Raw genomic sequence first — 57,048 nt, 5'->3', positions numbered from 1 at the left:
CCCCTGGCGGAGCGCCTTGGCCTCCCGATGCCCCGCCATGGCCCCGCGGCATCGCGTCATGGCCCTCCAGGGCCGCACCGTGGCCCTCGGGCGAACGCCCCGCCCCCGCCGGTGCCGCGCCGAACCCCTCGGGGGGCGGCCCGAAGCCTCCCGGCGGCGCGGCGAAGCCCGCCGCCGCGACCGGCGCCGCACCCCAGCCAGGCGGCGCCCCGGGCCCCGCGCCCCCTTGCACCACCCGCTCCAGTCCCCGCGCGACCGTCTCCGACGAGAACCTGCGCACCGGATCCTTGACGAGCAAACCCAGCAGAACCGGGGTCAGTTCGCCCGCCCGCACCGGCGGGGTCGGGTCCTCGCCGAGCAGCGCCGTGAGGGTCGCGTAGTCGCCGTGGCGGTCGAAGGGGCCGCGGCCCTCGACGGCGGCGTACAGCGTGGCGCCCAGGGAGAACATGTCGGCGGCCGGCGTGGGCGGTTCACCGCGGGCCCGCTCCGGGGCGAGATAGCCGGGTGTCCCGAGAATGCCGGCCGTGGCGGTGAGCCGCGGTTCCTGGGACTCGGGCATGAGGGCGATGCCGTAGTCGGTGAGCAGCACGCGCGCGTACGGGTCGCCCGAAGAGTCCGGTGCCAGAAGGATGTTGGCCGGTTTCACGTCCCGGTGGAGAATGCCGATGCGATGACCCGCGGTGAGCGCGTCGAGGACGGCGAGTCCGATGCGCGCCGCCTGTGCGGGCTCGAGCGGTCCTGAACGCCGTACGACCGCCTGGAGGTCGATCGCGTCCGGGACGTACTCCATGACGATCCACGGCAGCCCTTCGTGCACCACCACGTCGTGAACCGTCGCCACGTGCGGGTGTCCGCGCAGCCGGGCCGCGTGCCGGGCCTCGCTGCGGGCCCGCGCGATGCGCTGCGTGGGCTCGGTCGAGTCCATCGGCACGCCCGGAAGCGCGATCTCCTTCATCGCGACTTCGCAGGCCAACTCCTCGTCGTACGCGAGCCACACGCGGCCCATGCCGCCCGCGCCGAGCGCCCGCAGCAGCCGGTACCGCCCGTTGATGACCCTTCCTTCGCCCTGATCCGGCGTCTCCCCCGCCATCGCGCCTCCCCCGAGACTGCGCGCCTCCCCCGAGAACGCGCGAAGTTTGTCCCTCGAAGGTAGCTTCGCACCCACCACTGACAGGAGCCCTTTTCCGGAGCAATCCCGCCAGACCTGACCCATGCGACTCAAGAGGGCACGCATGCCTCAGACGTGACGACGTGTAGAGGGGACCGGCCCCTTGGGATCAGGCCGGGTCGAGGAATCCCTGCTCCACCAACAGCCGGATCTGGGCGGGCGTACGGTCGCGCAGCAACACCGGATCCTCGCCGACCAGTTGGGCGATCGCGTCCAGGATGCGGCCCGCGCTCAGCGAGCCGTCGCAGACGCCCGCGAAGCCCGCGCCGACCGTGTCCACCTTGGTGGCCCGCCGCATCCCGCGGTTCTGGCGCAGCACCACGTGCTCAGGGTCCTCGGCGCCGGGCAGCCCCACCTGTTCCTGGACGATCTCGGCGCCGAGCTTGAAGTGCCCTGCGAGCAGGGCCGCGTCGTCGTGCGCCCGCAGGTAGTCGAGGCGCTCGAAGTGCGCCCGGACCGTGTCGCCGAGCGGCTGTTCGACCGGGTGCGGCCACTCCTCCGCGGTCACGGAGGGCACCGCGGCGTCCGTCCTGCGCAGCGTGATCCAGCCGAAGCCGACGGCCTTGACCTTGCGCGCCTCGAACTCGTCCAGCCACGCGTCGTACCGCGCCTGGTACTCGGCCACGTCACCCCGATGGTCGCCGGCGTCCCTGAGCCACAGTTCGGCGTACTGCGTGACGTCCTGTACCTCGCGCTGCACGATCCACGCGTCGCACCCGCGTGGCACCCACGACCTGAGCCTGTCCTGCCAGTCCTCCCCCTCCACGTGCTGCCAGTTGGCGAGGAACTGCGCGAACCCGCCCTCGCTCAGCCGCTCCCCCGCCTGCTGAACGAGCGTGCGGCACAGATCGTCCCCGCCCATCCCGCCGTCGCGGTACGTCAGCCGGGCGTCCGGCGAGATCACGAACGGCGGGTTCGACACGATCAGGTCGTACGTCTCGTCGTCCCGGATGGGCTCGAACAGCGAGCCCTCGCGCAGATCGACGGCGGGCGCGCCGGACAGCGCCAGCGTGAGCGCGGTGATGTGCAGGGCGCGCGGGTTGAGGTCGGTGGCCGTCACGCGCGTGGCGTGCTGCGCGGCGTGCAGCGACTGGATCCCGGAGCCGGTGCCGAGGTCGAGGGCGGCTGAGACGGGCGTACGGACGGTGATGCCGGCCAGCGTCGTGGACGCGCCGCCCACCCCGAGCACGACACCCTCGTCCCGGCTACCGATGCCACCGGCGCCGCCGACCGCGCACCCGAGGTCGGACACGACGAACCAGTCCTCGCCATCGGGCCCGCCGTACGGCCGTACGTCCACGGCCGCGGCCACCTGGTCCCCGTCGACGCGAAGCAGCCACCCGTCCTCCAGGCAGGCGTCCACGGGCAGAACGCCCTCCACGCGCGCGTGCGGCACGGGCTGCTGCAAGAGGAACAGCCGTACGAGCGTCTCCAGCGGCGTGTCTCCGCGTGTCGCCCGGAGTGCGGGCACGATCTCGCTCCGGGCGAGCGCCGCGTACGCGGGCGCACTGAGCAGCTCGAGCAGCCCGTCGGCGGTGAAGGAGGCCCCGAGCAGGGCGTCCCGGAGCCGGGCGATGGCGTCGGGGCGGTCGACGGAGGGCAGGGAGTGCAGGCTGGCGTTACTCACGCCCCCATTGTGACCCTCGTCCGGCCGCCGAGGGCGACTCAGCTGTCGGTGGCCGAGGCCGACGCGGTTGCCTGCTTGCAGCCCTCCTGGCCGAGCAGTGCCTGCTTGGTGTCGCCGCTGGCTTCCAGCTTCTTCAGCGCGTCGAGCGCGCTCTTGCGCTGGCTCACCACGTCCTTCATCTCGTCCGAGACCTCGCTCAGCCCGGACGCGAACTTCCCCTGGTCCTTCGTGTTCAGCCCGTCCATCTGCTTCTTCAGGTCGGCGTAGGTCGCGGACAGGGCCGTGAGCTTCTTGATGGCGTCCTTCTGGTTCTTCGCGCCGTCGTCGACACCCGGAGGCGCTCCGGCGTCCTCCAGGAGGGTCGCGCGTGCCTTGAAGCCCTCGGAGAGGTCCTGGAAGGCCTGCGCGTCGACCTTCTGGAGCTCCTTGGGCGGGCTGTCCTTGGCCGCCTTCGTGATCGCGGCGTCGGCCGCCGCGATCTTCGCGTTCTGCGCCGGCGCCGCGTCGCAGATCCGCTTGGCCCAGGCGTCCAGCTCCTTGTTGCCTTCGTCGCTGCTGCATCCCGTCAGCGCCAGTACCAGTACCGCACCGCCGGACAGTGCGGCCGTGAGCTTCTTGTTCACCGGATTGGTCCCTTCCATGGCTCTCGGCCCCGGAACATACACGGCATGTGGGCGTCAGCCGTGTGACAGATGACCATTTCGTAACACTTTGAAGCCTTATACGCCTTGAGAGAGAAGGCTCACGATGAGGGCGTGAAGGCACCGGGGCGGGCGGTCGGCGCGACATCGCGCGCCTCCCGCCCGCCCCGGTGAGCTGGGCCCCTGGCAAGCCCCGCTACGAAACCACGGCAGGATCAACCGACTTGGGCTCCTCGGCGTTGTCTTCGTCACCCACGGCGATCCCGCGCCGCTTGGAGACGTAGACCGCGCCCGCGATCACCAGGAACGCCAGGACCGCGATCGTGATCCGTACGCCGAGGCTCTCGTCGTCGCCGTAACTGAACTTGATGACCGCGGGCGCGATGAGCAGCGCCACCAGGTTCATCACCTTCAGCAGGGGGTTGATCGCCGGGCCGGCGGTGTCCTTGAAGGGGTCGCCGACCGTGTCGCCGATCACCGTCGCGGCGTGGGCCTCGCTGCCCTTGCCGCCGTGGTGGCCGTCCTCGACGAGCTTCTTGGCGTTGTCCCACGCTCCACCGGAGTTGGCGAGGAACACCGCCATCAGCGTGCCCGTCCCGATGGCACCGGCGAGGAACGAGCCGAGGGCACCGACACCGAGCGTGAACCCGATGAAGACCGGCGCCAACACGGCGAGCAGTCCGGGCGTGGCGAGCTCGCGCAGGGCATCCCTGGTGCAGATGTCGACGACCTTGCCGTACTCCGGTTTCTCGCTGTAGTCCATGATCCCGGGATGCTCGCGGAACTGCCGCCGCACCTCGTACACCACAGAACCCGCCGACCGCGACACGGCGTTGATCGCGAGCCCCGAGAAGAGGAAGACGACCGCCGCGCCCGCGATGAGACCGACGAGGTTGTTGGGCTGGGAGATGTCCATCATCAGGCTCATCGGCGCGCCTTCGCCGGAGAGTTTCTCCCCGACGTCCTGCGCGCCCGTGATGATCGCGTCACGGTACGACCCGAAGAGCGCCGAGGCCGCCAGGACCGCGGTGGCGATGGCGATGCCCTTGGTGATGGCCTTGGTGGTGTTGCCGACCGCGTCCAGGTTGGTGAGCACCTGCGCGCCCGCGCCCTCGACGTCGCCGGACATCTCGGCGATGCCCTGCGCGTTGTCGGAGACGGGCCCGAAGGTGTCCATCGCGACGATCACGCCGACTGTCGTGAGCAGGCCGGTACCCGCCAGGGCCACCGCGAACAGCGCCAGCATGATCGACGTACCGCCGAGCAGGAACGCCCCGTAGACGCCGAGGCCGATCAGCAGGGCGGTGTAGACGGCCGATTCGAGCCCGACCGAGATTCCGGCGAGGACCACGGTGGCCGGGCCGGTCAGCGAGCTCTTGCCGATGTCCTTGACCGGCCGACGGTTGGTCTCGGTGAAGTAGCCGGTCAGCTGCTGGATCACGGCGGCGAGCAGGATACCGATCGCCACCGCGACGAGGGCCAGGATCCGCGGGTCGCCGCCCTTGCCCTGGATCGCCGCGTCGGTGACGCCGTCGAGGTCGGCGTACTTTCCGGGGAGATAGACGAAGACGGCGATCGCCACCAGCACGAGCGAGATCACCGCGGAGATGAAGAAGCCGCGGTTGATCGCGGACATGCCGCTGCGGTCGGAGCGGCGCGGGGCCACGGCGAAGATGCCGATCATCGCCGTGAGGACACCGATCGCGGGGACGAGCAGCGGGAAGGCGAGTCCGGCGTCACCGAAGGCCGCCTTGCCGAGGATCAGCGCGGCGACCAGCGTCACGGCGTACGACTCGAAGAGGTCGGCCGCCATGCCCGCGCAGTCGCCGACGTTGTCGCCCACGTTGTCGGCGATGGTCGCGGCGTTGCGCGGATCGTCCTCCGGGATGCCCTTCTCGACCTTGCCGACCAGGTCGGCGCCGACGTCGGCGGCCTTGGTGAAGATGCCGCCGCCGACACGCATGAACATCGCGATGAGCGCCGCGCCGAGACCGAAGCCCTCAAGGACCTTCGGCGCGTCGGCCGCGTACACCAGCACCACACAGGAGGCGCCCAGCAGACCGAGCCCCACCGTGAACATGCCGACGACGCCGCCCGTGCGGAAAGCGATCTTCATGGCTTGGTGCGAGACAGCGGTGAGATCTTTTTCCGGCTCTCCTTCTGCCGGTGTCGCCTCGCGCGCGGCGGCGGCGACGCGCACATTGCTCCGTACGGCGAGCCACATACCGATATAGCCGGTGGCCGCCGAGAACGCCGCGCCGATCAAGAAGAACGCCGATCGTCCTGCGCGCTGATTCCAGTCGTCCGCGGGCAGCAGCATGAGCAGGAAGAACACGACCACGGCGAATACGCCGAGCGTGCGCAACTGCCGGGCCAGATAGGCGTTCGCGCCCTCCTGGATCGCCGTCGCAATCTTCTTCATGCTGTCCGTGCCCTCGCCCGCCGCGAGTACCTGGCGCACCAGGACCCCTGCCACCACGAGGGCGGCCAGGGCCACGACGCCGATGACCGACACCAGGACCCGGTTTCCGTCGGTGAGTACCGCTGCCGCGAGGGCTGTGGAGTGGTCAAGCTGGTCTGGGGAAGAAAGCCCCGCCATTCGTCCTCCTTGACGCTGGGGCTGAGCTCAAGATGTGGACGGATTCTAGAGATCTGTTCCTGATCAAAACAGTATGCGGCAACCGGAATCTACTGCACCCGGAGTAACGCCTCGAAAGCATTTTCACTCGATCCAATGATCGGAAATTGATCGTGAATTACTTCACGAATTCAAAATGCTCTTGAAAAAACACTGAGGGCCCTGCTCAGCAGGGCCCTCGGAAGTGAAGTGTTACGGGTGTGTCGGCGACGCCGGGAGCGTCAGGGAAGCACGGTGACCGACGGTGTGGTCGGCCACGTCATACGAATCGATCCGCCGTGTTCCCCGGCGGTGACCTCCACATCGTCGACGAGGCCGCTGATGACCGCGAGGCCCATCTCGTCCTCCTCGGTCTCGGCATCCTGCTCATCGCCGGCGGCACCGGGTGCCCGGTCGCCGGGAGCGTGGCGCGGCGCCTCGTCGCCGACCTCGATGGAGAACTGTTTCTCCTCCTCGGTCAGCACCACCTTCACCGGTGCCGTGATGCCGCCGTTCTGGTGCAGTCCGACGGCACGGGTACAGGCCTCGCCCACGGCAAGCCTGACCTCGTCGAGGACGGCCTCGTCCACTCCGGCCCTGCGCGCCACTGCTGCCGCCACCAGTCGGGCGGTCCGGACGTGCTCGGGCAGCGCGCTGAAGCGGAGTTCAACGGTGGCCATGCATCCCCCTCGGAACTACGGGCGCGTGCTGTCGGGGGACCGGCCTGCCGACGCCCGGACCCCCTTGTTGACCTCTGCCGTCCCGGGTGCGGACGGGTGCCCGCACCCGGATCGGTGGTCAGTCGGTTGCCGCCACCGCTTCCTCGACCGAGGTGTGGATCGGGAACACCTTGGTGAGGCCGGTGATACGGAAAATCTTCAGAATGCGCTCCTGGTTGCAGACCAGGCGCAGCGAGCCCTCATGGGCACGCACCCGCTTCAGTCCGCCGACCAGTACGCCGAGCCCGGTGGAGTCGAGGAAGTCCACGCCCTCCATGTCGACGACAAGGTGGAAACTGCCGTCATTCACCAGCTCGACCAGCTGCTCGCGCAGCTTGGGCGCGGTATATACGTCGATTTCGCCACCGACCCTGACGATCGTGCGATCGCCGATGGTTTCGGTCGACAGAGACAGGTCCACGGATCCTCCAGCACCTTGCTATCGAGCGGTCGCCCGTTGGGACACCTCGGCTTGAAGCCCCCAGGACGGTTCGCCAGCCGCGATGGCATTCAATCACTTACCGGCAGGCGTGCACGACGCCTTGGTCCCATTGTCCGTCACGCCAGTGACACACTCGGTGCCGATGGCCAAGAATCACCGATCCGATCGACCCTCGGCGCAGCCCGTCTCCCGGCTCTCGCCGGGCACGATCCTGGACCGGCTCGCCGCGGGGCCGAGCCGGGCTTCGCGCATCACTCATACGGAGCACTTGCCCCCACGTGAGGGCCGCCATGCCGTCTGGCCGGACCGGATCCGCTCGGAGGTCATCGCCGCGGTGCAGGCCTGCGGCATCGAACATCCCTGGGCGCACCAGGCCCGCGCGGCCGAGCACGCCCTGGACGGCGAGTCCGTGGTCGTCGCCACGGGCACGGCGTCCGGCAAGTCCCTGGCGTACCTCGTGCCGGTCCTGTCGACGCTCCTGGACGGCTCCGAGGCCCCGAACGGCCGTGGCTCGACCGCCCTCTACCTGGCCCCCACGAAGGCCCTCGCGGCGGATCAGTGCCGCTCCGTGAAGGAACTTTCACAACCGCTCGGCCATTCCGTGCGCCCCGCGGTGTACGACGGCGACACGCCGGTCGAAGAACGCGAATGGGTCCGCCAGTACGCCAACTACGTCCTCACCAACCCCGACATGCTGCACCGGGGCATACTCCCGTCCCACCCCCGCTGGTCCTCCTTCCTGAAGTCGCTGAAGTACGTCGTCATCGACGAGTGCCACACCTACCGCGGCGTGTTCGGCTCCCACGTCGCCCAGGTGCTTCGCCGCCTGCGCCGCCTCTGTGCCCGCTACGGCGCCTCCCCCGTGTTCCTCCTGGCCTCCGCGACCGCCGCCCAGCCCTCGGTGGCCGCCGGCCGCCTCACCGGCCTGCCGGTGGTCGAGGTCGCCGACGACGCCTCCCCCCGCGGCGAACTGGTGTTCGCGCTCTGGGAGCCCCCGCTCACCGAGATGCAGGGCGAGAAGGGCGCGCCGGTCCGCCGTACCGCCACCGCCGAGACCGCCGAGCTGCTGACCGACCTTGCCGTCCAGGGCGTCCGCACGGTCGCCTTCGTACGCTCCCGGCGGGGCGCCGAGCTCATCTCGGTGATCGCCCAGGAACGCCTCGCCGAGGTCGACCGCTCCCTCGCCCGGCGCGTCGCCGCGTACCGCGGCGGCTACCTCCCCGAGGAACGCCGCGCCCTCGAACAGGCCCTCCACTCCGGCGAACTCCTCGGCCTCGCCGCGACGACCGCGCTCGAACTCGGCATCGACGTCTCCGGCCTCGACGCCGTCCTGATCGCCGGCTACCCGGGCACCCGCGCCTCCCTGTGGCAGCAGGCGGGCCGCGCCGGGCGCGCCGGACAGGGTGCGCTGGCGGTGCTGGTCGCCCGGGACGACCCGCTGGACACCTTCCTCGTCCACCACCCCGAGGCCCTGTTCGACCAGCCCGTCGAGTCCACGGTCCTCGACCCCGACAACCCTTACGTGCTCGCCCCGCACCTGTGCGCGGCGGCCGCGGAACTGCCGTTGACGGACGAGGACTTGGTGCTGTTCGGCCCCGCGACCGAGGAGCTGCTCCCGCAGCTGGAGGCCGCAAAGCTGCTGCGCCGCCGTACGAAGGCCTGGCACTGGACCCGCCGGGAGCGGGCCGCCGACCTCACCGACATCCGGGGCGAGGGCGGCCGGCCGATCCAGGTCGTCGAGGCCGGCACGGGCCGCCTGCTGGGCACGGTCGACGAGGGCGCCGCTCACTCGACCGTGCACGAGGGCGCGGTCCACCTGCACCAGGGCCGTACGTATCTGGTGCGCTCGCTGGACCTGGAGGACTCGGTCGCCCTGGTCGAGCAGGCCAGCCCTTCGTATTCGACGGTCGCCCGCGACACCACGTCCATCTCCGTCCTGGAGACGGACGTAGAGATCCCGTGGGGCGCCGGCCGCCTGTGCTACGGCTCCGTCGAGGTCACCAACCAAGTGGTCTCCTTCCTGCGTCGACGACTCATCACCGGTGAAGTACTGGGCGAGACGAAACTCGACCTCCCTCCTCGTACGCTGCGCACGCGTGCCGTGTGGTGGACGGTCACCGAGGACCAGCTGGACGCCGCCCGCATCAACCCGGAGATCCTCGGCGGCGCCCTGCACGCCGCCGAGCACGCGTCGATCGGCATGCTGCCCCTCTTCGCCACCTGCGACCGCTGGGACATCGGCGGCGTGTCGATCCCCCTGCATCCCGACACCCTCCTGCCGACCGTCTTCGTCTACGACGGCCATCCCGGCGGCGCGGGCTTCGCGGAGCGCGCCTTCCACACCGCCCGCGAGTGGCTGACCGCCACCCGCCAGGCCATCGCCTCCTGCGAGTGCGACGCCGGCTGCCCGTCCTGCATCCAGTCCCCCAAGTGCGGCAACGGCAACGACCCGCTGCACAAGAGGGGGGCGGTGCGGTTGCTCACGGTGCTGTTGCAGGGGGCACCTGGGGAGGAGGCTGTGGGGGCCGGGATTGCTCCGCAGGGATCTCCGGTGGCGGCGGGAGATGCTCCGCAGGAGCCTCGTGCGGAGGCGCCGGAGGAGTCCGGGGCACCAGCGGATCCGGCGGTCCCGCAGGTCCCGCCCGCGCCCTGACCTCCGCCGCGAACGGACCCCGCCCCGACGTCGCCGTCACGTCCGAGGTCTCGCCCACGATCGCGCACCGCACGAGCCGCGTGCCCTGGGCTCGCGCCACCCGGTCCGCCCGGGCGCAGGCCGCCGTGCCGCCGTCCGCCCAGTGGTCCGCCGCCGCGAGCGCCGCGAGATCCGCACCGCCGGCCGCTCGATGCCGGGTCACGACGGCCTGTCCCATGGCGAGGACGACACCGAACACCACGCACAGCACGGCGATCGCCCCTACGCTCCACACGGTGGCGGAGCCGCGGTCCCTGCTCCGAACGGCCGCACGGAGGCGGGCCGAGAAACCGCCACTCATCTCCCCTCCCCCGCCGTCTCCTCCACCACCGCCACGGCCTCCTCCCGCACTTCGAACGGCAGACCGTGCAGCGCAGGCGGCTTCGCCACGACCGCCACCCGCACCTGGTCCCCCTCCCTGCTGACGGTGACCTCCGCATCGCGCGGTGCCGCCTGCCGGGTGATCTCGACGACCGCGTCGGCGGCGTCCTGGCGGGCCGCGGCGCGGGCGCCGGTACGCGCCGCATCCACGCACTGGATCTGCGCGGCCACCACGAGCAGCCCCCACACCAGCGCCATCGCGAAGATCACCAACACGGGCAGCACCATGGCCGACTCCGCCGTGACGAAGCCCCGGTCCGTCTCCCGCTCACATCTGCGCATCGAGGGCCTGCTTCACGATGTTCTGCAACTCCGCGTTGACCTGACCGCTCGTCACCACCTTGTAGAGAACCACCGCGAACGCCACCGCCGCGACGATCCCCATGGCGTACTCGGAGGTGACCATCCCCCCGTCCCTCCGCGCCGCCCGCGCCCTGCACACCAGGGCGACCAGCCGTGCCCGTACCGTCTTGTACATCTCAACCCCCGTGAGGTTCCGTTCCGTTGACCAGCTGACTTCTTGCCGGGCGTCGGCCACTCGGCCCACGCCTCCTACGCCTCCTACGCCTCCTACGTGCCGTCGCTCCCGTCCTGTGTCATCCACCACCCCCTCCCAGCGCCCCGCCCGCCAGTCCGATCACCACGGGCAGTACGCCGACCGCGATGAACGCGGGCAGGAAGCACAGCCCCACCGGCGCGCTGACCATGACGGCCGCCCGCCGCGCCCGTGCCGTCGCCTCGCGCGTCCAGTCGGCGCGGGCGTCCGCGGCGAGCCTGGCGACCGGTGCGGACGCGGGGAGTCCGGAGACGCCGGCCCGTTCCAGGAGCCGCGCCAGGGTGCCGGCGCCCGGCGTGGAGGCGAGTCGTCGCCAGGCCTCGCCCGGTTCGCCGCCGAGTCTCACCTCCGCCGCGCCCCGTGCCAGCCCTTCTCCGACCGGACCACCAAGGGCTTCGCCCAGCGCCTGGGCCGCGATCACCGGACCGGCGCCCGCCGCGATGCAGGCCGCCAGGAGGTCGGCCGCGAGGGGGAGTTGCCGAGCCGCCTCTTGGGCGTCGTACTCCGTCTCGGCCCTGGCGGCCGCCTGCCGAAGCCGCCACCGCCACAGCCCGGCGGCGGCCACCAGGCCCACCACCGCACCGGCGAACCCACCGACCAGAACCCACCCGGCACACGCCACCCCCGCCATCGGCAGCCACCGCCGAGTGACGTCCCGGAGGTCGATACGCGACCCCGCGGACGTCTCCCCCTCCGCCACCAACAGCTCGGCCAACCGCCGCCGCACTCTCCGCTCCCGCCGTACCGACTCCAGCCACCGCGCGAGCCACCCGAGGACGAGCACCACCCCCACCGCCGCCCCCAGCCTGTGGACAACTTCCGCACTCACGTCGCCGCCTCCCTTCCCAGACCACTGCCGGCTCCCGCTTCCGCCACGTCCGCCCGCCACATCGCCTCCGCCACCCGCCCCGCGCCTCGTCGTCATCCCTCACATCGCCTCCGCTCCCCGCACGATCTGCATCGCCCACCACATCCCCAACGCCTCCAGCAGGCCGCCGACCAGCAGACATCCCAATCCCGCGCCGGTGTGCAGCAGTACATGCAGCGGATCGGCACCCAGGGCCGTACCGAGGGCAAGACCCAGGACCGGCAGGCCCGCGAGCATCACCGCTGTCGACCGGGCACCCGCCAGCTGCGCGCGCAGGTCCGCCCGCTGATCACGCTCCGCGCGCAATGCCCCTTCGAGTCGGTCGAGTCCGGCGGCGAGGCCCGCGCCCTGGTCCACGGCAACCCGCCAGCAGGCCGCAAGCCCCACCAGCCCCTCGGCACCCGGCTGTCGCGCGGCAACAGCAAGCGCGGCCGGAACATCACCCCCAAACCGCGCCGCCGCCAGCACCGCCGCCTGAGCCTCACCAAGCCGACCGGCGTCCTGCAGCACTCGAGCACCACCGGACCTACCTGACCCACCGGACCCACCGGCCCTACCGGCCCCACGGAGGCCTCTGGCTGCCTGAGCGACACCAGCCCCTCCAAAACCGCGCACAGCCCGAGCCCCACCCAGCCCTCCAAAACCCCGCACCGCCACCAGCGCGTCACCAAGCCGTTCGGAGTCCCGCACCGCCGCCTCTCCCTCACCAAGAGCGCCGTCGGCCTCCCGCACCGCCCGCACCAGCGCCTCCCCCGGCTGCCGGCCGGACCGCACCTCCCCGGCCAGCGCCCCGCACAACGCGATCACCGCGTCCCCTCGACGCTCCCGGGCACGCCGCGCCTCCCCCGCCAACCGCACCCGCCGCAGCAACGGCACCCCGGCCGCCCCCGCGACGGCCGGCAGCACTGAGGAACCCAGCACCGCCAGCACCAGCCCGACGGCCACCGCCCACCACTCGGGGCGCAGTCGCCCGCGAATCCGCCGCAGTGCTTCGGCCAGTTGCCGCCGGGCGGGCTGCCCGGCACCCACCACTCCGCCACCCGCGAGCAGCAACTGGGCCCGCCGAGCGCCGGGGTGCCGCCCACCGAGCAGCCAGAGAGCAGCCCCCACGCACGCCACAGCCGCTCCCGTCGACATCTCACCCATCCCGTTGACCACCACGCGCCTCCTCGATCCGCACTCCGGAGCGCCCAAAGCGCTCCCCGCACCCCGCTCCCGCCTCGTACGAGGCGCACTCATCCCTTGCCTCGCACGAGCCGCACTCCTCCCGAAGCAGCCCCCGCAGCCGCCCCCAACCTCGTTCGTACGCAAATCCCTCCGCGCCCCACCGCAGCGCCGGCACCGTCCGCACCAGCCCCGAAGGGTCCCGTTCCAGCACGTGCACCTCGGCGATCCGCCGCCGCCCGGTCCGGTCGCGGACGAGGTGCAGTACGACCGACAGGGCGGCCGCCAACTGGCTGTGCAGGGCGGCCCGGTCGAGCCCGGCCGCCGTACCCAGCGCCTCCAGCCGGGCCGGCACGTCGGCCGCCGCGTTGGCGTGCACGGTCCCGCAGCCGCCCTCGTGACCGGTGTTCAGCGCGGCCAGCAGATGGACCACCTCGGGCCCGCGCACCTCGCCCACGACCAGCCGGTCCGGCCGCATCCGCAGCGCCTGCCGGACCAGGTCCTGGAGCGTGACGAGGCCCGCGCCCTCCTGGTTGGCGGGTCTGCTCTCCAGCCGTACGACGTGCGGATGGTCCGGCCTGAGCTCCGCCGAGTCCTCGGCGAGCACGATCCGCTCGTCGGGCCCGACGAGCCCCAGCAGGGCGCTCAGCAATGTCGTCTTGCCGGTGCCCGTGCCACCGCTGATGAGGAAGGACAGCCGCGCCCGAAGCAGCGCCCTCAGCACCCGGTCCCCGCCCGGCGGCACCGTGCCGGCCGCCACGAGTTCGTCGAGCGTGAACGCGCGCGGCCGTACGACCCGCAGGGACAGGCAGGCGCAGCCGACGGCGACCGGGGGCAGCACCGCGTGCAACCGGGTCCCGTCGGGCAGCCGGGCGTCCACCCAGGGGCGTGCGTCGTCGAGCCGGCGTCCGGCCACCGCGGCCAGGCGCTGCGCGAGCCGTCGTACGGCGGCAGCGTCCGGGAAGGAGACGGTGGTCAGCTCCAGGCCGCCACCCCGGTCCACCCAGACCCGGTCGGGCGCCGACACCAGTACGTCGGTCACCGACGGGTCGGCGAGCAGCGGTTCCAGCGGGCCGCTGCCGACCAGCTCGGAACGCAATTGCTCGGCCGCGCCGAGGACTTCCGCATCCCCGAGCACCCGCCCTTGCTCCCGCAATGCCTGCGCCACGCGCGCGGGCGTCGGTTCGGCCCCGCTCTCGACCAGCCACTGCCGCACCCCGTCGAGCAGCCCCGGCGTCACGTCCGCACCGCTCTCCAGAGCGACCGCCGCGCCGTTGGCCAGCCACCGCTCGGACCCCACGCGACCGGACAGCCGTCCCTCTGCCGCCATGCCACCGGACAGCCGTCGCTCGCCCGCTCCGCTCGCCGAACCGACGCCCGCCCCGCCGACCCGCTCAAGCCCCGAGAACGTACTCACGCGGCACCCGCCTCCATCAACGCCCGCTCCCAGAACTCCTTGCAGAAGCGCGCGAGCGGCCCTCGTGCGGCCGCGCCGGGCGGCGTCTCGCTCCCGTGCGGGCGCAGCAGCGCGGACTCCACAGGCACCTCGCCGGCCAGCGGCAGTCCGAGCAGCCGGGCTACTTCGCGGTCTTCGAGCCCGGGTGTGTAAGGCCCGCGGACGGCGACCCGCAGGTCGCGCAGGACCATGCCGACGGCGGAGGCCACCCGGCCCGCCGCGGCCACGGCACGCAGCTCCGCGGGGACCACAAGGAGCCCGACGTCGAGTTGGGCGAGGATCTCGGCGACCCCGTCGTCGATGCGGCGCGGCAGATCGACGACGACCGTGCCGCCCCGGCGCCGGGCCGCGGCGAGCACCGCCCGCACGGCCTGCGGCGGGACGGCGACACAGTCGCTGCGGTCCCAGCTCAGCACCCGCAGCGAGTGCAGTCGCGGCAATGACTCCTCTAGGGCGCCGCCGCCGACCCGCCCACGCGAGGCGGCGAACGCGGGCCAGCGCAGTCCCTCGGCGCTCTCACCGCCGAGGAGTACGTCGAGTCCGCCGCCCAGCGGATCGGCGTCCACCAGGAGCGTGCGCAGTCCCTCGCGCGCGGAGGTGACGGCGAGCGCGCAGGCGAGCGTGGACGCCCCGGCCCCGCCCCGGCCGCCGATGACGCCGACGGTGAGGGCGGGCCGGCCGATGCCCTCGGCCACGTCGGCGATGCGGTCGACCAGCCACTGCTCGCCGTCAGGCAGCATCAGGACGTGGTCGGCGCCGATCTCGACGGCCCGCTGCCAGACCCCCGAGTCGTCCTGGTCGCGCCCGACCAGCACCACTCCGCGCCTGCGTGCGGCCCCGCGCACGCGCCGTGCGGCGTCGTCGCCGACCAGCACGAGCGGTGCGGCCTCCCAGCTGCCTCTGGTGTCCGGCACTCCGTGGTGGACCTCGGGTGTGGCGCCGGCGGCCGCGCACAGGCGCAGCAGGTCGTCCAGCAGTTCGGCGTCTTCCGTGACGATCAACGGCTTGCCCTGCCGCCCTCCGGCGGCGGGTGGATCGTGTGTGACGGCTGCGGCCACGGTGTCCATCCCCCTTCCGCGGCGCCACCTTGGCCCCGCGATTCCCGAACGTGTGAAGAACCGGCAACCGGCCTCCATATGAACGGCCGATACCAACCGGCCAAACGCATCCGACTAACCGGAACCAGCCATGAACTCGGTGCGAGCCGGGCGCGTTGGAATCACGGTGCAGCGATCCCGGAAATCTTGTGGATCTTGGACGAAAACTGTGGACAACTCGGCACCTGTGAATATCGCCGTCACCCAAACCGGTGACCCCTGTACCACCCGCTGTGCGACTTCCACAGAGCAGCACCTTGGCTACACACGGTGACGGATCATGGACATGCGAAAGAGGCGGCCGCAGCCGCCTCAGCACGGCCCAGCGGCCGCGTACAGAAGAGGAAAAACCCACCCGGACATGCGACGACCCCCGCCGGGGGGGAGAGCGGGGGTCGTCTCCACGGCCGACTCGGGGGGGGAGGAGTCGGACCGGGTTAGCACGGTCGCGAACGATCCGTGACTTCCATGGTGTACCCGAGAGGCCTCTCAGGCAAACCAACGCGCCAACCTTACGCCGAATGGGCAGCACCTATGCTCATGGTTGTGGAAAACCACTCCTTGCCCCGCACAGCGGCCTTCTTTGACCTGGACAAGACGGTCATTGCGAAGTCGAGCACGCTCACCTTCAGCAAGTCCTTCTACCAAGGCGGGCTGATCAACCGCAGGGCGGCCTTGCGTACCGCATATGCCCAGTTCGTCTTCCTCGTGGGCGGTATGGACCACGACCAGATGGAGCGCACCCGCGAGTATCTGTCCGCGCTCGTGCGCGGCTGGAACGTCCAGCAGGTCAAGGAGATCGTCGCCGAGACGCTCCACGAACTCATCGACCCGATCATCTACGACGAAGCCGCCTCCCTCATCGAGGAGCACCACACCGCCGGACGTGACGTCGTCATCGTGTCCACGTCGGGCGCCGAGGTGGTCGAACCGATCGGCGAGATGCTCGGCGCGGACCGCGTGGTGGCGACCCGCATGGTGGTGGGCGAGGACGGCTGCTTCACCGGAGAGGTGGAGTACTACGCGTACGGCCCGACGAAAGCCGAGGCGATCAAGGAGCTGGCCGTGTCCGAGGGGTACGACCTCTCGCGCTGCTACGCCTACAGCGACTCGGCGACCGATCTGCCGATGCTGGAATCCGTCGGTCATCCCCACGCGGTGAATCCCGACCGCACACTGCGCCGCGAGGCGCTCGCGCGCGGGTGGCCGATTCTCGATTTCCACCGGCCGGTCCGGCTCAAGCAGCGACTCCCCGCCTTCTCCGTGCCGCCCCGTCCGGCACTCGTCGCGGTCGCGGCAATAGGCGCCGCGGCGGCCACCGCGGGCCTCGTCTGGTACGCAAGCCGGCGCCGTTCAACTCCGGCCTGACCAGGGCGACGCCCGTTTAATGTCTTTTGAACCCAAAAGTAAAGAAGTGCTGCCTGGGCTTCCGCTTGCTCCGGTCCTGGAGTACAAAGGGGTTAACGGCCCGCGAGACCAAGGACATCCGAAAGGATCACCTTAAGAACGCATTTGGCCCCACGGACCGAGCATGCACACCGGGCACCCACGCGACGTCGACCCGTCGATTACGGGCCAGCCGCACCAGGGACGGGCAAAGTTCCCGACCTGATGGGCACCATTCGAGGACGCTTGGTACCCCGGTGGACATGCCAGCGGCGGTACGAATCCTCGTACCGCCGCAACCCTTTCCCGGAGTTCTTCCGGGACTCCTACGCCGCCCCGCGCTGTAGCGCCTCGCACACGGCTGTCGATTCGCGCGCCCCCAGTCCGACCGCCCGGCCGCAGTGGGCGATCCAGGCGGCCATGCCCTCCGGGGTGCCGGAGACGTACCCGTCGAGCGCCGCCAGGTAGGCCGCGCGGCCCAGTTCGGCGTGACCGACCTCCGCCGGACAGACGGACTTCGGGTCCAGGCCGCTGCCGACCAGAACGATGCGTTCGGCGGCGCGCGCGACCAGGCCGTTGTGGGAGACGAACGGACGCAGGGCGAGCAGTTCGCCGTGTACGACGGCCGCCGTGACCAGCGCGGGGGCCGAACCGCCCGCGATGATCAGCCCGGAGAGCCCTTCCAGACGGCCGGAGACCTCCGCCGCGCTCGGCAGCGGCAGCTCGACCAGCGGCTCCTCGACCGGCTCGCCCGCCTGGCGCGGACGCCCGACCTCGTCGCCCGTGGTGGCGGCCGCGACCAGGTGCAGCCGGGCCAGCACGCGCAGGGGCGACTGCCGCCAGATGGACAGCAGTTGGCCCGCCTCGGCGGTCAGCCGCAGGGCGGCGCCCATGACACGCGCCTCGTCGTCACCACTGAAGTCGGTGCGGCGGCGCACCTCCTCCAGGGCCCAGTCCGCTCCGGACAGCGCCCCCGAGCCGCGCGCGCCGCGCAGGGCGGCCTCGGAGGTGATCTCGTTGCTGCGGCGCCGCATGACCCGATGCCCGTAGACCCGGTCCACGGCTTTACGCACGGACTCCACGGACTCGGCCACCCCGGGCAGCGAACCCAGGGCGGCGAGCGGATCGGCGGTCGCGCCTGTCGTACTCATAAGTACGACCCTACGCAGCCCGGGCGCGCACCCCACGAAGGAGTGGTCTTCTTCACGCACACCAGCCACCTACAGCTATCCGGCAACTACGCTTGGTGAACATGAAAATTGCTTTCGTCGGGAAGGGTGGCAGCGGCAAGACCACCCTGTCCTCCCTGTTCATCCGCCACCTCGCGACCACGGGGGCGCCGGTCGTCGCCGTCGACGCCGACATCAACCAGCACCTGGGCCCGGCCCTCGGCCTGGACGAGGCGGAGGCGGCCGCGCTGCCCGCGATGGGCGAGCGACTGCCGCTGATCAAGGACTACCTGCGCGGCTCCAACCCCCGCATCGCCTCCACCGAGACGATGATCAAGACCACTCCGCCCGGCGAGGGCTCCCGGCTGCTGCGGGTGCGCGAGGACAACCCGGTGTTCGACGCCTGTGCCCGCCCGGTGGAACTGGAGGGCGGCGCCGTCCGTTTGATGGTCACCGGCCCCTTCACGGACGCCGACCTGGGGGTCGCCTGCTACCACTCCAAGACCGGAGCGGTGGAGCTGTGCCTGAACCACCTCGTCGACGGCCCCGACGAGTACGTCGTGGTGGACATGACGGCGGGATCGGACTCCTTCGCCTCCGGCATGTTCACCCGCTTCGACATCACGTTCCTCGTCGCCGAACCGACCCGGAAGGGAGTCTCCGTCTATCGCCAGTACAAGGAGTACGCCCGCGACTTCGGCGTCACCCTGAAGGTCGTCGGCAACAAGGTGCAGGGGCAGGACGACCTCGACTTCCTCCGCGCCGAAGTCGGGGACGACCTGCTCATGACGGTGGGGCACTCCAACTGGGTGCGCGCACTGGAGAAGGCCGGCCGCCCCGGTTCGATCTCCTGGAGGACGCCAACCACCGCGCCCTGAGCCGGTTGCAGTCGGCCGTCGACGCGACGTACGAACTGCGCGACTGGGAGTGCTACACACGCCAGATGGTGCACTTCCACCTGAAGAACGCCCGGTCCTGGGGCAACGAGCGCACCGGGGCCGACCTGGCGGCGCAGGTCGACCCCTCCTTCGTACTCGGCGAGAGCGTCGCGGCAACCGCCTGACGGCTACTGCCGCTTGGCCGCCGGCGCCCCGGGCACGCCCTTCGGGGCCGGGGCCGGGGCCGGGCGGCCCGACAGGAAGGACGCCCAGCTCTGCTTCGGGGCCTCGCCGACCTTCAGGGACCGCAGTTTCTGAAGGGTCTTCGGGTCCTGGGCGTCCAGCCAGTCGGCGAGCTGCCGGAAGGACACGCAGCGCACGTCGGGCTTGTTGCAGACGTCCTCGATGACCTCCTCGACGGCCCGCATGTAGGTGCCGCCGTTCCAGGACTCGAAGTGGTTGCCGATGATCAGGGGCGCGCGGTTGCCGTCGTAGGCCCGGTGGAAGCCCTTGAGGAGGCCGTCGCGCATCTGGTCGCCCCAGAAGCCGTGTTTCCTGGAGTCACCCTGGGTCTTGGTGCCCGACTGGTTGACCATGAAGCTGTAGTCCATCGTCAACTGCTCGTAGGAGTGCCCGGGGAACGGCACGAGCTGCATCGACAGGTCCCACAGGCCCTCCTTCTTCCTGGGCCAGACCTGGTCGTTGACACCACTGGTGTCGTAGCGGAAGCCCAGCTCACGGGCGGCCTTCATGAAGTTCTTCTGGCCCTCCAGGCAGGGCGTGCGGGCTCCGATGAGCTCCTTGTCGTAGTCGAAGGGCAGCGGGGAGGCCTTCTTCATGCCGGTGTTGGTCTTCCAGGACTTCACGAAGCGCTTCGCCTGAGCGATCTCGTCCTTCCACTCCTCCACCGACCACTCGCCGACCCCGCCGCCGCTGCCGCAGAAGTGGCCGTTGAAGTGGGTGCCGATCTCGTTGCCCTCCAGCCACGCCATGCGCAGCTGCTTCACGGTCTCGGCGATGCCCTCCTCGTCGTTGAAGCCGATGTCGGAGCGGCCCGGGGAGTGCTGCGGCGGCCGGTACAGGTCGCGCTTGTCCTCCGGCAGCATGTACACACCGCTGAGGAAGTACGTCATCGTCGCGTTGTTCGCCTTGGCGACCTTGCGGAAGTGGGAGAACAGCTTCTGGCCGTCCTCGCCGGCGCCGTCCCAGGAGAACACCACGAACTGCGGGGGCTTGTGGCCCGGCTTGAGGCGTTCGGGGCTGGGCAGGTGGGGCTGTGCTCCGGTGTACGAGGTGGAGCCGTCGCCGATCAGGCGGACCGCGCTCTTGGGCGGCGCCTGGGCGGGCTTCGCCTTCTGCGGCCCCGGCGCTCCTTCCTTCGAACCGTCGCTGCCGATCGCGCAACCGGCCAGGGACGCGGCACAGACCGCGGTGATCACGGCGCCCGCGGCGATCCTCTGGGTGGCGGCCATGTTCCGCCCACCTTCTTCCTTCTCTCGGCCGACGCCGGTGAGGGCGTGTTGTGGCCGTCAATCTCGCACGGGACTGAGAAGGAATTAGCACGACAAGCCGATCAAATGAGTGCTTCATCACTCCGAGTGACTGATTCACCCATTTGCCCGGAAAGTCTATGCTCGGTCTTTACTCTGCATTACGATCCATTTACTGAGCGTTGAATCGTCCCGCCGCTGCACGCCGTGACCCACGGCCGCCGACCCGACCCCCCGCCGACGGGGGACCACCAGATCCGCGACCGCGCCGCCCCGGAGGAGACGGGAAAAAATGTCAGCCTGCGTCCCCAGCCCCACTGCCGACTCGACTCGGCCGAAGGCCATCCACCCGCCCCACAGCCCCCCGCCGTCCTCGCCCCGCCGTTTCCGCATCGCGGGCGCCGACATCTCGGCCTCGATCGCGGTCTTCCTGATCGCCCTGCCCCTGTCCCTCGGCATCGCCCTCGCCACCGGTGCGCCACTGCAGGCCGGACTCGTCGCCGCCGCCGTCGGAGGCCTCGTCGCCGGCCGGCTCGGCGGCGCCCCGCTCCAGGTCAGCGGCCCCGCCGCCGGGCTCACCGTGGTCACCGCCGACCTCATCCAGCGCTACGGCTGGCGGACGACCTGCGCCATCACCGTCCTGGCCGGCCTCGCCCAACTCGGCCTCGGGTGCCTGCGCGTGGCCCGCAGTGCCCTCGCCGTCAGCCCCGCGATCGTGCACGGAATGCTCGCCGGCATCGGCGTCACCATCGCCGTCGCCCAGTTGCACATCGTCCTCGGCGGCACTCCGCAGAGCTCCGTCCTCGACAACGTGCGTGCGCTGCCCGCCCAGTTGGCGGACCTGCACCCGGCCGCCGTGTCGGTGAGCGCGCTGACCTTGGCCCTGCTGCTGCTCTGGCCGCGGATTCCCGGTCGGGCCGGACGCCTGCTGCGCCGGATCCCGGCCGCGCTCGTCGCCGTCGCCGGGGCCACCGCCGCCGCCTCGCTCGCCGGGCTGACCCTGCCCAAGGTCGACCTGCCGTCCTGGCGCAGCCACGCCCTGGCCGGACATCCCGAAGGCCCGGTGCTCGGCCTGGTCGCCGCCGTGCTCACCACCACGCTGGTGTGCAGCGTGCAGTCGCTGCTCGGCGCGGTCGCCGTGGACAAACTGGTGGCCGGCCGCCCCGGCCTGCCCGCCCGCGTCTCACGCTCCGACCTGGACCGCGAACTGCTCGGACAGGGCGCCGCCAACATCGTCTCCGGCTCGCTCGGCGGACTGCCCGTCGCGGGCGTCGCCGTGCGCAGTTCGGCGAATGTCCAGGCCGGTGCCGTCAGCCGGAACTCCACGATGGTGCACGGCGTTCTCGTAGTAGTCGCCGCGCTGCTGATGGTCCCGATCCTGGAGTTCATCCCGCTCGCCTCGCTCGCCGCCCTGGTGATGGCCGTCGGCATCCAGATGGTGTCCCTGCACCACATCCGCACGGTGACGCGCCACCGAGAAGTGCTGGTGTACGCCGTCACCACACTCGGCGTGGCCCTCCTCGGCGTCCTGGAGGGCGTCACGCTCGGCATCGCCGTCGCCGTAGCCGTCGCCCTCAACCGCCTCGCCCACACCCTCATCACGCACGAAGAGAAGGAAGGAGTCCATCACGTACACGTACGAGGACAGCTGACCTTCCTCGCGGTGCCCCGGCTCAGCCGAGCCCTGCATCTCGTACCCCAAGGCGCGCACGCCGTGGTGGAGTTGGACGGGTCGTTCATGGACCACGCGGCGTACGAGACACTGCAGGACTGGCAGAACACGCACACCGCGCGGGGCGGCACCGCCGAACTCACCGGCCGCCGCGCCGGCGTCCGGATCGGTGAGCCCGGAACCACGGCCGACCTCCACCCCGGGGACGGGGACAGCGAGTCGGCCACCGACACCGCCGGCTGCCGCTGCCGCCCCTGGACGGCCTGGCGCAACCACCAGTGCGACCGACCGCAGGCCGCGTCACCCCACGACGGACGTACCGGCGGACCCGGCACACCGGGCGCACCCGGCCGCGCGCCCGGTGAGGCGAGCGGGCAACTGGCGCGTGGCATCAGCGCGTTCCAGCGCCACACCGCACCGCTCGTGCGGGGTGAGCTGGCCCGGCTGGCGCGCGAGGGGCAGCGTCCGTCCCAGCTCTTCCTCACCTGTGCCGACTCGCGCCTCGTCACCTCGATGATCACCTCCAGCGGGCCGGGCGACCTGTTCGTGGTGCGGAATGTGGGCAACCTCGTTCCGCCGCCCGGCGAGGAGAGCGGGGACGACTCGGTGGCGGCCGCGATCGAGTACGCGGTGGAGGTGCTGAAGGTGCGTTCTATCACGGTGTGCGGGCACTCCGGGTGCGGGGCCATGCAGGCGCTGCTCAACTCCGAGCCCGGGGGCGCCCAGACACCGCTCAAGCGGTGGCTGAGGCATGGTCTGCCGAGCCTGGAGTGCCTGGCCGACGACAGCCGGCCGTGGGCCCGACTGGCCGGACGGGCGCCCGCCGACGCGGTCGAGCAGCTCTGTCTGACCAACGTGGTCCAGCAACTGGAGCACCTGCGCGCCCACGACTCGGTGTCCCGGGCCCTGCGGGACGGGGCGCTGGAGCTGCACGGAATGTACTTCCACGTGGGGGAGGCCCAGGCGTACCTGCTCACCGGGGTGGACGGGGACGAGGTCTTCGACCGTGTGCGGGCGGCTGACGTCCCGGTGTGATGCCGAGGCCTGCTGCGGGTGTGCGGCCCTCGGGCTGAGGGCCTCACACCCATCCCGGTGTGAAAGGCATTACATCGGCTGAACTCCGCCTGGTCGGCGTCCGTGGGTACGGATGACCCCGGCCGCCGAAACAGACGTCCACAGACCCACATACAGGTCTAAACCAATTTTCCGTCGCCCCTTGTCACCGGGCCGCCGGGTCTGATGAGCTGTGGCCTGGGACACAGCGGACAACCCTGGGATTGGGAGATGTCGTGAGCAACGAAAGCCTGGCCAACCTGCTGCGCGAGGAGCGCAGGTTCGCACCCCCCGCCGACCTGGCCGCGAACGCCAACGTCACCGCGGAGGCGTATGAGCAGGCCAAGGCTGACAGGCTCGGCTTCTGGGCCGAGCAGGCCCGTCGGCTGACCTGGGCCACCGAGCCGACCGAGACGCTGGACTGGTCGAACCCGCCGTTCGCCAAGTGGTTCAAGGACGGCGAGCTCAATGTGGCGTACAACTGCGTGGACCGGCATGTGGAGGCAGGGAACGGCGACCGGGTCGCCATCCACTTCGAGGGCGAGCCCGGCGACAGCCGCGCCATCACCTACGCCGAGCTCAAGGACGAGGTCTCCAAGGCGGCGAACGCCCTGCTGGAGCTGGGAGTTCAGAAGGGCGACCGGGTCGCCGTCTACATGCCGATGATTCCCGAGACGGCGATCGCGATGCTCGCGTGCGCCCGGATCGGCGCCGCGCACTCCGTCGTCTTCGGCGGCTTCTCGGCGGACGCGCTCGCGACCCGTATCCAGGACGCGGACGCCAAGGTCGTCATCACCACCGACGGCGGCTGGCGGCGCGGCAAGCCGTCGGCCCTCAAGCCGGCCGTCGACGACGCGGTCGCCCGCGTGGACAACGTCGAGCACGTCCTCGTCGTCCGCCGCACCGGCCAGGAGGTCGCGTGGAACGACAGCCACGACGTGTGGTGGCACGAGATCGTCGAGCGGCAGTCCGCCGAGCACACGCCGGAGGCGTTCAACGCCGAGCACCCGCTGTTCATCCTGTACACGTCCGGCACGACGGGCAAGCCGAAGGGCATCCTGCACACCTCCGGCGGCTACCTGACGCAGACCGCGTACACGCACCATGCCGTCTTCGACCTCAAGCCGGAGACCGACGTCTACTGGTGCACCGCCGACGTCGGCTGGGTCACCGGCCACTCGTACATCGTCTACGGTCCGCTGGCAAACGGCGCCACGCAGGTCATGTACGAGGGCACGCCGGACACGCCGCACCAGGGCCGGTTCTGGGAGATCGTGCAGAAGTACGGAGTGACCCTCCTGTACACCGCGCCCACGGCGATCCGTACGTTCATGAAGTGGGGCGACGACATCCCCGCGAAGTTCGATCTGTCCTCCCTGAGGATCCTCGGCTCCGTGGGTGAACCCATCAACCCCGAGGCCTGGATGTGGTACCGCAAGCACATCGGGGCCGACCGGACGCCCATCGTCGACACCTGGTGGCAGACCGAGACCGGCGCGATGATGGTCTCGCCGCTCCCCGGTGTCACGGCGACCAAGCCCGGTTCCGCGCAGACGCCGCTGCCCGGCATCTCCGCGACCGTCGTCGACGACGAGGCGAACGAGGTGCCCAACGGCGGTGGCGGCTACCTGGTCCTCACCGAGCCGTGGCCGTCGATGCTGCGCACCATCTGGGGCGACGACCAGCGGTTCCTCGACACGTACTGGGCGCGCTTCGAGAGCAAGTACTTCGCCGGCGACGGCGCGAAGAAGGACGACGACGGCGACATCTGGCTGCTGGGCCGGGTGGACGACGTGATGCTGGTGTCGGGCCACAACATCTCCACCACCGAGGTCGAGTCGGCCCTCGTCTCCCATCCGTCGGTCGCGGAGGCGGCCGTCGTCGGCGCGGCGGACGAGACCACTGGACAGGCGATCGTCGCCTTCGTGATCCTGCGCGGCACGGCGAACGCCGAGGACGAAGGCCTCGTCGCCGACCTGCGCAACCACGTCGGCACCACCCTCGGCCCGATCGCCAAGCCCAAGCGGATCCTGCCGGTGGCCGAGCTGCCGAAGACCCGCTCCGGCAAGATCATGCGCCGCCTGCTGCGGGACGTGGCCGAGAACCGCCAGCTCGGTGACGTGACGACCCTGACGGACTCGACGGTCATGGACCTCATCCAGGCGAATCTGCCGGGGGCTCCCAGCGAGGACTGAGTACGGCCGTCTGGGGCACCCGGCGATCAGTGCGCCGGGTGCCCCTTTCGCACCTAACGTAGGAATCGCCGGATTCCTCCCCCGCTTATTTTAGGTAGGCTAACCAAATAGGTGCGCCGGGAAGTCTGGTCGGCAAGTGTTCAGTGCTGCCCACCGACCGGAGGTCTCCCCCGTGACCGCGCCCCGCCCCACCGCCCCCCGCAAGGCCTTCGGCCGGCTCTCCCTCCCCGAGCGGACCTTCGTCGCGGACGCGCTGCGCACCGAGACGGTCGGCGGCGTCCTGCTCCTCGTCGCCGCGGTCACCGCGCTTGTCTGGGCGAACGTCCCCGCGGTGCACGACAGCTATGAGAGCGTCAGCCACTTCCACCTCGGCCCCGCGTCCCTCGGTTTGGACCTGTCGGTCGCCCACTGGGCCGCCGACGGGCTCCTCGCGGTCTTCTTCTTCGTGGCCGGCATCGAGCTCAAGCGCGAACTGGTCGCCGGCGACCTCAAGGACCCCAGGGCAGCCGCGCTCCCCGTCGTCGCCGCCCTGTGCGGGATGGCCGTACCGGCACTCGTCTACACGCTCACCAACGTCACCGGCGGAGGCTCGCTCCAGGGCTGGGCCGTCCCCACCGCCACCGACATCGCCTTCGCGCTCGCCGTACTCGCGGTGATCGGCACCTCCCTGCCGAGCGCGATGCGCGCGTTTCTGCTCACCCTCGCCGTGGTCGACGATCTCTTCGCGATCCTGATCATCGCGGTCTTCTTCACCGACAGCATCGACTTCGCCGCGCTCGGCGGCGCGGTCGTCGGCCTCGCCGTCTTCTGGCTGCTGCTGCGCAAGGGCGTACGCGGCTGGTACGTGTACGTTCCGCTCGCGCTCGTCATCTGGGCGCTGATGTACAACAGCGGTGTCCACGCCACGATCGCGGGCGTCGCGATGGGCCTGATGCTGCGCTGCACGACCCGCGAGGGTGAGAAGCAATCCCCCGGCCAGCACATCGAACATCTCGTACGCCCGCTCTCGGCGGGGCTGGCCGTGCCGCTGTTCGCGCTGTTCAGCGCGGGTGTCTCGGTCTCCGGAGGCGCGCTGGGGGACGTGTTCACCAGGCCGGAGACGCTCGGCGTGGTTCTCGGCCTGGTCGTCGGCAAGGCGGTCGGCATCTTCGGCGGGACCTGGCTGACGGCCCGCTTCACCCGGGCCTCGCTCAGCGACGACCTCGAGTGGGCCGACGTGTTCGCGGTCGCGACTCTCGCCGGCATCGGCTTCACCGTGTCGCTGCTCATCGGCGAACTGGCCTTCGACGGCGACGCGGCGCTCACGGACGAGGTCAAGGCCGCCGTACTCACGGGGTCCGTCATCGCGGCCGTGCTGGCGACCGTGCTGCTGAAGATACGGAACGCCAAGTACCGCCGCCTGTGGGAGGCCGAGGAGCGCGACGACGACCTCGACGGGATCCCGGACGTCTACGAGGAGGACGACCCGGAGTACCACCTGCGGATGGCTGCCATCTACGACCGCAAGGCCGCCGAGCACCGCCGGATCGCCGAAGCGAAGGCCGCCGAACGCCACGCGCTTGCCGAAGTGACGGGCAGGGCAGGCGATGAGGACGGTCGTCCGGCATGATCTGACGGGACGGCACAAAAGGACTGTTCCGAGTCAGGCACACAGCAGAAAAGGGAGAACGCGATGAGCGCACCCGACGGCAGCCCGGTCGGCGCCGAACGCAGCATCGGCCAGTTGTTCGCCTCGGCGACGACCGAGATGTCCGCGCTGGTGCACGACGAGATCGCGCTGGCGAAGGCGCAGCTGAAGCGGGACGTGAAGCGCGGCGCGACGAGCGGCGGCGCGTTCACGGTGGCCGGGGCGATCCTGCTCTTCTCACTGCCGATGCTGAACTTCGCGCTGGCGTACGGCATCCGCACCTGGAGCGACTGGAACCTCGCGATCTGCTTCCTGCTGTCCTTCGCGGCGAACGTCCTCGTGGCGCTCGTCCTCGCCCTGATCGGCGTCGTCTTCGCGAAGAAGGCGAAGAAGAGCAAGGGCCCGCAGAAGGTCGCCGCCTCGATGAAGGAATCCGCGGGCGTCCTGCAGAACGCCAAGCCGCACCCGCGCCCGGCGGCCCTGGGGGACGGGCTCCCGGACGCCAAGGCCATCGAGGCTGTGGCACGCTCATCCTCATGACGGATCCCGCGACACCCTCGTCCCAGCCGGCCTCGGTCGTACGACCGGACGGCCCCTGGACGCACCGGGAGGTCGCCGCCAACGGCGCGCGCTTCCACATCGCGGAGATGGGTGACGGGCCGCTGGTGCTGCTGCTGCACGGCTTCCCCCAGTTCTGGTGGACCTGGCGGCACCAGCTGCCCGCACTCGCCGACGCCGGCTTCCGGGCCGTCGCCATGGACCTGCGCGGCGTCGGCGGCAGCGACCGCACCCCACGCGGCTACGACCCGGCCAACCTCGCCCTCGACATCACCGGCGTGATCCGCTCCCTCGGCGAGCCGGACGCCGCGCTGGTCGGCCACGACCTGGGCGGCTATCTGGCGTGGACGGCGGCCGCGATGCGCCCCAAGCTCGTACGGCGGCTCGCGGTCGAGTCGATGCCGCACCCCCGGCGCTGGCGCTCGGCGATGCTCGCGGACGTCAAGCAGACCACCGCGGGCTCCTACATCTGGGGGTTCCAGCGGCCCTGGATCCCGGAGCGGCAGCTCACCGCCGACGACGGCGCGCTCGTCGCCCGTCTCATCCGGGACTGGTCGGGACCGCGCCTGCCGGACGACGACGCGGTGGACGCCTACCGCCGCGCGATCTGCATCCCCTCGACCGCGCACTGCTCGATCGAGCCGTACCGCTGGATGGTGCGGTCGATGGCGCGTCCCGACGGCATCCAGTTCAACCGGCGGATGAAGCGTCCGGTGCGCGTGCCGACCCTCCACCTGCACGGATCCCTCGACCCGGTGATGCGGACGCGCAGCGCGGCCGGCTCCGGCGAGTACGTCGAAGCGCCGTACCGCTGGCGGCTGTTCGACGGTCTGGGGCACTTCCCGCACGAAGAGGACCCGATGGCGTTCTCCACCGAACTCATCAACTGGCTGAAGGATCCCGAACCCGATCGGTGACGGTTCCGATGCGCCCGGTATCCGGACGTGAACACGTGTCCTACGAACGGCCACTTGCCCGGCGCATAGGCCAATTGGGGGGCCAGGGGGCGGTTATCGACCTTGGGGCAGGGGCACACGTCCGGGTATGGGCTGGACGCACGACTACAGTGACGCAGCACGCAATCGACGCTCGGGCAGCGGCCTGGGCTCCCACCAACGAGGGGGTTCTCCGCACATGGCGGGGACGGACCTGAGGGTGGGCATTCCGCGCATTCTGCGCCGCCGGGCCCGCTGGGTCTCGGTACGCCTGCGTCATCCGCGAGGCTGACGCCCCCCTTTTTTTCTGCACCCGGGTTCGGGGGCGTTCCCGAAGGCTCCCGACATCCCGGGCTCAGAGCGCGCAGCTGTCGCTGTCCACCTGCTGGTTCGCGGTGCGCCCCTTGGCGATGTCCTCCTGGATCTCGTCCGCGGTGAGCGCGTACCCGGTGTCGGCGTCGTCGAGGGACTTCGCGAAGACCACGCCGTACACCTTCCCTTCGGGGGTGAGCAGCGGGCCGCCGGAGTTGCCCTGGCGGACGGTCGCGTACAGCGAGTAGATGTCGCGACGCACGGTGCCGCGGTGGTAGATGTCCGCGCCGCTGGCCGTGAGGCGCCCGCGCACGCGCGCGGAGCGGACGTCGTACGCCCCGTTCTCCGGGAACCCGGCGACGATCGCGCTGTCCCCGCTGCTCGCGTCGTCGGTCGTGAACTTCAGCGCGGGTGCGCTCAGGTCCGGTACGTCGAGTACGGCGATGTCGCGCTCCCAGTCGTAGAGGACGACCGTCGCGTCGTACTTCTTGCCCTCACCGCCTATCTGGACGGTGGGCTCGTCGACGCCGCCGACGACATGCGCGTTGGTCATCACGCGGCGCTGCCCGAAGACGAAGCCGGTGCCCTCCAGGACCTTGCCGCAACTCTGGGCGGTACCCATGACCTTGACGATGGAGCGCTGGGCACGGGCGGCCACCACGCTGTTGGCGAGGGCCGGATCGGGCGGCCGGACCTCCTTGATCGGCTCGTTGGCGAACGGGCTGAAGACCTGTGGGAAGCCGTTCTGCGCGAGGACCGAGGTGAAGTCCTTGAACCAGGTGTCGGCCTGATTGGGCAGCGCCTCCGACACCCCGAGCAGCAACTTGGAGCTGCGGACCTCTTTGCCCAGCGTCGGTATCGTCGTCTGCGCCAGCATGGAGCCGATCAGCCAGGCGACCAGCAGCATCGCGAGGACGTTGACCAGGGCGCCGCCGGTCGCGTCCAGCGCGCGGGCCGGGGACCAGGTGATGTACCGGCGCAGCTTGCTGCCGAGATGGGTGGTCAGGGCCTGGCCGACGGAGGCGCAGACGATGACGACGACCACCGCGACGACCGCGGCGGTCGTGCTGACCTCCGCGTTGTCGGTCAGCGCGTCCCAGATGACGGGCAGTAGGTACACGGCCACCAGACCGCCGCCGAGGAAGCCGATCACCGACAGGATGCCGACGACGAAGCCCTGGCGGTAGCCGACGATCGCGAACCACACGGCGGCCAGCAGCAACAGGATGTCCAGCACGTTCACCGGCTCACGCCTCGCCTCATCACTTTGCACAGCACGGCAGACACCCTGTCATGCGCGCCAGTCGAGCGGGACCTGCTTCTCGCGGTCCCAGGGGCGTTCCCAGCCCGAGTAGTGCAGCAGCCGGTCGATGATTCCGGCCGTGAACCCCCACACGAGGGCCGATTCGACCAGAAATGCCGGGCCTCGGTGACCGCTGGGGTGAACGGTGGTGGCGCGGTTGCCGGGGTCCGTGAGATCCGCCACGGGGACGGTGAAGACCCGCGCGGTCTCGTTCGGATCCACCACCCCCACCGGGGTCGGCTCCCGCCACCAGCCCAGCACCGGCGTCACGACGAAGCCGCTGACCGGGATGTACAGCTTGGGCAGCACGCCGAAGAGCTGGACGCCGACCGGGTCGAGCCCGGTCTCCTCCTCGGCCTCACGCAGGGCCGCCCACAGGGGGCCGTCGCCCTTCGGGTCGCCGTCCTCCGGGTCGAGCGCGCCGCCGGGGAAGGAGGGCTGTCCGGCGTGGGAGCGCAGCGAGCTCGCCCGCTCCATGAGCAGCAGCTCGGGGCCGCGCTCGCCGTCGCCCTCGCCGAAGAGGATCAGGACGGCGGACTGCCGCCCCGCGCCGTCCTTGGGCGGCAGGAAGCGGCTGAGCTGCAGCGGCTCGACGGTCTCCACCGCGTGCACCACCGGATCCAGCCAGGCGGGCAGACCCTCCTTGCTGAGTGTCACCGAACCGCCCCGCGTGTTGCTCGCCCGCGTCATCGCCACCCCCGTCGTCCTGCTGGATCCAACGCCCCACGGCCCCGAGATCGTTCCTGGGAACGTGCCCAGAGGCAGAAGCGTGTCATCCCGCCCCCAGCGGCGGCGCGGGTTTCCCGCCCGCGTCCAGATATGCCTGCGGGGGCTTCAGGCGCTGGCCCGGGAAGCCGCCCTTCTCGTACTTGAGGAGCTTCTTCGCCTTCTCCGGGTCCGTCTCGCCCTCGCCGTACGCCGGGCAGAGCGGGGCGATGGGGCAGGCGCCGCAGGCGGGCTTGCGGGCGTGGCAGATACGGCGGCCGTGGAAGATCACGTGGTGCGAGAGCATCGTCCACTCGCTCTTGGGGAAGAGCGCGCCGACGGCGGCCTCGATCTTGTCGGGCTCGGTCTGGTCGGTCCACTGCCAGCGCCGCACCAGCCGCTGGAAGTGCGTGTCCACGGTGATACCGGGCCGCCCGAAGGCGTTGCCCAGGACGACGAAGGCGGTCTTGCGGCCGACTCCCGGCAGCTTGACGAGGTCCTCGAGCCGCCCGGGGACCTCTCCGCCGAACTGCTCCACCAGGGCCTTCGACAGCCCTATCACCGACTTGGTCTTGGCCCGGAAGAAACCGGTCGGGCGCAGGATCTCCTCGACCTCCTCCGGGTTGGCCGCCGCCAGGTCCTCCGGCGTCGGGTACTTGGCGAAGAGGCCGGGTGTCGTCTGGTTGACCCTGAGGTCGGTGGTCTGGGCGGACAGGACCGTGGCGACGACCAGCTGGAAGGGGTTCTCGAAGTCCAGTTCGGGGTGGGCGTACGGATAGACCTCCGCGAGCTCGCGGTTGATACGGCGGGCTCGGCGGACCAGAGCGGTGTGCGACTCGCTCTTCCTCACCGGACTCGCCTTCACCTCACTGGCCGAAGCCACCGCTCGCTTCGCCGGAGCCACCGCTTTCACCGCAACTTTCTTTGTCGCTTTTGCCGTTTTCTTTCCGCCGGCCGGGTCCTGTTCGCCCACGGCGGAATTTCGACGTACAACCACCCGCCCAGCCCCCTCGGCCTGTGCTCTCACCGGCGATTTGGACACCCGGCCAGCCTAGAGCCCGGCACTGACATCCGCCCCGGACCCTGAAGACCAGCCCTCAATTGGACCCCTGCCGCTTACCCCGGCACACCTGTGCGGCATCCTTGTGACAGATCACACTGTTTGGACCGTCCGGCAAAATGGGGAACACGGTCCCCTGGTACCAAGGGGGAGCAAGATCCCCTGAGCAGGTCGACAAGGAGAGAACTCGTGGACGACGTTCTGCGGCGCAACCCGCTCTTCGCGGCGCTCGATGACGAGCAGTCCGCGGAACTGCGCGCCTCCATGAGTGAGGTGACCCTCGCACGTGGTGACTCCCTGTTCCACGAGGGCGACCCGGGCGATCGGCTCTACGTCGTCACCGAGGGCAAGGTGAAGCTCCACCGCACCTCCCCCGACGGGCGCGAGAACATGCTGGCCGTCGTCGGCCCCGGTGAGCTCATCGGTGAGCTGTCCCTCTTCGACCCGGGCCCCCGCACAGCGACCGCCACCGCGCTGACCGAGGTCAAGCTGCTGGGCCTCGGCCACGGCGACCTCCAGCCCTGGCTGAACGTCCGGCCCGAGGTGGCCACCGCCCTCCTGCGCGCCGTCGCCCGCCGCCTGCGGCGCACCAACGACGCGATGTCCGACCTGGTCTTCTCGGACGTCCCCGGCCGCGTGGCCCGCGCGCTGCTCGACCTCTCCCGCCGCTTCGGCGTGCAGTCCGAGGAGGGCATCCACGTCGTCCACGACCTCACGCAGGAGGAGCTGGCCCAGCTGGTCGGCGCGTCCCGCGAGACCGTGAACAAGGCGCTGGCCGACTTCGCGGGCCGCGGATGGCTCCGCCTGGAGGCAAGGGCCGTGATCCTGCTCGACGTCGAGCGGCTCGCGAAGCGCTCACGCTAGGCACCCCAAGGCGTACGTCGACGAGGGCCCCGTCTCCTGGGTGAGACGGGGCCCTCCTCGCGACCACCGCGCCCCTCCGCGCCGTAAATGACGGGCTCGGGCCTGCCCTTCACGGCACAGTGATCCCATGGCCGAAACAGTTCGCCGCCCCGGGCTGGACACACAGGGCTTCATCGAGCGCGAGGGCTCCCTGGGACGCATCCCGCACGCCTTCCGCCCCGTGGTCGCCGCCGCCCGCGGCCGTCTCCTGGACGTCTTCGGGGCCCGGCTGCACAGCGCGTACCTCTACGGGTCGATTCCGCGCGGCACCGCGCGCGTGGGCCGCAGTGATCTCGATCTGTTGCTCGCGCTGCGCGAGGAGCCCACCGCCGCGGACCGGGCCGACGCCCGCGACGTCGACGAGACGCTCGACAAGGAATTCCCGCAGATCGACGGGAGCGGGACGCTGCTGGTCAGCCGGGCGCAAGCGCTGAGCGACCTGGAGACGTACGACCTGGGGTGGTTCATCGCCTGTCTGTGCACCCCCCTGCTCGGCGAAGACCTGGCCGAATACCTGCCGCGCTACCGCCCCGACACCCTCCTGGCCCGCGAGACGAACGGGGACCTCGCCCTGCTCCTCCCCCGCTGGCGCGAGCGGATCGCCGCTGCCGACGACACCGAGGCCGCCCTGCGCCCCCTCGTACGCTTCATGTCCCGCCGCCTCGTCCGCACGGCGTTCACGCTCGTCATGCCCCGCTGGAACGGCTGGACGAGCGACCTGGGCGAGATGGCCGAGGCCTTCGCCGAGTACTACCCCGCGCGCGCGGAACAGCTGCGCACAGCGGCCGCCCTCGGCTTCGAGCCGACCGGCGACCCGGCAGTCCTGCGCTCGTACGTCGACGACCTGGGACCGTGGCTCGCCGAGGAGTACGCGCGCGTGCACGGCGTCAAAGCCCCCAGGCCCTAGATGAGCCCGTGCTCCTCCAGGTACTCCAGCTGTGCCCGTACCGACAGCTCGGCGGCCGGCCAAAGGGAGCGGTCCACGTCGGCGTACACATGGGCGACGACCTCGGCGGGCGTCCGATAGCCGTCCTCCACGGCCGTCTCGACCTGGGCGAGGCGGTGGGCGCGGTGGGCGAGGTAGAACTCGACGGCGCCCTGGGCGTCCTCCAGGACGGGCCCGTGGCCCGGAAGCACCGTATGGACCCCGTCGTCCACCGTGAGCGACCTGAGGCGCCGCAGGGTGTCCAGGTAGTCGCCGAGGCGGCCGTCCGGGTGGGCCACGACGGTCGTACCGCGGCCCAGGATGGTGTCACCCGTCAGGACCGCCTGATCGGCCGGGAGATGGAAGCACAGCGAGTCCGCGGTGTGCCCGGGAGTCGGTACGACCCTCAGCTCCAGGCCACCGACCCGGATCACGTCCCCGGCGCCCAGCCCTTCCTCCCCCAGCCGCAGCGCCGGGTCCAGGGCGCGCACCTTCGTGCCGGTCAGCTCGGCGAAGCGGGCGGCGCCGGCCGCGTGGTCCGGGTGGCCGTGGGTGAGGAGGGTCAGGGCGACGCGCTTGCCGGCCTTCTCCGCCATGGCGACGACATTGCGCAGGTGGCCGTCGTCCAGCGGCCCCGGATCGATCACGACGGCCGACTCCGAGTCGGGCTCCGCCACGATCCAGGTGTTCGTGCCGTCCAGGGTCATCGCGGAGGGGTTAGGCGCGAGGACGTTGACGGCACGCGGGGTGGCGGGACCCGACAGGACCGCGCCCCGTGGCTGGCCGGGAAGGGCTGCTGCGTCCGTCATGCGGGGGCTCCACCGGTCGGGAGGTCGGTCGTGATGTGCTTGGTGAACTCGTCGTGCCCGGGCCAGGACAGCACGATCTGCTCGCCCTCGATGCGCGCCCGCGCCAGAACAGGCGTCAGATCACGCTCCGGGGCAGCGGCGAGCGCCTGAGCGGCACTGCCGTACGGACTCAGCTGGCGCAGCGTCGCGATCGTCGGCGGCATCATCAGCAGCTCGCCCTTGTCGTACGAGCCCGCCGCGTCCTCGGGCCGGATCCACACCGTGCGATCGGCCTCCGTGGAGGCGTTGCGCGTGCGCTGGCCTTCAGGGAGGGCGGCGACGAAGAACCACGTGTCATAGCGCCGGGACTCGAACTCCGGGGTGATCCAGCGCGTCCAGGCACCCAGCAGATCGGAGCGCAGTACCAGTCCCCGCCGGTCCAGGAACTCGGCGAAGGACAGCTCGCGGTCGACCAGGGCCGCCCGGTCCGCCTCCCAGTCCGGGCCCGTGGTGTCGCCGACCACGGAGTCCGACGCCGGGCCGGCGAGAAGGACGCCCGCCTCCTCGTACGTCTCCCGCACGGCCGCGCAGACGATCGCCTGGGCCGCCGCCTCGTCCACGCCGAGCCTGTCCGCCCACCACGCGCGCGTGGGGCCCGCCCAGCGGACGTGACGGTCGTCGTCACGGGGGTCCACACCGCCGCCCGGGTACGCGTACGCGCCTCCTGCGAAGGCCATCGAGGCCCGTCTGCGCAGCATGTGCACGGCAATGCCGGCGTCGGTGTCCTTCAGGAGCATGACGGTGGCTGCGCGCTTAGGACTGACCGGCGTAAGCGTGCCGTCCGTCAGGGCACGGATACGGTCGGGCCACTCCGGGGGGTACCACTGCCCGTTTGCCATGGGCGGAGGCTATCTCTTGGTGCGCGGATGTTCGAGAGCAGCCAGGTGCTGCCGCCGACCTCGGGACGACGAGGTACCAGCCCGTTGTCCAGTCACGAGGCACGGGCGCGGGCGTCCCCGGGGGCTCCGCCCCCAGCGGGAGGGTGGGCATTCCCAACCCCCACCGTCCACCGCCCGACTGGGTCGGCCGAGAAACGGGCCACACCCACACCCGCTGCGCCCCCAGCGGGTGTTCTCCGACTCGGTCGGCCGAAAGGTGGCCGCCGGAAGGTGGACGCTCCCGCACTCGCGTACGGCGGCAAGGGGACGTGTCGGGGGGGTCCGCCCGCAGCGGTTGGCGCGTCAACACGGGCGCGTTGGTAGGTGACCGATTCCGCGCCGTTCCGAGGACGGACACCCCCCGACGCGGCTCCGACCCACAACGCAACCGCAGGCGCTACGCGCACCCCCACCCAACCCGCACAGGCCGCCGCAGGCATCCGCACAGGGCATCCGCAGCCGCCCTACGCCCCCGTCAGCTCCACCTGAACCTCAACCTCCACCGGCGCGTCCAGCGGCAGCACCGCCACCCCCACCGCGCTCCGCGCATGCACGCCCTTGTCGCCCAGCACCTCACCCAGCAGCTCACTCGCGCCGTTGATGACGCCGGGCTGACCGGTGAAGTCGGACGCGGACGCCACGAAGCCGACCACCTTCACCACGCGCGCCACCCGGTCGAGGTCGCCCGCGACGGACTTCACGGCGGCCAGGGCGTTCAGCGCGCAGATGCGCGCCAGCTCCTTGGCCTCCTCGGCCGTGACCTCCGCACCTACCTTGCCGGTGACCGGAAGCTTGCCCTCCACCATCGGCAGCTGGCCGGAGGTGTAGACGTACACACCGGACTGCACAGCCGGCTGGTACGCGGCGAGCGGCGGAACGACTTCCGGGAGCGTCAGCCCCAGCTCGGCCAGCCGCGCCTCGACCGAGCTCACGCCTTGGCCCGCTTCAGGTAGGCCACGAGCTGCTCAGGGTTGTTCGGCCCGGGCACGACCTGGACGAGCTCCCAGCCGTCCTCGCCCCAGGTGTCCAGAATCTGCTTCGTGGCGTGGACGAGCAGAGGCACGGTTGCGTATTCCCACTTGGTCATGCGGCCGACTTTAGCCGCTGCGGCACACCGGCCGGACGGCCGACCTCGCCGAGGTTATCCACAGCCTCCCGCTTAGTCCGCGCACGGACTGGTTACGCTCGAATACGTGAGCAGGCTCCAGGTCGTCAGCGGCAAGGGCGGGACCGGCAAGACGACGGTCGCCGCCGCCCTCGCGCTGGCCCTCGCGACCGAGGGGAAGCGGACGCTTCTCGTCGAGGTCGAGGGCCGGCAGGGCATCGCGCAGCTCTTCGAAACGGAGACGCTGCCTTATGAGGAGCGAAAGATCGCCGTCGCTCCAGGGGGCGGGGAGGTGTACGCCCTCGCCATCGACCCCGAACTGGCCCTTCTGGACTACCTCCAGATGTTCTACAAACTGGGCAGCGCCGGCCGGGCCCTGAAAAAGCTCGGCGCGATCGACTTCGCCACCACGGTCGCGCCCGGCCTCAGGGACGTACTCCTGACCGGAAAGGCGTGCGAGGCGGTGCGGCGGAAGGACAAGAGCGGGCGGTTCGCATACGACTACGTCATCATGGACGCGCCGCCCACCGGCCGCATCACCCGCTTCCTGAACGTCAACGACGAGGTGGCGGGCCTCGCGAAGATCGGCCCGATACACAATCAGGCGCAGGCCGTGATGCGGGTGCTGAAGTCTCCGGAGACATCGGTCCACCTGGTGACGCTCCTTGAGGAGATGCCCGTCCAGGAGACCGCGGACGGAATCGCCGAGCTGCGGTCGGCGCGGCTGCCGGTGGGGCGGATCATCGTCAACATGGTGCGGCCCGAGGTGTTGGACGCGGCCGAACTGGAACTCGTACGCACCGTGCCGCGTACGGCCGTGGCGCAGTCGCTGTCCGCGGCCGGACTCGGCGGGGCGCGGCGCGGCGGGCATGCCGAGCGGCTGGTGGACCCGCTGCTGGCGCAGGCCGGGGAGTACGGCGAGCGGTACGCGTTGGAGCACGAACAGCGCGCCGTCCTGGGCGAACTGGGCCTGCCGCTGCACGAACTACCGCTGCTCGCCGAGGGAATGGACCTTGCGGGCCTGTACGAACTCGCCGCAGAGCTGCGGGAACAGAGGATGTCATGAGTTGGGGGATGTCATGAGCAAGGATCCGGCCCTCGCCAAGGAGGGCACCCGTCACGGCCTGTCCCCCGCGCGCGTACTCGACCTCGACCCCCTGCTCGACGATCGGAAGACCCGCATCATCGTGTGCTGCGGCTCGGGCGGCGTCGGCAAGACGACCACCGCGGCGGCCCTCGGTCTGCGTGCCGCCGAGCGCGGCCGGAAGGTCGTGGTGCTCACCATCGACCCGGCCCGCCGGCTCGCCCAGTCGATGGGCATCGACTCGCTCGACAACACCCCGCGCCGGGTGAAGGGCGTCGAGGGCGACGGCGAACTGCACGCGATGATGCTGGACATGAAGCGCACGTTCGACGAGATCGTCGAGGCGCACGCGGACGAGGACCGGGCCTCGGCGATCCTGAACAACCCCTTCTACCAGTCGCTTTCGGCGGGCTTCGCGGGCACGCAGGAGTACATGGCGATGGAGAAGCTGGGACAGCTCCGCGCCAGGGACGAGTGGGACCTGATCGTCGTCGACACGCCGCCGTCCCGCTCCGCGCTCGACTTCCTGGACGCGCCGAAGCGGCTCGGGTCGTTCCTCGACGGCAAGCTGATCCGGGTCCTGCTGGCGCCGGCGAAGGTCGGCGGCCGCGCGGGGATGAAGTTCCTGAACGTCGGTATGTCGATGATGACCGGCGCGCTGGGCAAGCTGCTCGGCGGCCAGCTCCTGAGGGACGTACAGACGTTCGTGGCGGCGATGGACTCGATGTTCGGCGGCTTCCGCACGCGCGCCGACGCGACGTACAAGCTGCTCCAGGCGCCCGGGACGGCGTTCCTGGTGGTCGCGGCCCCGGAGCGGGACGCGCTGCGGGAGGCCGCGTACTTCGTGGAGCGGCTGGCGGCCGAGGACATGCCGCTCGCCGGTCTGGTGCTCAACCGGGTCCACGGCAGCGGCGCCGACCGGCTGTCGGCCGAGCGGGCGCTCGCCGCCGCAGAAAATCTTGAAGAGCCCCGCATTGTGGATCAGGGGGACGGGAAAGCTGGTCTTCGTAACTCTCCCGACATGTACGGCAGTTCAGAGTCTCCCGCCGCGGAATCTCCCGCTTCCGAACCTCCCGCCTCCGCACCACCGGCTCCTGACGAAGGCTCCCCCGCCGCCACACAGGACACGGAACGCAGGCAGGACCCCAGGCAGGTCAGTGAGCAGGAGATGTCCGTGGAACAACTCACGGCAGGCCTGCTGAGGCTGCATGCCGAGCGCATGCGGCTGCTCTCCCGCGAGCAGCGCACGCGTGACCGCTTCACCGCGCTCCACCCCGAGGTGGCCGTGGCCGAAGTGGCCGCGCTGCCCGGTGATGTGCACGACCTCGCGGGGCTGCGGGACATCGGAAACCGGCTCGCGGCGGCTCACCCGGAGCTGCCCGAGCCCGATGCCGGCGTCTGAGACACCTCAGTCCAAGACGCCACGGTCCAAGACGCCTTAGTCCACGACGCCACAGTCCACGACACGACTGTGAGAGACCCACTGTCCGGGACATCACTGTCCGAGACGCCGGTGGCCGCTGAGGGGCGTGCCCTCAGCTCACCGCCGCGTAGTTCTCGTACACCTCGTCGTCGTCGAGGGGCAGGATGCCGACCCCCCGCTCGTATTCCGTACGCGCGGTCTCAAGGAGCCGGCGCCATGAAGTGACAGTCGGCCGCCTGCGCAGCAGTGCGCGGCGCTCCCGCTCCGTCATCCCTCCCCACACGCCGAACTCGACGCGGTTGTCGAGCGCGTCGGCGAGGCACTCCGTGCGCACCGGACATCCGGTGCACACCGCCTTGGCCCTGTTCTGCGCTGCTCCTTGAACGAACAGTTCATCTGGATCGGTAGTGCGGCAGGCCGCCTGCGCACTCCAGTCGGTTACCCAGCCCATACCGGCGCCGTCCTCTCCCGAATCGAGGCTCCCCCACGGCGGCAGCGGCATATTCACCGCCGCCAGTTGAGGACGTTACGGAAGGTGGGCACAGCGCAACACCCCCTTCGGGCCCAATCTTGAATGGCCCGAACGGACTATGGGTAAGCGGCAGATCACCCGGGGGAGTGAGCCCGCGACATACGTGACTGTTCCGGCAAACCGGGACGGTTGCATTGCGTCACAACGGGCATCAGATGACACACGAGGCGGATTCGGACACGCCCCCGTGAAAAAAATCGGGGAACTTCCGGAACGATTCGGGGTCGCCGGACGTATTGATACGTAGCCCTACAGCTGTGACAGTTGAGAGCAGCTTAGGCCAAGGCCTGTACGCGTGTCCGGCGAATGAGAACGTAGGCTGCCCCTATGCCAAAAAAGCGCTCGGGCGGTGGTCTGACCTCCACACAGCAGGCCGCCAAGTTCCTCGGTGTCAGTGTGCTCGCGGGAGCCGTGATGGCCGGCATCGCGCTGCCCGCGGCCGGTGCACTGGGTCTCGCGGCCAAGGGGTCGGTGGAGAGCTTCGACGAGCTCCCGGCCAATCTGAAGACGCCGCCGCTGAGCCAGCGCACCACCATCCTCGATGCGGACGGCGGCCAGCTCGCCACCGTCTACTCGCGTGACCGCACGGTGGTGGGCCTCAAGAACGTCTCGTCGTACATGCAGAAGGCGATCGTCGCGATCGAGGACTCGCGCTTCTACCAGCACGGCGCGATCGACCTGAAGGGCGTCCTGCGCGCCCTCAACAAGAACGCGCAGAGCGGCGGCGTCTCGGAGGGCGCGTCCACGCTCACCCAGCAGTACGTGAAGAACGTCTTCGTGGAAGAGGCCGGTGACGACCCGACGAAGGTCGCGCAGGCCACCCAGCAGACCCTCGGCCGCAAGATCAACGAGCTGAAGTTCGCGATCCAGGTCGAAGAGGAACTCGGCAAGAAGAAAATCCTCGAGAACTACCTGAACATCACTTTCTTCGGCCAGCAGGCCTACGGCGTCGAGGCCGCGGCCCAGCGGTACTTCTCGAAGTCCGCCAAGAACCTCAACCTCCAGGAGTCGGCCCTCCTCGCCGGCATCGTCCAGTCGCCCAGCCGGTACGACCCGGTCAACGACGAGACGGAGGCCACCAAGCGCCGCAACACCGTGCTGCAGCGCATGGCCGAGGTCGGCGACGTCTCCCAGGCGGAGGCCGCCAAGGCGATGAAGCAGCCGCTGGGCCTGAAGGTCAGCAAGCCCAACAACGGCTGCATCACGGCCGTGCAGGGCGCCAGCTTCTTCTGCAAGTACGTGGAGCGGGTCTTCCTCAGCGACCCGGTCTTCGGCAAGTCCCGCGAGGAGCGGGCGAAGACCTGGAACCAGGGCGGCCTGACGATCCGTACGACCCTCGACCCGCAGGCGCAGAACTCGGTCGAGGAGTCGCTCAAGGAACACGTCAACAAGAGCGACAAGGTCGCCGCGGCGACCACCCTGGTCGAGCCCGGCACCGGCAAGATCGTCGGGATGGGCCAGTCGAAGCCGTACGGCTACGGCAAGAACGAGACCGAGTACAACTACTCGGTCGACGCGGCCTACGGCGGCTCCAACTTCGGCTTCCCGACCGGTTCGACGTTCAAGCCGTTCGTGGCGGCGGCCGCCCTGGAGGAGGGCCGCCCGGCGACGCAGGACTACTCGTCGCCGTACGAGATGGAGTACCCGAGCCCGGTCCAGACGTGCGACAGCAGTCCGTGGACCAACAGGCGCGGCGAGAAGCTGGAGAACGAGACCGAGTCGGAGGTCGGCCCGTACCGGCTGAAGGAGGCCATGGCGAAGTCGGTCAACACCTACTTCGTGCAGATGATCTCCGACATCGGCCTGTGCCCGGTGGTCAACGTGACCGACAAGCTGCACGTCCGGCAGGGCAACGGCGACAAGATCCCCGAGACGCCCGCCATCGCCCTCGGCTCGATCGGCCTCTCCCCGCTGACGATGGCGAGCGCGTACGCCGCCTTCGCCTCCCGTGGCATGTACTGCACCCCGGTCGCCATCGAGTCGATCACGCAGAAGGTCGGCGACGAGCGGAAGTCGCTGGAGGTGCCGAAGTCCACGTGCTCGCGGGCGATGAGCGAGAAGACCGCGGACACGGTCAACACGCTCCTGCGCGGCGTGGTCGACTCCGGTACGGGCCAGCAGGCCGGCCTCACCGACCGCGAGAGCGCCGGTAAGACGGGTACGACGGACGAGCGGAAGAACGCCTGGTTCGTCGGCTACACGCCGAACATGTCGGGCGCCGTCTGGGTCGGCAGCGCCACCCAGAAGGTCGAGATGAAGAACATCACGATCGGCGGCGTCTACCACCCGCTCGTCTACGGCGGCCAGGTCCCGGGGCCGATCTGGAAGGACGCCATGGCCGGCGCCCTCGAGGGCAAGTCCACGGAGTCCTTCAACCTCGTCAACATCCCGAACCCCGACGAAGACCGTGGCGACGGCGACGGCGACGGAAACGGGAACGGCAACGGAAACGGGAACGGGAACAACGACGGGGGCAACGGCGACGAAGGAGCCACCGACGGCGGCGGCGACACCTTCCCGAATCCCACCTTCTCCATCCCGGAGGGCTTCTTCCAGGGCAACGGAAACGGGAACGGCGGCCGCGACTGACGCGGTGGGCTGAGATGGGCGCGGCCCCTTTCTCCGGTACGGGTTCATCTCGTACCGGAGGAAGGGGCCGTTCTTGCTGGTGATGCTGGTGATGCTGGTGATGCTGGTGATGCTGGCGATGTGGGCCGGAGTCGGTCAGCCCGCCAGGAGCTTCTTGACCGCGGCGGCGACGCGGCCGCCCTCGGCCTGACCGGCCACCTTCGGGTTGACGATCTTCATGACGGCGCCCATGGCCCGCGGCCCCTCGGCGCCGGCCGCCTTCGCCTCCTGGACGGCCTGGGCGACGATGTCGTTCAGCTCCTCGTCGCTGAGCTGCTGGGGCAGGTACGCGGCGAGCACCTCGCCCTCCGCCTTCTCCCGCTCGGCCGACTCGGGACGACCACCCTGCGCGAACGCGTCCGCGGCCTCCCGGCGCTTCTTCGCCTCGCGGGTGATCACCTTCTGTACTTCGTCGTCGGAGAGCTCGCGCTTGGTCTTGCCCGCGACCTCCTCCTTGGTGATCGCGGTGAGCGTCAGCCGGAGCGTCGAGGAGCGGAGCTCGTCGCGCCCCTTGATCGCGGCGTTGAGGTCTTCCTGCAGCTTCGACTTGAGCGTGGTCATGAGTTTGATTGTCGCAGGTACCGCGCCCCCGCTGCCCGTTCATTTAAAGGGCAGCGGGGCACGGAGCACCAGCGGGGTCTGACACGATGGGCGTATGCGCTCGCGATACGGAGTACCCCTGGGAATCATGGCGGCCGGCACCGCCGGTCTGGTGTACGCGGCGGGCTTCGAGGCCCGCTCCTTCCGCCTGCGACGGGTGACCGTCCCCATCCTCCCCTCCGGGATGCGCCCGCTGCGCGTGCTCCAGGTCTCCGACATCCACATGGTCGGCGGCCAGCGCAAGAAGCAGCGCTGGCTGCGCTCGCTGGCCGGGCTGCGCCCCGACTTCGTGATCAACACCGGCGACAACCTCTCCGACCCGGAGGGCGTGCCCGAGGTGCTGGACGCGCTCGGCCCGCTGATGGAGTTCCCGGGTGCGTACGTCTTCGGCTCCAACGACTACTACGGCCCCAAACTCCGCAACCCCGCCCGGTACCTGTTCGAGAAGACCCAGGGCCGCCACGGCCTGAACGGCAACGCGCCCGCCGTCAACGCGGTCCACAACCCGTGGGAGGACCTGCGGGACGGCTTCGACGGCGCGGGCTGGCTGAACCTCACGAACACCAGGGGCACGCTGAAGATCGAGGACGTGTCGGTGGAGCTGACGGGCCTGGACGACCCGCACATCAAGCGGGACCGCTACGCGCAGGTGGCGGGCGGCCCGTCGGGCGGCGCCGACTTCTCGATGGGCGTGGTGCACGCCCCGTACCTCCGGGTACTGGACTCCTTCACGGCCGACGGCTACCCCCTGGTCCTGGCCGGCCACACCCACGGGGGCCAGCTCTGCCTCCCCTTCTACGGCGCCTTCGTCACCAACTGCGACCTGGACACGGACCGCGTGAAGGGCCTGTCCACGCACACGGCGGAGGATCGTACGGCGTACCTCCACGTCTCGGCGGGCTGCGGCACGAACCGCTACACGCCGGTACGGTTCGCGTGCCCGCCGGAGGTTACGTTGCTGACGCTGGTGGGGCGGGAGTAGGTCTGCCGGTGGTGGGGCGAGGTCGGTGGGCCGGGGTTGACCAGGGTCGGTGAGCCGGGGTTGACGATGCCGGCGGGTCGGGGTCAATGACTTCGGCGGACCGGGGTTAACCCACCCGGCCCGCCCGTATCGCCCCTTTTGTCGCCCTTGCTTAGCGTGAGGGCATGACCGCCCCGATACCCAGGGACATGCCGGACCTGCCCGCCATCCCGGGCATGCCCGCGCTGCTGCCCTCCCCCGTCCCCGCCACGGCGGTGGTGACCCCCGTACGACGCCCCCTGACCGCCGTCTACCGACTGCTGGTCGCCCTGGCGGCGATCGCGGCCGTGACGATCGACCTGCTCCTCGGCAGCCCCGTCCGGATCCTGAGCTACTTCTCGATCCAGAGCACCATCCTGCTGGCGCCGGTCATGGTGTTCTCGGCCCGCCGGGCGTGGGCGGCCCGCCGCCCCCTGCCGTCCGCCCTGACGGGCGCGGTCCTGCTCTACGTCACGATCACGGGCCTGGTGTACCACCTGCTGCTGGCCAACGAGTCGAGCCCGTTCTCCATGACGGCCGAGGCAGCCACCCCCACAGGCTGGCACGCGATCACCAACCAGGTCCTGCACACGGTGATCCCCGCCGCGGCCCTCTTGGACTGGCTGTTCCTGACACCCCGCGGCCGCCTCCACCTGCGCCAGGCCGCCCCCTGGCTCCTCTACCCCCTGGCCTACCTGACCTTCTCGCTGACCCACGGCGAACTGCTCCCGCCGGGCACCCCGGACCGCTACCTCTACCCGTTCCTGGACGTCGGCCTCCACGGCTACAAGAGCATCCTGGCCAACGCCCTCCTCCTCGGCCTCTCCTTCTACGCCCTCGCCGTCCTCCTCATCGCCCTCGACCACGCCCGCCCGAACCCCGTCCGCCACCGCACGAAAACCGGATTTCGTCTCCAGCCACCGGTGGGCTAAAGTAAACGACGTCGCCGCCACTAGCAGCGACGATCGGGGTGTAGCGCAGCTTGGCAGCGCGCTTCGTTCGGGACGAAGAGGTCGTGGGTTCAAATCCCGCCACCCCGACAGTGAAGTACCAGGTCAGGGGCCTGACCCGCATAGCGGGTCAGGCCCCTGAGTGGTTTCCGGGGCCTCTTGGGAGAAACCTGGGAGAAGATCTTGAAATTCCGCTCCCCAGACAGCACCTACCGGCGCGCTCTCAGACGCTCCCGCATGAGGTCGTTGAGCACAGCGACCGGCGACGCCGGGCACATCGCGATACGAGCATCGAGGGACGCCTCCCACTCGACGGTGAGGTCCGCCAAGAGCTCCTGACGCATCTCGCGGGTGATGTGCGAGTAGCGCGCCTGCACGGAGCCGTCGATGTGCCCCATGCGTTCATCCATCAGCTTCGGCGGGGTGCGGAATCCTTCCATGCGCGTCTTGTGGGTGTGGCGCAGCCCGTGTGGAGTAAGCCCCTTCGCGATCGGCACCCAGCAAGTGTCCGCTCGCGCTTGGGCGCCTCTCCCTCGCGCCGGCACACCGGGCCAGGGATCGGCCATGACCGGCACGGGCCGTGCCTCCCGGGGAGCCTTCTTGGGGTACCAGCCGGAGACGGCTGGCGTGAACAACCACGTGGCGAACCCGTTCCGTCGCCAGTGCTCGGCCTGGTCGATGGCGCCGCCGCCGCGCGTAAATCCGAGAGCGTCGATGGCCTCCCGTACCCGCTCCCTGGTGGCTTCTGCTACGGCATCGGGCCGGTTGAGAACGTTGGAGACGGTGCCGGTGGAGACGCCGGCTCGTCTCGCCACGTCGACCACCTTCGCGCCGGTCTCCCCCGTGCGGGAAACTCCCTGCCCGCGGAACATGTAGGTGTTGCCATGGCAAGCGCAGGGCTTCGGCTGCGTACGGGCTACGTGACTGGCCCACAAGCGAGTAAGCCATGCCGGGGCATCGATGGTGCGGTAGCTGTCGTCTTTGGGAGGGCAGCGTTCGAACTCCCCCGAGTCGAGTTCGTAGAGCTGCCATTCCACGCGCACGGCCCCTCTGCGAACGAACTCAGTCTCCAATCCCACGATTTCGCCCCACCGCATGCCTGTGTAGCCCTTGGTCACGACGGCAACGAACTCGTCATCGCGCCCGGAGAGCAGAGAGGCGCGCTCAGCACACAGCAGGATGCCAAGGGGTTCGGTGACGACTTTCTCGGGTCCTCGGTCGCGCGAACGTCCGGCACGTTTTCCCCTACCGCGGCGTTTGGTGGCGGGGTTGGCACTGATGAGTTCGTCGTCCATCGCGTCTTCGAGGACCAGGTGGAGAGTGCCGCGCCACGTCTTCACGCTCGATACGGCGTAGAGCGCCTTCTCCTTCCTCTCCCACGCATCGACGTCCACGCGCTGGATTGAGGCGAGCGGGCGCTCCTCGAACTCTGGGAGCAGGTGCTCTTCCAGGTGACGGCGGTAGTTCTGCATCGTGGACGCAGCTAAATCTTGCGCCGCGTACCAGCGCGAGGCGTACTCGCCGAATGTGATCTGTCCGGCCGCAGGGTCCTTCCAGACGCCCGAACGGACCTTCGCTTCTTCGGCATCAGCGGCTTGCTTGGCTTCGCGCTTCGTACGGAAGCGGACGGTCTCACCACTCTCGTCAGCAACGGTGCCGTACTTGCCTGTTGAGATCTTGTAGCGGCCACGCCAGTACGTGCCGCGATCCTCCGCAAACCCCATGCTCCCTCTCACGACAAAACGGTGGGTGGGAGCCTGTCGACTCCCGCCCACCGCGATCATTCGGTCTGTCAGGCGGCGTTTCGTGTGCGTCGCGGACGGCGCGCTCGAAGCTGTACCACGGGTCCGCCTGCTTGCGTGTTAGCGCGACGGCGAGGTGTAGGCGCGTTGCCCGCGGAAGGACTGTCCTCGCTAGGGCGCTCCTCAAGAATGTGGAAGATCTCCTTTACGTGATCGTTCGTGAAGCGGTAGCCACTTCCGCTCCGCATGAAGGGGATTCGCCGGCGTCGGGCCTGCTCTTTGACCCACCACTCAGAGCACCCGAGGGCTGCCGCCACGTCGGCAGCCGAGTAGCTCTTGGGGAGTCCGATCTCCTTCTGCACCTTCACGGCTCCTCACCACACGTCGTCTTGGCCTTCTGGGGAATCCGCAACATCCGCCACGCCGCAACATTGCTGGTCAGCGGCTTGAATCTGTGGCGGATGCCGTTTCTGTTGCGGATAGGTCCCGCCATGCGGCGGCGCGGCGGGACCCTGGGGCGCGGGCTGGTCAGCCGGCGATGCGGAGCTGTCGTGTGTCGGTTTCCGCGAACATGTGGCGGCTCTCAGAAGGGGTATCCGCCACAGATTCACCCCCGTTGACCTGCGGTGTTGCGGACGTTGCGGATGTTGCGGATTTCTCAGGGTGCGGGGGGCAGTAGCGGGTCCAGGCGTCGCTGAGGTCTTCCGCGTAGTAGCCCTTCGGGGTGCCGCTGCCCACCCGGATGCCGCGGGGCTTGATGGGGGTGTTGTCGGGGCGCACGTACTGGCTCAGGAGCTTGGACAGGCCGCGCGCGGTGAGTGGCTTGATGCTCTGTCCGTCCTCGCTCAGGTCAGCCCACGGAGCGTCATCGAGTGCTAGGAGGACTTCGAGGATGGCGGCGGTCGGCATGCGGTCGGCACCGCAGAACACCTTGTCGCGTAGGTCCGTCAGCAGGCGCACCCCAAGGGATGCCTCATCGCCCTGCGAAGCGGCCTTGATGAGCGCGACACAGGCGGCACGGGCCCGCTCGGGCCAGTGCCCGCCGGCCGCGTCCGCAACCGCAAGCAGCGGCTCCCACACGTCGGCCGGCCGGTCCGAGACGCCCTCGGGCATCTCTGGCCATGCGTCCGCGATCTGGTCGTGGATGGTGGCGGTCCACTCCGCGAGCCGGTCACGCAGGATGTGGCCCTGCTTCTCGTGGACACGGCGCCGGTAGGGCTCGCACTTCTCGTTGGGCGCCTTCTTGCGCATGCGGATGATGACGGAGCGGGTCAGGATCGTGTCGGGCAGCGATCCGAGTCCAGCCATGGCGACCGCGCAGAACGACTCGAACCAGCCTGCTTTCTGGTCGGAGCCCTCTCCGACGCAGCGCAGGGACTTGGCGCCGCGCCGGTAGCCGGAGTTGAGGAACCCGCGGACCTCTTCGTTCCCCCCTGCCTTGGGCCCGAACACGGTGTCGATCTCGTCGAACAGCAGCGTCGGTGTGCCCGCATCGGCTGCTACCAGCCGGAACAGGGCGTTGGCGGAGGCGTTAACGGTGGTCGCGGCGCGCGGGGTGAGGGTTTCGATGATCTCCAGTGCCCGGGACTTCCCGGAGCCCGGTTCGGGGCTGAGGAAAGCGATGCGGGCGGTGCCGTCGAGTGCGTCTATGAGGTGGGCGTGCGCGTCCCACAGGGTGACGGCGGTGTAGGCGTGTCCGGTGGGGAAGACGTTGAAGCGGCGGTGGAAGGCTTCCACCTCGTCCAACAGCGCGGCGCCGTCGAGGGTGTCGGTCATGCGGCGTTACTCCCTTCCAGGAGTTGTGCGGGAGCTCCCGTGCAGGCGGCTATGTGGTCCGCGTACTCGGTTGCGAGAGCGGCCACGTTCGGTGCTCCGGTGGCGGTGCCGGTCTGCCCGCACGAGCAGGCGTAGGCGGCGTTGGGGGTGTCGCCGTGGCGCTTGGACCAGCGGGCACCGTCCCAGTGATGCCGGTAGAGCGGTGGGGCGTAGATGCGGATACCGGGCCGGTCCGGGGTCGGGTCGAGGGTGCTGTGGCGGGCCTGGTCGCTGCGGAACTTCTCAGTACGAAGAGCAGATGGGACGCCCTTGCAGGCGGCGACTTTCAGCCCGCCCACGGCCTGCCCAAACGATGTCTGTTCGGCGTCCTGCGGGCCCGTGGTGGTTGCGGGTTGGCCTTCCAAGAGGGGAAGGGGTGGGGTGTTCATGCCGCATCCCGGGGCCGGGCTTTGCGGATGGAGCTGTCCAGGGCGCTGCGGATCGTGGCGCGGCACTCGGCAGCGGTGAGTCCGCGTGCCTCTCCCGCTCCTTGGAAGGCTTCCTCGACCACGTGCCGGGCGATGTCGCCCCATGCGACGAAGCGCCCCACCTTGAAGGCGGACCGGTTGAGCGTGATGTTGCCCTCCCCCTCCGGGGCTGCCATCACCGTCCGGCATTCGCGCTCCAGTGCTGCGGTGGCTGTGCGGCTGCCGCTGATCGTGGGCCACGCGAACGGCGCGACCGGCCGCGGCGCGGGTCCTTCCAGCAGGCGCACAATCCATGCGGGCAGTTCCGCGGGAGTCATGTCGTCGGTGACGGTGTACGAGCCGGCCGGGGTGGTGCTGCCGGCTCCGACGACGTAGCCGCCCCAGCCTCGGGTGTCGACCAGCGGGGCGAGCCTGCCCGCGGAGTTAGTCAGCCGGATGCCGTCCGGGGCGGTGAAGTACAGGTGCTCACCACCGCTCGCGGTCCGGGTCCGATAGGTGTCGGGGACGGTGTGCCCGGTGCGCTCGCAGAGCGCTGCAAAGGTTGTCGCGCCGCAAGGTGCGTCCGAACCGCTCTTGTCCTTGGGCATGTCGAGGTCGACGACGACCAGCCCGGAGGGGCCGGTGGCGATACCGACGTTGTACGGGGCCCGCTCCCAGGTGGCGCGGATGCGGTCCGGGTCGGTGGTGGCGCGCTGCTCCCACTTGCGGTGTCCGCTCCCGCAGGGACCGGTTCCCGGGCAGGCGGCTTCACCGTGCAGGGCGGGGCGCTTGGTGCCGGGCCGGAGAGGGAAGACGTGCCAGCCGCAGGCGGCGGCTTCCAGTGCGGTGCGCATCAGGTGCTCGCTCATGCCGCCGCCCTCAAGGCCGAGCGGACCGGGATGCCGGTGGGTACGGAGACGATGTGTGCGGCGAGCAGCGGCGGCACGGCGTTGCCGACTTGCTCGAAGCATTTCGTCTTCGTGCCCTGGAACGGGTGGTCCGGGCGGAAGGACTGGAGGATGGCGGCTTCGGCGACGGTGATGCGGACGGTGTCCGGCTCTTCCTGGGAGCCGCTGCGCAGTACCCACTGGCTGCCGGACTTGGCGGTGAAGGTGGGGGCGGGACCGGCGTAGGGGTCGGCGGTCTGTCGACTGCCGTCGGGCTGCTGGTTGCGGTTGGTGTGGAGGACCCAGGCGCCGCGCCGTTGGGCGGCGAGCAGCGCGGCGCGCGCCTGGGTCGGGAACGGCTCGGGGCCGCCGGTCTTGCCGCCGCCGGCGGTGACGGTGGGCGCGGGACGGTCCGTGGCTCCCCAGCCGAGTGCCTCGGCCATGGTGATCCAGCGGGGCAGGTCGTCGCCGAACAGGCCGGCGGCGCCGTGCTCGCTGTGGGTCGGCGTTGGCGCGGTGACGGACCGGGTCCGGGATGCGATGAGGATCGCGCGGCGCCGGCTCTGGGGGACGCCGTAGTCGGCGGCGTTCACCACGCCCGCCCACACGCTGTAGCCCCACTCCCGCAGCACGGCGGTGATCTGCCGGAACAGCGGGAGGACGTCGGGGACTTCCTCCAGGCACACCCACTCGGGGCGGAGGTCGTGCAGCCAGCGCATCGGCTCCGAAGCCAGCAGGCTGCGCTCGTCCTTGCAGCGGGCCAGGAGTTCGGCGCGGGTGTCGCGGCCGTGGGCGAGGTCGTGAACGGCCTGGTGCACCAGCGGCTGGTCTTCCAGGCCGCCCCGCTTCCCTGCCCTTGACCATGCCTGGCAGGGCGGGGATGCGATCAGGCCCTTGGCGCGGCCGGCGAACGGGGCGGTGGGGTAGGCCGCGACGTCGGCCTGAATGGTCGCGTGGCCGGCGGCGTGCGCGGTCCTGCACGCCGCTGTGTCCCATTCCAGGCCGATGTCGGCCAGGCCGAGCATGCGCAGGCCCTCTGCCCAGCCACCAGGTCCGCGGAACAGTTCGACGATGTCGTTGGGGGCGCTCTTGGTCGAGGGCGCGTCCACAACCCTGAAGGGCCGGGACACGACCGGTGCTCGCCGGATGTCGGTCGGTTCGGTCATGCTGGATGTCTCCAGTTCCTTGAAGGTTCTGGCTGGCAAGGGCGGCCCCGCTTCTTTGGCGAGAGGGAGGGGCCGCCCTTGGCGTAGCTAGGCGCCCTTGGCGCGGGCGAGTTTCAACGTGATGCCGCCGACGCCGATGGGCCCGGCGGCGCCGCCGATGACGGTTGCGGTGTGCGCGGCGACGTCGAGCAGCCAGCACAGGGCGGCGACCAGTCCCCAGCCGCCGGCGACAACCGCCCCGGCGATCGCGAACGGGATCAGGACCCGTCGCCACGGGAAGCCGGCCGGGGTGTCGTTGACAACGAAGACGACCGGCTGTCCGGTGGCCTGCGCGCGCTGGTAGGCGTCGGCGGGTATGTGCGGGGCGATGTGGCCGGGCGGGGTGTGCTGGCTCATTTCTGGCTCCCTCGGGGTGTGCCGCGGGCCCGCGCCAACAGGTGGCGCGGGCCCGTGCGGGGTGGGTGTTTGCTTGTCGCGTTGCTTGTCGTCTCTCTTGTCGTGCGGCTTGTCGTCTGGCTTGTCGCTTGTCTTGTCTTGTCGCTTGTCGCCTCCCAGGTCACAAGCCGTTTTCAGGGCTCCAGACGCCCGGCAGGCGGCATGCGTAGGAGCGGGGGCGACAAGCGACAAGCGGTCAATCACCGGACGCGTGGGAACGGTGGACGTAGCGGGCTTTGGTGCCCTCACCGACACGGACGGCAGTGCCGTCCTCCACCCACGTTTTCAGCCAGCCGACAACCGTCTGACGCGTCGTGCCGTACTGGTCGGCGAGCGCGCGGGCGATCGCGGATGCGCCGGTCCCTGCGGATCCGGCGGCGTTCAGCGCGGCGAGTGCGGCCCGCTGTGCGGGGCTGTCCTGCTCTGGCTCGCCTCGCAGCGCGGACAGGTTCAGTCCGGCCGACCGGTCCGGCCCGTCGCCCTCGTCGGCGGTGTGCGGGTCGGTGGCGGTGGCGAACTGCGCGTCGATCTCCTCACGGAAGCGGCGCGCCAACTCCTCCTCCGGCGACTCCGGCTGCCGGCTGAGCGCGGACAGGCGCAGCGTCGCTCCCGGAACGTCCCGTGCCGAGTCGTCGGCATCGTCGGTCACGACCTGATCGCGCATCCATGCGGTGCGCTCCGCGTCCCAGCGCCGCGCGTAGGCGGGCCCGGCCGCCTTGGCGGACACCGCATCCAGCACGGGGTGGCTGTCGGAGGTGGCGGCGATGATCTCCCGGATCTGATTCGGGAGGATCCGCCACGCCTTGAACAGCGCGGCCGGCGACTCCGGCGTTGCCATGAACCCCGCACCCTTGTGCGGGGCCTGGTCCACACGCAGGCCTCGGGTGCCGGGGAACATCTTGCTCAGGTCCATGCCTTCGGTCTCGCCACCCGTGAGAGCAACGCGGACCTTGGCTTCCCGGCGGATCATGAGGTTGCTGAGCACGCTGCCGGTCGCCCCGAGTGCGGTCAGGACGGTGCGCACGCCCATGGCGCGGGCGATCCGGATGACTTCCAGGATCTTTTCCCCGAGCTTGCGGACCTGCCGGTCGGGGCTGGCCAGGATCTCCGCACCCTCATCGATCACGAGCATGATCTGAGGAATCCGCGGGCTGATCGGCAGCAGGTCCGTGTTGGCCTTGGACAGCAGGTCCTGATAGCCCATCTTGCGCTGCTTGGCCACACGCACGGCCGTGTCCAGCATCGTCATGGCCTCGTCGAACGTGCCGGCGAGCCAGTCGATACCGGGCCGCACTGGCTTGCCGTCCTTACGCACGATCTCCCCGTTCAGCGCGGGCAGCACCCACGGCAGACCCGCGCTGCCCGCATTGAGATCGATCACCCACGTCAGGACGTCTTCGGCGCGGGCGAACCCGGCCAGGATCGCGTGCACCATGTTCGTCTTGCCCGAACCGGTCGGACCCACGATCAGGGCGCACTGCTCGCGCAGGTAGGCCAGGATCTGCGACGCGTTGGTGCGGTAGCCCCACGGGATGCCCGTGTGCAGGGACAACGGGCTGTAGTCGGCGGGGTAGGTGCGCTCCTCTTCCAGGACGTTGACGGTGGTCACGTCGATGATGACCCGCCCCTGATCGATACCGGGCGAGGCGGTGGCGGTGCAGCCGTGCGGCAGCCGGGCATCCGCCGACAGCCGCGGCGACTCGCCCGCGATCCTGTTCCAGGTGGCGCCGCCGGACGGGAGCTCCGCGTCGATGGAGTACCCGGCGCCGGTCTCCCACATCTCCACACCCAGCACCCGCACCGTGATCGAGCACACGCGCTGGATACGGTCCATCCACTCCGCGGCGATCGCCCGCCGCTCAGCGGACAACTCGAGGGCGATCTGGCGCTGTTCGGCCGCGATGGCTTCCTCTTCCCGCGCTTCCTCGTACAGGGCTGCGGAGCGGGCGGCGGCACCGATGCCGACGCCGATGGTGGCCAGGGATCCCAGGGCGGCCCAGGTGAGGGGGCCGGTGGTCATGGCCCAGGTGGTCCATCCGGCGCCGATGAGCCAGGAGGCGGCGCGGGTGGCCAGGGTGCGGCCGGCGTTGCGCACCCGCAGCCCGACCACGGTGTGACCGACGGCCCCGGCCACGCCCACGGCGAGCACCCAGCCCGGGGGCATCGATGTGGCGGCGCCGGTGGTGGCGACGGCGAAGGCTCCGGTGGTGGCGGACAGGGCGCCGGTCACGGGTCCGTGACCGGCAGCCCAGTCCAGCACCGGACCACTGCTCTGCTGTTTGGCGGTGGCGGTGCTCATCTCAGACGTTCCAGCCCTTCTCAGCCTCGGGTCCGTTGCGGGGGTCCTCGTGGCGGGCGATGTCCTGCTCGTGGACCTGCCGGAACAGCGGGCCCATGTCCTCGGCGACCGCAACGGCGCTCATCAGGGCGCCGAAGATGTCGTTGAAGCCGTCCGCGACTTCCTTCTCCAGCGGAAACTCACTGTCGGAGCGCTCCGCGAGGATCTTCATCACGTTCGCCACCGACCTCAGGGCGGCCGGCAGCCCCTCGACCATGGCCAGGATCTCCATGGCGTCCTCGGGGCTGTATTCGTTGGCGGCCTGCTCCATCTCGGACGCAACCTCTTCGAACCGGAAACCGGACACGTGCACTCCTTCACTCACCTCGGATGTGGTGGGGGCGGGGACGGTGGCCGCGGGCCGCTCAACGCCGTCCGCGATCCCGCCCGTGCCGTCCTGCGCCGCCTCGGCGTCGGCGGCGGCCTCCTGCTCGCGCAGGTGCTCGCGGGCGTTTTCGTCCCGGGCCGCGCGCTGCCCGCCCGCCGTGCGGACCATCCGCCGGTACAGGCGGCGGCCCGGGTTCATCAGCCACGGGATATCGAACTTGGGTCCGATCGGCGTGGTCAGGCAGCCGAGCAGCCCGACCGGCAGAGCGAGCAGGGCAGCGAGCAGGCGACGGGCCTGGAAGCGGGCCGCGGACCTGCGCAGTGCCTGCCGGGCCGCGCGGCGGGCCGGGGCCCTGCGCACCGCGGCACGCTGCGCGGCGACCGTGCCGCCCGCCCGGGCGTCTCGCCGGGCGCGGTTGCGGGTGATCGCGGCATCCCGCACGGCGCGAGCCCTGCGCGCGGCACCACCCAGCAGGCGCCCGGCGGCGTTCCCGCGCCTACCCGACCGGCCGTTGCCGCCTGCGGCCCTGGCAGTTCGGCGCGCATCCGCCACCGCCCGCCGGGCCGCGGTGTTCTGCGCCCGCTGCCCACCGCGCGAGCCAGCCGCGGCGCGCAGACCCCGGACCTGCCCCACCCGGGCTGCGGCCCAGCCCGCTCCGCCAGCGGCGTGCCGTGACCCGCCGCGACCGGTCCTGTTTCGGGTCCTGTCACCGGTTGCGGTGCTGCCGTGGCGACTGGCCGTTCCGGCACCGCGGCGGTGCTGGCCCGTCGCCCCGCCGGACCGGCCACCAGAACGACCGGCACGGGAGGCAGCCGAACGGCTCCCGGACCTGCCGGTGCTTGCTCCCGCAGCACCACGGCGCGGGCCAACGCTGCGTGCAGCGTTGCGACCGGCGGCGCGGGCCGCAGCCCGGCGGGCATCACGGCGCGGGTTGGGCTTGCGCGAGCGGGTGGCGGCGACCGCGCCGAGAACGACCATCCCGGTAACGGCAACAGCCGCCGCGATCGGACCGCCGGCCAACGAGGCGGCGGCGACCGCCCCGACGCTGCTGTTTGCCCCCGACACGGCGAGGGGGACGACGGGCCAGCCGCCGGGCGTGTGCTCCACCTCGTCCACGGCCGACGTGACGGTGGTGGTCTGCGGGTCAGGCGGTCGGGGCGGTGTGGCCGGGGCAGCCTCAACGGCTACCGGCTCAGTACTGAGTTCCGTCATGCTGAGAGCACTCCTTCTGGGAGTCGAAGGGCCTGGCCGACTGCTGTGGAAGGTGAGCGGCCAGGCCCGGTAAGTGATCTGAGAGCGGGTCAGAGCCGGTTCGGCTCCAGCGAGAAGAAACCCACCGAGGCCCCGGCGAGCTGGGGATCCTGGGACGTGATCGACTGGTAGATGAGCCGGTACATGTCCTGTCGGGTGCTGCCGGGCGGCGGGGTGCAGGTGCCTTCCTGCGTCATGGAGAACCGGCCCGGCTTTTCCAGGGTCAGGACGAAGAAGTGCGTGTCCTGCCGCTGCTCAGGGGGCCGTTCGGTCTGCTGCGGAACGCTCACGGGGTCCTCCGTACGTGGTGTGTTCAGACGGCGCGCTGTTCCTCGGTGGTCAGGCACATGCCGCAGATGCCGTAGCGGCGCGGGATGCAGTAGCCGACGTCCAATTGGCAGCGCGGGCAGGTGCGGCGGGCGAGCATCGCCAGCGCGAGCGCGCCCCACTTGCGCGACGTCATCGGCCGCACCGACTTGGCCAGGTCGATCCGGTACAGGCAGGCGACCCGGGGCGTGCTGTGGCGACGGTTGGACACCATCACCTGCGCGGCCACCGGCTGACCGCCGGGCCGTAACCCGCGGATGCGCAGCTGGCCCCGTAGCGGGCGCCGTCCGGGTCGTAGCAGCGGCTGTAGGCGGTCGGCATCAGAGGGCCGCCTCAACCTGCTCGTACTCACGAGCGGCTTCCTGCTCGCGCACTTCCTGCAAGCGGGCGGACACCCAGCCGACGGACCAGCCGGTCTCCTCGGCAAGCTGCCGTACGGAGCGCTCGCCTTCACGGAAGGACCGGATGTAGGAGCGGGCGTCGTTCTCCGGCATCTTCGTGAACGGGTTCGCCCCGTTCACGGCACCGTTCACGCCCCCGGCTCCGGTGTTCACGGCCGCCTGCTCGCCGGACGCGTCCGGCGCAGCCGCGGCGGGTTCGAAGGCTTGGCGCTCACGCCGTGAACGCTCCGCCTGCTCCTGCTGTTCACGCCGCAACGCCTCCGCGCGCTGCTGTTCCTCGCGGCGCACGCGGTCTTCGTATTCGCGCTGCTCACGCCGCATGTCCGCCTCACGGTCAAGGCGTTCACGCTCCAGCCGCGCGGCGTGCTCACGCTCCGCGGCCCGCTCGGAAGCCTCCCGTTCGGCCCGCTCCCGCTCCAGCCGTTCAGCGTGTTCGCGGGCAGACTGTTCAGCATGTTCACGCGTCTGCCGCTCGTGTTCACGGGTCTCGCGCTCGCGCTGTTCACGCTCCGCGAGTTCGGCAGCCCGTGAACGCTGGATGCGCTCCAGCGCCTGGCCGATCGCGCGTCGGTAGGCAAGGCCGGCTTCGGCGGTGACGATCAGCAGCAGCGGCGCCACGGAGTGGACGGCCACGCCGACCAGATCGCCGTTGAGGGCGCTGTCGCCGATGTTTAGGAGCAGGGTCATCAGGCCGGTCATCCACCGCAGCACCGCCGGCCAGCGCCCGGAGTCGCCTCCGAGGCGGGCCACGGTGGCGTCGAGGCGGACCACGATGACCACCGCGGCGTCGACCACAAGCGGCAGGATCGGCGCCGTCCACTCCCAGTCGTTGGGGGTGACCCGTGCGACCAGGGGCGTAACGGTCAGGACCGAGAACAGGATCGCCCCGGCGGTGATGGCCCACGTGCCGGCCGCGAGGGTCTTCTCAGCGGACTGGATCTGCGCCGGGGTCAGGACTTCACGCATCCCCGCCCCCGCTCTCGGCTCCCTGCAGCACGGAGTCGAGGGCATCGCCGTAGGCGACCAGCTCAACCTCGGCACCGGCGAACTCCCCCAGCGCCTTCAGGGACCAGGTCCGGCCATCGCCCTGCGCCCGGAAGCGCACGGCCTCCGGCTCGATGCCCAGCGCCGTGCGCCATACGTCGAACGGCCCCAGCCCCTGGTGGAGCGAGAGCTCCAGCCGCTTGGGGTAGATCCTCGACATGGACACCGCCGGGGCCGGCAGGTACGCGAAGTCGACGGCCAGCGCGCGCAGCGCCCGCATCGGGACGGTGAGGTCGTTTAGCGTCAACGCCGCGCTCACG

51 protein-coding genes, 1 tRNA gene and 2 pseudogenes (2 of these 54 only partly in view) are annotated in these 57,048 nt (G+C 70.5%); 17 read left to right on the top strand and 37 right to left on the bottom strand.

Going from position 1 to position 57,048, the window contains the following annotated elements:
• The 6 genes from QFZ76_RS28400 to bldG form a co-directional block, all read right to left on the bottom strand.
• Positions 1-1,090 carry the beginning of a protein kinase gene (locus QFZ76_RS28400; protein WP_307676376.1) on the bottom strand. It extends 1,574 nt beyond the left edge of the window, so the window shows 1,090 of its 2,664 coding nt (coding positions 1-1,090); its start codon is at positions 1,088-1,090; its stop codon lies off the left edge, out of view.
• A 187-nt stretch (positions 1,091-1,277) separates the two neighbouring features.
• The gene (locus tag QFZ76_RS28395) at positions 1,278-2,795 is read right to left on the bottom strand and encodes a class I SAM-dependent methyltransferase (RefSeq protein ID WP_307676375.1); all 1,518 of its coding nucleotides are present in this window, start codon (positions 2,793-2,795) and stop codon (positions 1,278-1,280) included.
• Positions 2,796-2,833: 38 nt separating this feature from the next.
• A complete protein-coding gene (locus tag QFZ76_RS28390; RefSeq protein ID WP_307676374.1) occupies positions 2,834-3,436 on the bottom strand; it encodes a small secreted protein in 603 nt (200 codons plus the stop codon).
• Between the two features lie 196 nt (positions 3,437-3,632).
• On the bottom strand, positions 3,633-6,035 hold the full coding sequence (locus QFZ76_RS28385) for a sodium-translocating pyrophosphatase (protein ID WP_307676373.1): 2,403 nt from the start codon (positions 6,033-6,035) through the stop codon (positions 3,633-3,635).
• Positions 6,036-6,295: 260 nt separating this feature from the next.
• A complete protein-coding gene (locus QFZ76_RS28380; RefSeq protein WP_307676372.1) occupies positions 6,296-6,733 on the bottom strand; it encodes an ATP-binding protein in 438 nt (145 codons plus the stop codon).
• Positions 6,734-6,851: 118 nt separating this feature from the next.
• Entirely contained in the window at positions 6,852-7,193 is a 342-nt protein-coding gene (bldG, locus tag QFZ76_RS28375; protein ID WP_024885807.1) for an anti-sigma factor antagonist BldG, read from the bottom strand.
• An 82-nt stretch (positions 7,194-7,275) separates the two neighbouring features.
• Between bldG and QFZ76_RS28370 the strand changes: the two genes are divergently transcribed.
• Positions 7,276-9,867, top strand: a complete 2,592-nt coding sequence (locus QFZ76_RS28370; RefSeq protein WP_307676370.1) for a DEAD/DEAH box helicase — start codon at positions 7,276-7,278, stop codon at positions 9,865-9,867.
• Here the strand turns inward: QFZ76_RS28370 and QFZ76_RS28365 are convergent.
• From QFZ76_RS28365 to ssd, 7 genes and pseudogenes are all read right to left on the bottom strand, one after another.
• Positions 9,788-10,207 (bottom strand): annotated as a pseudogene (locus tag QFZ76_RS28365) (Rv3654c family TadE-like protein); the annotation flags it as partial. The gene QFZ76_RS28370 and the pseudogene QFZ76_RS28365 overlap by 80 nt on opposite strands.
• Positions 10,204-10,569, bottom strand: coding sequence for a TadE family type IV pilus minor pilin (locus QFZ76_RS28360; RefSeq protein ID WP_307676369.1), 366 nt, complete (start codon positions 10,567-10,569; stop codon positions 10,204-10,206). The gene QFZ76_RS28360 and the pseudogene QFZ76_RS28365, both read right to left, overlap by 4 nt.
• On the bottom strand, positions 10,556-10,765 hold the full coding sequence (locus tag QFZ76_RS28355; protein WP_307676368.1) for a DUF4244 domain-containing protein: 210 nt from the start codon (positions 10,763-10,765) through the stop codon (positions 10,556-10,558). The genes QFZ76_RS28360 and QFZ76_RS28355 overlap by 14 nt, the downstream gene beginning before the upstream one ends.
• A gap of 118 nt (positions 10,766-10,883) precedes the next feature.
• Entirely contained in the window at positions 10,884-11,672 is a 789-nt protein-coding gene (locus QFZ76_RS28350; RefSeq protein WP_307676367.1) for a type II secretion system F family protein, read from the bottom strand.
• Positions 11,673-11,771: 99 nt separating this feature from the next.
• Positions 11,772-12,821 carry a type II secretion system F family protein gene (locus QFZ76_RS28345; RefSeq protein WP_373464366.1) on the bottom strand — a complete coding sequence of 350 codons (1,050 nt, stop codon included), beginning with the start codon at positions 12,819-12,821 and terminating at the stop codon, positions 11,772-11,774.
• Positions 12,822-12,849: 28 nt separating this feature from the next.
• Positions 12,850-14,205 carry a TadA family conjugal transfer-associated ATPase gene (locus tag QFZ76_RS28340; protein WP_307680154.1) on the bottom strand — a complete coding sequence of 452 codons (1,356 nt, stop codon included), beginning with the start codon at positions 14,203-14,205 and terminating at the stop codon, positions 12,850-12,852.
• A gap of 83 nt (positions 14,206-14,288) precedes the next feature.
• Positions 14,289-15,398, bottom strand: coding sequence for a septum site-determining protein Ssd (gene ssd, locus QFZ76_RS28335; protein WP_307676366.1), 1,110 nt, complete (start codon positions 15,396-15,398; stop codon positions 14,289-14,291).
• Positions 15,399-15,962: 564 nt separating this feature from the next.
• Between ssd and QFZ76_RS28330 the strand changes: the two genes are divergently transcribed.
• Entirely contained in the window at positions 15,963-16,796 is an 834-nt protein-coding gene (locus tag QFZ76_RS28330) for an HAD family phosphatase (RefSeq protein WP_307676365.1), read from the top strand.
• Between the two features lie 344 nt (positions 16,797-17,140).
• Here QFZ76_RS28330 and QFZ76_RS28325 read toward each other — a convergent pair whose 3' ends face one another.
• The gene (locus tag QFZ76_RS28325) at positions 17,141-17,965 is read right to left on the bottom strand and encodes an oxidoreductase (RefSeq protein ID WP_307676364.1); all 825 of its coding nucleotides are present in this window, start codon (positions 17,963-17,965) and stop codon (positions 17,141-17,143) included.
• Positions 17,966-18,066: 101 nt separating this feature from the next.
• Here QFZ76_RS28325 and QFZ76_RS28320 point away from each other — a divergent pair.
• Positions 18,067-19,046: pseudogene (locus QFZ76_RS28320) on the top strand (ATP-binding protein).
• Positions 19,047-19,049: 3 nt separating this feature from the next.
• Here QFZ76_RS28320 and QFZ76_RS28315 read toward each other — a convergent pair.
• On the bottom strand, positions 19,050-20,333 hold the full coding sequence (locus QFZ76_RS28315; RefSeq protein ID WP_307676363.1) for a hypothetical protein: 1,284 nt from the start codon (positions 20,331-20,333) through the stop codon (positions 19,050-19,052).
• Between the two features lie 310 nt (positions 20,334-20,643).
• On the opposite strand from QFZ76_RS28315, the gene QFZ76_RS28310 reads away from it, so the two are divergent.
• The 6 genes from QFZ76_RS28310 to QFZ76_RS28285 all read left to right on the top strand — a co-directional run bounded on the left by QFZ76_RS28310 (position 20,644) and on the right by QFZ76_RS28285 (position 28,683).
• Positions 20,644-23,058 carry a bifunctional SulP family inorganic anion transporter/carbonic anhydrase gene (locus tag QFZ76_RS28310; RefSeq protein ID WP_307676362.1) on the top strand — a complete coding sequence of 805 codons (2,415 nt, stop codon included), beginning with the start codon at positions 20,644-20,646 and terminating at the stop codon, positions 23,056-23,058.
• A 254-nt stretch (positions 23,059-23,312) separates the two neighbouring features.
• Positions 23,313-25,271, top strand: coding sequence for an acetate--CoA ligase (gene acs, locus QFZ76_RS28305; protein WP_307676361.1), 1,959 nt, complete (start codon positions 23,313-23,315; stop codon positions 25,269-25,271).
• Between the two features lie 172 nt (positions 25,272-25,443).
• On the top strand, positions 25,444-26,880 hold the full coding sequence (gene nhaA, locus QFZ76_RS28300; RefSeq protein ID WP_307676360.1) for a Na+/H+ antiporter NhaA: 1,437 nt from the start codon (positions 25,444-25,446) through the stop codon (positions 26,878-26,880).
• 63 nt (positions 26,881-26,943) lie between these two features.
• Positions 26,944-27,438 (top strand): phage holin family protein, encoded by a 495-nt coding sequence (locus tag QFZ76_RS28295; RefSeq protein ID WP_307676359.1) that lies wholly within the window; start codon positions 26,944-26,946, stop codon positions 27,436-27,438.
• Positions 27,435-28,373: an alpha/beta fold hydrolase gene (locus tag QFZ76_RS28290; RefSeq protein WP_307676358.1), complete on the top strand. Its 939-nt coding sequence runs from the start codon at positions 27,435-27,437 to the stop codon at positions 28,371-28,373. The genes QFZ76_RS28295 and QFZ76_RS28290 overlap by 4 nt, the downstream gene beginning before the upstream one ends.
• 127 nt (positions 28,374-28,500) lie before the next feature.
• Positions 28,501-28,683 (top strand): hypothetical protein, encoded by a 183-nt coding sequence (locus QFZ76_RS28285; protein WP_266435954.1) that lies wholly within the window; start codon positions 28,501-28,503, stop codon positions 28,681-28,683.
• A gap of 63 nt (positions 28,684-28,746) precedes the next feature.
• Here the strand turns inward: QFZ76_RS28285 and QFZ76_RS28280 are convergent, their stop codons facing one another.
• The 3 genes from QFZ76_RS28280 to nth all read right to left on the bottom strand — a co-directional run bounded on the left by QFZ76_RS28280 (position 28,747) and on the right by nth (position 31,708).
• Positions 28,747-29,946: a MarP family serine protease gene (locus tag QFZ76_RS28280; protein WP_307676357.1), complete on the bottom strand. Its 1,200-nt coding sequence runs from the start codon at positions 29,944-29,946 to the stop codon at positions 28,747-28,749.
• A 48-nt stretch (positions 29,947-29,994) separates the two neighbouring features.
• Complete coding sequence (locus QFZ76_RS28275) at positions 29,995-30,696, bottom strand: CoA pyrophosphatase (RefSeq protein ID WP_307680153.1); 702 nt, start codon at positions 30,694-30,696, stop codon at positions 29,995-29,997.
• An 82-nt stretch (positions 30,697-30,778) separates the two neighbouring features.
• Entirely contained in the window at positions 30,779-31,708 is a 930-nt protein-coding gene (gene nth, locus QFZ76_RS28270; RefSeq protein ID WP_307676356.1) for an endonuclease III, read from the bottom strand.
• Positions 31,709-31,960: 252 nt separating this feature from the next.
• Between nth and QFZ76_RS28265 the strand changes: the two genes are divergently transcribed.
• Both QFZ76_RS28265 and QFZ76_RS28260 read left to right on the top strand, forming a co-directional pair.
• Complete coding sequence (locus QFZ76_RS28265) at positions 31,961-32,635, top strand: Crp/Fnr family transcriptional regulator (protein ID WP_030043265.1); 675 nt, start codon at positions 31,961-31,963, stop codon at positions 32,633-32,635.
• Positions 32,636-32,762: 127 nt separating this feature from the next.
• Complete coding sequence (locus QFZ76_RS28260) at positions 32,763-33,581, top strand: nucleotidyltransferase domain-containing protein (protein ID WP_307676355.1); 819 nt, start codon at positions 32,763-32,765, stop codon at positions 33,579-33,581.
• Here QFZ76_RS28260 and QFZ76_RS28255 read toward each other — a convergent pair.
• The 4 genes from QFZ76_RS28255 to QFZ76_RS28240 all read right to left on the bottom strand — a co-directional run bounded on the left by QFZ76_RS28255 (position 33,578) and on the right by QFZ76_RS28240 (position 36,412).
• Complete coding sequence (locus QFZ76_RS28255; RefSeq protein WP_266436013.1) at positions 33,578-34,408, bottom strand: MBL fold metallo-hydrolase; 831 nt, start codon at positions 34,406-34,408, stop codon at positions 33,578-33,580. The genes QFZ76_RS28260 and QFZ76_RS28255 overlap by 4 nt on opposite strands.
• Complete coding sequence (locus QFZ76_RS28250; protein ID WP_307676354.1) at positions 34,405-35,286, bottom strand: NUDIX hydrolase; 882 nt, start codon at positions 35,284-35,286, stop codon at positions 34,405-34,407. Before QFZ76_RS28250 ends, QFZ76_RS28255 begins: the two co-directional genes overlap by 4 nt.
• 503 nt (positions 35,287-35,789) lie before the next feature.
• Positions 35,790-36,257, bottom strand: coding sequence for a RidA family protein (locus QFZ76_RS28245; RefSeq protein ID WP_307676353.1), 468 nt, complete (start codon positions 36,255-36,257; stop codon positions 35,790-35,792).
• Complete coding sequence (locus QFZ76_RS28240; RefSeq protein WP_020129281.1) at positions 36,254-36,412, bottom strand: DUF4177 domain-containing protein; 159 nt, start codon at positions 36,410-36,412, stop codon at positions 36,254-36,256. The genes QFZ76_RS28245 and QFZ76_RS28240 overlap by 4 nt, the downstream gene beginning before the upstream one ends.
• A gap of 106 nt (positions 36,413-36,518) precedes the next feature.
• Here QFZ76_RS28240 and QFZ76_RS28235 point away from each other — a divergent pair, with 106 nt between their 5' ends.
• Positions 36,519-37,496: an ArsA-related P-loop ATPase gene (locus tag QFZ76_RS28235; protein ID WP_307676352.1), complete on the top strand. Its 978-nt coding sequence runs from the start codon at positions 36,519-36,521 to the stop codon at positions 37,494-37,496.
• Positions 37,497-37,509: 13 nt separating this feature from the next.
• Positions 37,510-38,916: an ArsA family ATPase gene (locus QFZ76_RS28230; RefSeq protein WP_307676351.1), complete on the top strand. Its 1,407-nt coding sequence runs from the start codon at positions 37,510-37,512 to the stop codon at positions 38,914-38,916.
• 133 nt (positions 38,917-39,049) lie between these two features.
• On the opposite strand, the gene wblA is transcribed toward QFZ76_RS28230, so the two are convergent.
• Positions 39,050-39,388 carry a transcriptional regulator WblA gene (gene wblA, locus QFZ76_RS28225; protein WP_037735517.1) on the bottom strand — a complete coding sequence of 113 codons (339 nt, stop codon included), beginning with the start codon at positions 39,386-39,388 and terminating at the stop codon, positions 39,050-39,052.
• A gap of 408 nt (positions 39,389-39,796) precedes the next feature.
• Between wblA and QFZ76_RS28220 the strand changes: the two genes are divergently transcribed.
• Positions 39,797-42,058 carry a transglycosylase domain-containing protein gene (locus QFZ76_RS28220; protein ID WP_307676350.1) on the top strand — a complete coding sequence of 754 codons (2,262 nt, stop codon included), beginning with the start codon at positions 39,797-39,799 and terminating at the stop codon, positions 42,056-42,058.
• Positions 42,059-42,193: 135 nt separating this feature from the next.
• On the opposite strand, the gene QFZ76_RS28215 is transcribed toward QFZ76_RS28220, so the two are convergent.
• Positions 42,194-42,658, bottom strand: coding sequence for a GatB/YqeY domain-containing protein (locus QFZ76_RS28215; protein WP_307676349.1), 465 nt, complete (start codon positions 42,656-42,658; stop codon positions 42,194-42,196).
• A gap of 94 nt (positions 42,659-42,752) precedes the next feature.
• On the opposite strand from QFZ76_RS28215, the gene QFZ76_RS28210 reads away from it, so the two are divergent.
• The 3 genes from QFZ76_RS28210 to QFZ76_RS28200 all read left to right on the top strand — a co-directional run bounded on the left by QFZ76_RS28210 (position 42,753) and on the right by QFZ76_RS28200 (position 44,737).
• Positions 42,753-43,679 carry a metallophosphoesterase gene (locus QFZ76_RS28210; protein ID WP_307676348.1) on the top strand — a complete coding sequence of 309 codons (927 nt, stop codon included), beginning with the start codon at positions 42,753-42,755 and terminating at the stop codon, positions 43,677-43,679.
• Positions 43,680-43,843: 164 nt separating this feature from the next.
• The gene (locus QFZ76_RS28205; protein WP_307676347.1) at positions 43,844-44,629 is read left to right on the top strand and encodes a Pr6Pr family membrane protein; all 786 of its coding nucleotides are present in this window, start codon (positions 43,844-43,846) and stop codon (positions 44,627-44,629) included.
• A 34-nt stretch (positions 44,630-44,663) separates the two neighbouring features.
• Positions 44,664-44,737 (top strand) — tRNA-Pro (locus QFZ76_RS28200).
• A 119-nt stretch (positions 44,738-44,856) separates the two neighbouring features.
• On the opposite strand, the gene QFZ76_RS28195 is transcribed toward QFZ76_RS28200, so the two are convergent.
• From QFZ76_RS28195 to QFZ76_RS28135, 13 genes are all read right to left on the bottom strand, one after another.
• Positions 44,857-46,371 (bottom strand): LacI family DNA-binding transcriptional regulator, encoded by a 1,515-nt coding sequence (locus tag QFZ76_RS28195; RefSeq protein ID WP_307676346.1) that lies wholly within the window; start codon positions 46,369-46,371, stop codon positions 44,857-44,859.
• Positions 46,372-46,917: 546 nt separating this feature from the next.
• A complete protein-coding gene (locus QFZ76_RS28190; RefSeq protein WP_307676345.1) occupies positions 46,918-48,165 on the bottom strand; it encodes a DUF3631 domain-containing protein in 1,248 nt (415 codons plus the stop codon).
• Positions 48,162-48,593, bottom strand: a complete 432-nt coding sequence (locus QFZ76_RS28185) for a hypothetical protein (RefSeq protein WP_307676344.1) — start codon at positions 48,591-48,593, stop codon at positions 48,162-48,164. The genes QFZ76_RS28190 and QFZ76_RS28185 overlap by 4 nt, the downstream gene beginning before the upstream one ends.
• The gene (locus QFZ76_RS28180) at positions 48,590-49,480 is read right to left on the bottom strand and encodes a bifunctional DNA primase/polymerase (protein ID WP_307676343.1); all 891 of its coding nucleotides are present in this window, start codon (positions 49,478-49,480) and stop codon (positions 48,590-48,592) included. The genes QFZ76_RS28185 and QFZ76_RS28180 overlap by 4 nt, the downstream gene beginning before the upstream one ends.
• Positions 49,477-50,664, bottom strand: coding sequence for a DNA cytosine methyltransferase (locus QFZ76_RS28175; protein ID WP_307676342.1), 1,188 nt, complete (start codon positions 50,662-50,664; stop codon positions 49,477-49,479). The genes QFZ76_RS28180 and QFZ76_RS28175 overlap by 4 nt, the downstream gene beginning before the upstream one ends.
• A gap of 87 nt (positions 50,665-50,751) precedes the next feature.
• Positions 50,752-51,060: a hypothetical protein gene (locus tag QFZ76_RS28170; RefSeq protein WP_307676341.1), complete on the bottom strand. Its 309-nt coding sequence runs from the start codon at positions 51,058-51,060 to the stop codon at positions 50,752-50,754.
• Positions 51,061-51,295: 235 nt separating this feature from the next.
• A complete protein-coding gene (locus tag QFZ76_RS28165; protein WP_307676340.1) occupies positions 51,296-53,398 on the bottom strand; it encodes a hypothetical protein in 2,103 nt (700 codons plus the stop codon).
• A 1-nt stretch (position 53,399) separates the two neighbouring features.
• On the bottom strand, positions 53,400-54,206 hold the full coding sequence (locus QFZ76_RS28160; RefSeq protein WP_307676339.1) for a hypothetical protein: 807 nt from the start codon (positions 54,204-54,206) through the stop codon (positions 53,400-53,402).
• Positions 54,207-55,066: 860 nt separating this feature from the next.
• Entirely contained in the window at positions 55,067-55,306 is a 240-nt protein-coding gene (locus tag QFZ76_RS28155) for a hypothetical protein (protein ID WP_307676338.1), read from the bottom strand.
• A 23-nt stretch (positions 55,307-55,329) separates the two neighbouring features.
• On the bottom strand, positions 55,330-55,557 hold the full coding sequence (locus tag QFZ76_RS28150) for an RRQRL motif-containing zinc-binding protein (protein WP_373464365.1): 228 nt from the start codon (positions 55,555-55,557) through the stop codon (positions 55,330-55,332).
• 106 nt (positions 55,558-55,663) lie between these two features.
• A complete protein-coding gene (locus QFZ76_RS28145) occupies positions 55,664-56,710 on the bottom strand; it encodes a DUF2637 domain-containing protein (RefSeq protein WP_307676337.1) in 1,047 nt (348 codons plus the stop codon).
• Complete coding sequence (locus QFZ76_RS28140; RefSeq protein WP_307676336.1) at positions 56,703-57,047, bottom strand: hypothetical protein; 345 nt, start codon at positions 57,045-57,047, stop codon at positions 56,703-56,705. The genes QFZ76_RS28145 and QFZ76_RS28140 overlap by 8 nt, the downstream gene beginning before the upstream one ends.
• Positions 57,044-57,048: the 3' end of a DUF6284 family protein gene (locus QFZ76_RS28135; protein WP_307676335.1), read on the bottom strand. It continues 259 nt past the right edge of the window; only the last 5 of its 264 coding nucleotides appear in the window; the start codon falls outside the window, past its right edge — the gene reads right to left on this strand; it ends in the stop codon at positions 57,044-57,046. The genes QFZ76_RS28140 and QFZ76_RS28135 overlap by 4 nt, the downstream gene beginning before the upstream one ends.

Source organism: Streptomyces sp. V4I2 (assembly GCF_030817655.1).
GTDB classification, from domain to species: Bacteria; Actinomycetota; Actinomycetes; order Streptomycetales; family Streptomycetaceae; genus Streptomyces; species Streptomyces plumbiresistens.
Note: the sequence above shows the minus strand (reverse complement) of the source record. Positions and strands in the feature narration are given on the sequence as shown.

Coding starts and splice junctions, on each gene's coding strand:
- QFZ76_RS28370 (WP_307676370.1), top strand. CDS start 7,276: ATGGCATTCAATCACTTACCGGCAGGCGTGCACGACGCCTTGGTCCCA.
- QFZ76_RS28240 (WP_020129281.1), bottom strand. CDS start 36,412: ATGACCAAGTGGGAATACGCAACCGTGCCTCTGCTCGTCCACGCCACG.
- QFZ76_RS28295 (WP_307676359.1), top strand. CDS start 26,944: ATGAGCGCACCCGACGGCAGCCCGGTCGGCGCCGAACGCAGCATCGGC.
- QFZ76_RS28385 (WP_307676373.1), bottom strand. CDS start 6,035: ATGGCGGGGCTTTCTTCCCCAGACCAGCTTGACCACTCCACAGCCCTC.
- QFZ76_RS28360 (WP_307676369.1), bottom strand. CDS start 10,569: ATGCGCAGATGTGAGCGGGAGACGGACCGGGGCTTCGTCACGGCGGAG.
- QFZ76_RS28190 (WP_307676345.1), bottom strand. CDS start 48,165: ATGACCGACACCCTCGACGGCGCCGCGCTGTTGGACGAGGTGGAAGCC.
- QFZ76_RS28210 (WP_307676348.1), top strand. CDS start 42,753: ATGCGCTCGCGATACGGAGTACCCCTGGGAATCATGGCGGCCGGCACC.
- QFZ76_RS28315 (WP_307676363.1), bottom strand. CDS start 20,333: ATGGCCGCCACCCAGAGGATCGCCGCGGGCGCCGTGATCACCGCGGTC.
- QFZ76_RS28220 (WP_307676350.1), top strand. CDS start 39,797: ATGCCAAAAAAGCGCTCGGGCGGTGGTCTGACCTCCACACAGCAGGCC.
- QFZ76_RS28230 (WP_307676351.1), top strand. CDS start 37,510: ATGAGCAAGGATCCGGCCCTCGCCAAGGAGGGCACCCGTCACGGCCTG.
- QFZ76_RS28255 (WP_266436013.1), bottom strand. CDS start 34,408: ATGACGGACGCAGCAGCCCTTCCCGGCCAGCCACGGGGCGCGGTCCTG.
- QFZ76_RS28310 (WP_307676362.1), top strand. CDS start 20,644: ATGTCAGCCTGCGTCCCCAGCCCCACTGCCGACTCGACTCGGCCGAAG.
- QFZ76_RS28290 (WP_307676358.1), top strand. CDS start 27,435: ATGACGGATCCCGCGACACCCTCGTCCCAGCCGGCCTCGGTCGTACGA.
- QFZ76_RS28275 (WP_307680153.1), bottom strand. CDS start 30,696: ATGACGCGGGCGAGCAACACGCGGGGCGGTTCGGTGACACTCAGCAAG.
- QFZ76_RS28380 (WP_307676372.1), bottom strand. CDS start 6,733: ATGGCCACCGTTGAACTCCGCTTCAGCGCGCTGCCCGAGCACGTCCGG.
- QFZ76_RS28175 (WP_307676342.1), bottom strand. CDS start 50,664: ATGACCGAACCGACCGACATCCGGCGAGCACCGGTCGTGTCCCGGCCC.
- QFZ76_RS28260 (WP_307676355.1), top strand. CDS start 32,763: ATGGCCGAAACAGTTCGCCGCCCCGGGCTGGACACACAGGGCTTCATC.
- QFZ76_RS28145 (WP_307676337.1), bottom strand. CDS start 56,710: ATGCGTGAAGTCCTGACCCCGGCGCAGATCCAGTCCGCTGAGAAGACC.
- wblA (WP_037735517.1), bottom strand. CDS start 39,388: ATGGGCTGGGTAACCGACTGGAGTGCGCAGGCGGCCTGCCGCACTACC.
- QFZ76_RS28215 (WP_307676349.1), bottom strand. CDS start 42,658: ATGACCACGCTCAAGTCGAAGCTGCAGGAAGACCTCAACGCCGCGATC.
- QFZ76_RS28205 (WP_307676347.1), top strand. CDS start 43,844: ATGACCGCCCCGATACCCAGGGACATGCCGGACCTGCCCGCCATCCCG.
- QFZ76_RS28250 (WP_307676354.1), bottom strand. CDS start 35,286: ATGGCAAACGGGCAGTGGTACCCCCCGGAGTGGCCCGACCGTATCCGT.
- QFZ76_RS28330 (WP_307676365.1), top strand. CDS start 15,963: ATGCTCATGGTTGTGGAAAACCACTCCTTGCCCCGCACAGCGGCCTTC.
- ssd (WP_307676366.1), bottom strand. CDS start 15,398: ATGGACACCGTGGCCGCAGCCGTCACACACGATCCACCCGCCGCCGGA.
- QFZ76_RS28325 (WP_307676364.1), bottom strand. CDS start 17,965: ATGAGTACGACAGGCGCGACCGCCGATCCGCTCGCCGCCCTGGGTTCG.
- QFZ76_RS28355 (WP_307676368.1), bottom strand. CDS start 10,765: ATGTACAAGACGGTACGGGCACGGCTGGTCGCCCTGGTGTGCAGGGCG.
- QFZ76_RS28390 (WP_307676374.1), bottom strand. CDS start 3,436: ATGGAAGGGACCAATCCGGTGAACAAGAAGCTCACGGCCGCACTGTCC.
- QFZ76_RS28165 (WP_307676340.1), bottom strand. CDS start 53,398: ATGAGCACCGCCACCGCCAAACAGCAGAGCAGTGGTCCGGTGCTGGAC.
- QFZ76_RS28170 (WP_307676341.1), bottom strand. CDS start 51,060: ATGAGCCAGCACACCCCGCCCGGCCACATCGCCCCGCACATACCCGCC.
- QFZ76_RS28180 (WP_307676343.1), bottom strand. CDS start 49,480: ATGAGCGAGCACCTGATGCGCACCGCACTGGAAGCCGCCGCCTGCGGC.
- QFZ76_RS28285 (WP_266435954.1), top strand. CDS start 28,501: ATGGGCTGGACGCACGACTACAGTGACGCAGCACGCAATCGACGCTCG.
- QFZ76_RS28340 (WP_307680154.1), bottom strand. CDS start 14,205: ATGGCGGCAGAGGGACGGCTGTCCGGTCGCGTGGGGTCCGAGCGGTGG.
- QFZ76_RS28195 (WP_307676346.1), bottom strand. CDS start 46,371: ATGGGGTTTGCGGAGGATCGCGGCACGTACTGGCGTGGCCGCTACAAG.
- QFZ76_RS28150 (WP_373464365.1), bottom strand. CDS start 55,557: ATGGTGTCCAACCGTCGCCACAGCACGCCCCGGGTCGCCTGCCTGTAC.
- QFZ76_RS28185 (WP_307676344.1), bottom strand. CDS start 48,593: ATGAACACCCCACCCCTTCCCCTCTTGGAAGGCCAACCCGCAACCACC.